This window comes from Blautia sp. JLR.GB0024 (genome assembly GCF_037000545.1).
In the GTDB taxonomy this organism is placed as follows: domain Bacteria; phylum Bacillota; class Clostridia; order Lachnospirales; family Lachnospiraceae; genus Blautia; species Blautia celeris.
This window is the reverse complement of the sequence record NZ_JBANBF010000015.1, coordinates 1-57671: the sequence shown is the minus strand read 5'-3', so window position 1 is coordinate 57671 and position 57671 is coordinate 1. Positions and strand designations below refer to the sequence as shown.

At 45.9% G+C, this 57671-nt stretch carries 44 protein-coding genes; 39 read left to right on the top strand and 5 right to left on the bottom strand.

All coding sequences use genetic code 11. The features are described from left to right. Positions 1 to 223: 223 nt before the first annotated feature. The 17 genes from V8Q34_RS23040 (at position 224) to V8Q34_RS22960 (ending at position 23322) form a co-directional block, all read left to right on the top strand. Positions 224 to 1183 carry a LysR family transcriptional regulator gene (locus V8Q34_RS23040; RefSeq protein ID WP_054353315.1) on the top strand — a complete coding sequence of 320 codons (960 nt, stop codon included), beginning with the start codon at positions 224 to 226 and terminating at the stop codon, positions 1181 to 1183. Continuing rightward, positions 1180 to 2541: an MmgE/PrpD family protein gene (locus V8Q34_RS23035; RefSeq protein WP_103732971.1), complete on the top strand. Its 1362-nt coding sequence runs from the start codon at positions 1180 to 1182 to the stop codon at positions 2539 to 2541. Before V8Q34_RS23040 ends, V8Q34_RS23035 begins: the two co-directional genes overlap by 4 nt. Positions 2542 to 2640: 99 nt before the next feature. Further along, positions 2641 to 3411: an N-acyl homoserine lactonase family protein gene (locus tag V8Q34_RS23030; protein WP_103732970.1), complete on the top strand. Its 771-nt coding sequence runs from the start codon at positions 2641 to 2643 to the stop codon at positions 3409 to 3411. Between the two features lie 10 nt (positions 3412 to 3421). Further along, positions 3422 to 4165 carry an N-acyl homoserine lactonase family protein gene (locus V8Q34_RS23025; RefSeq protein ID WP_335836419.1) on the top strand — a complete coding sequence of 248 codons (744 nt, stop codon included), beginning with the start codon at positions 3422 to 3424 and terminating at the stop codon, positions 4163 to 4165. Next, positions 4158 to 4703: a DUF2284 domain-containing protein gene (locus V8Q34_RS23020; RefSeq protein ID WP_103732968.1), complete on the top strand. Its 546-nt coding sequence runs from the start codon at positions 4158 to 4160 to the stop codon at positions 4701 to 4703. Before V8Q34_RS23025 ends, V8Q34_RS23020 begins: the two co-directional genes overlap by 8 nt. Positions 4704 to 5290: 587 nt before the next feature. Further along, entirely contained in the window at positions 5291 to 6406 is a 1116-nt protein-coding gene (locus tag V8Q34_RS23015; RefSeq protein ID WP_335836418.1) for an RtcB family protein, read from the top strand. Between the two features lie 20 nt (positions 6407 to 6426). Next, entirely contained in the window at positions 6427 to 6612 is a 186-nt protein-coding gene (locus V8Q34_RS23010; protein WP_103733109.1) for a hypothetical protein, read from the top strand. A gap of 50 nt (positions 6613 to 6662) precedes the next feature. Continuing rightward, positions 6663 to 7724, top strand: coding sequence for a MoxR family ATPase (locus V8Q34_RS23005; protein ID WP_335836417.1), 1062 nt, complete (start codon positions 6663 to 6665; stop codon positions 7722 to 7724). 21 nt (positions 7725 to 7745) lie between these two features. After that, on the top strand, positions 7746 to 9620 hold the full coding sequence (locus V8Q34_RS23000) for a vWA domain-containing protein (protein ID WP_335836416.1): 1875 nt from the start codon (positions 7746 to 7748) through the stop codon (positions 9618 to 9620). Positions 9621 to 9667: 47 nt separating this feature from the next. Next, positions 9668 to 10141: a site-specific integrase gene (locus V8Q34_RS22995; protein ID WP_335836415.1), complete on the top strand. Its 474-nt coding sequence runs from the start codon at positions 9668 to 9670 to the stop codon at positions 10139 to 10141. A 185-nt stretch (positions 10142 to 10326) separates the two neighbouring features. Then, the gene (locus V8Q34_RS22990) at positions 10327 to 12045 is read left to right on the top strand and encodes a DUF4091 domain-containing protein (protein ID WP_103733194.1); all 1719 of its coding nucleotides are present in this window, start codon (positions 10327 to 10329) and stop codon (positions 12043 to 12045) included. Positions 12046 to 12350: 305 nt separating this feature from the next. Further along, a complete protein-coding gene (locus V8Q34_RS22985) occupies positions 12351 to 12770 on the top strand; it encodes a YjdF family protein (RefSeq protein ID WP_335836414.1) in 420 nt (139 codons plus the stop codon). A gap of 301 nt (positions 12771 to 13071) precedes the next feature. Beyond that, entirely contained in the window at positions 13072 to 14580 is a 1509-nt protein-coding gene (locus V8Q34_RS22980) for a catalase (protein WP_033143771.1), read from the top strand. A 226-nt stretch (positions 14581 to 14806) separates the two neighbouring features. Beyond that, entirely contained in the window at positions 14807 to 18253 is a 3447-nt protein-coding gene (locus tag V8Q34_RS22975; protein WP_227210549.1) for a pyruvate carboxylase, read from the top strand. A gap of 251 nt (positions 18254 to 18504) precedes the next feature. Further along, a complete protein-coding gene (locus tag V8Q34_RS22970) occupies positions 18505 to 21039 on the top strand; it encodes a ribonucleoside-diphosphate reductase subunit alpha (protein WP_335836413.1) in 2535 nt (844 codons plus the stop codon). Then, positions 21036 to 22079, top strand: a complete 1044-nt coding sequence (locus tag V8Q34_RS22965) for a ribonucleotide-diphosphate reductase subunit beta (protein ID WP_054353324.1) — start codon at positions 21036 to 21038, stop codon at positions 22077 to 22079. The genes V8Q34_RS22970 and V8Q34_RS22965 overlap by 4 nt, the downstream gene beginning before the upstream one ends. Before the next feature lie 265 nt (positions 22080 to 22344). Beyond that, positions 22345 to 23322 carry an ROK family protein gene (locus tag V8Q34_RS22960; protein ID WP_103731958.1) on the top strand — a complete coding sequence of 326 codons (978 nt, stop codon included), beginning with the start codon at positions 22345 to 22347 and terminating at the stop codon, positions 23320 to 23322. 70 nt (positions 23323 to 23392) lie between these two features. Here V8Q34_RS22960 and V8Q34_RS22955 read toward each other — a convergent pair whose 3' ends face one another. Together V8Q34_RS22955 and V8Q34_RS22950 are read right to left on the bottom strand one after the other, a co-directional pair. After that, entirely contained in the window at positions 23393 to 24748 is a 1356-nt protein-coding gene (locus V8Q34_RS22955) for an MATE family efflux transporter (protein WP_033144034.1), read from the bottom strand. Continuing rightward, positions 24749 to 25174, bottom strand: coding sequence for a MarR family winged helix-turn-helix transcriptional regulator (locus V8Q34_RS22950; protein ID WP_335836412.1), 426 nt, complete (start codon positions 25172 to 25174; stop codon positions 24749 to 24751). Positions 25175 to 25444: 270 nt separating this feature from the next. Between V8Q34_RS22950 and V8Q34_RS22945 the strand changes: the two genes are divergently transcribed. Beyond that, positions 25445 to 26236 (top strand): GNAT family N-acetyltransferase, encoded by a 792-nt coding sequence (locus V8Q34_RS22945; protein WP_335836411.1) that lies wholly within the window; start codon positions 25445 to 25447, stop codon positions 26234 to 26236. Between the two features lie 398 nt (positions 26237 to 26634). Beyond that, positions 26635 to 27246 carry a hypothetical protein gene (locus tag V8Q34_RS22940; protein WP_256139395.1) on the top strand — a complete coding sequence of 204 codons (612 nt, stop codon included), beginning with the start codon at positions 26635 to 26637 and terminating at the stop codon, positions 27244 to 27246. 32 nt (positions 27247 to 27278) lie between these two features. Here the strand turns inward: V8Q34_RS22940 and V8Q34_RS22935 are convergent, their stop codons facing one another. Continuing rightward, complete coding sequence (locus V8Q34_RS22935; RefSeq protein WP_256139396.1) at positions 27279 to 28118, bottom strand: LysR family transcriptional regulator; 840 nt, start codon at positions 28116 to 28118, stop codon at positions 27279 to 27281. 121 nt (positions 28119 to 28239) lie between these two features. Between V8Q34_RS22935 and lysA the strand changes: the two genes are divergently transcribed. Further along, positions 28240 to 29490, top strand: coding sequence for a diaminopimelate decarboxylase (gene lysA, locus V8Q34_RS22930; RefSeq protein WP_033144038.1), 1251 nt, complete (start codon positions 28240 to 28242; stop codon positions 29488 to 29490). Between the two features lie 66 nt (positions 29491 to 29556). On the opposite strand, the gene V8Q34_RS22925 is transcribed toward lysA, so the two are convergent. Continuing rightward, positions 29557 to 31188: an ABC-F family ATP-binding cassette domain-containing protein gene (locus tag V8Q34_RS22925; RefSeq protein WP_033144039.1), complete on the bottom strand. Its 1632-nt coding sequence runs from the start codon at positions 31186 to 31188 to the stop codon at positions 29557 to 29559. Positions 31189 to 31492: 304 nt separating this feature from the next. Here V8Q34_RS22925 and V8Q34_RS22920 point away from each other — a divergent pair, with 304 nt between their 5' ends. The 19 genes from V8Q34_RS22920 (at position 31493) to V8Q34_RS22830 (ending at position 55566) form a co-directional block, all read left to right on the top strand. Beyond that, entirely contained in the window at positions 31493 to 31897 is a 405-nt protein-coding gene (locus V8Q34_RS22920) for an RrF2 family transcriptional regulator (protein WP_033144040.1), read from the top strand. Between the two features lie 144 nt (positions 31898 to 32041). Next, complete coding sequence (gene nifJ, locus V8Q34_RS22915; protein ID WP_033144041.1) at positions 32042 to 35572, top strand: pyruvate:ferredoxin (flavodoxin) oxidoreductase; 3531 nt, start codon at positions 32042 to 32044, stop codon at positions 35570 to 35572. A 250-nt stretch (positions 35573 to 35822) separates the two neighbouring features. Further along, positions 35823 to 36215: a PH domain-containing protein gene (locus V8Q34_RS22910; protein ID WP_033144042.1), complete on the top strand. Its 393-nt coding sequence runs from the start codon at positions 35823 to 35825 to the stop codon at positions 36213 to 36215. 21 nt (positions 36216 to 36236) lie between these two features. Next, positions 36237 to 36953: a glycerophosphodiester phosphodiesterase gene (locus V8Q34_RS22905; protein WP_335836410.1), complete on the top strand. Its 717-nt coding sequence runs from the start codon at positions 36237 to 36239 to the stop codon at positions 36951 to 36953. Positions 36954 to 37117: 164 nt separating this feature from the next. Continuing rightward, a complete protein-coding gene (locus tag V8Q34_RS22900) occupies positions 37118 to 37759 on the top strand; it encodes a phosphoribosyltransferase (RefSeq protein ID WP_054353466.1) in 642 nt (213 codons plus the stop codon). Between the two features lie 12 nt (positions 37760 to 37771). Continuing rightward, positions 37772 to 38653: a hypothetical protein gene (locus V8Q34_RS22895; protein WP_335836409.1), complete on the top strand. Its 882-nt coding sequence runs from the start codon at positions 37772 to 37774 to the stop codon at positions 38651 to 38653. A gap of 203 nt (positions 38654 to 38856) precedes the next feature. Beyond that, a complete protein-coding gene (locus V8Q34_RS22890) occupies positions 38857 to 41775 on the top strand; it encodes an insulinase family protein (protein ID WP_335836408.1) in 2919 nt (972 codons plus the stop codon). A 13-nt stretch (positions 41776 to 41788) separates the two neighbouring features. After that, complete coding sequence (era, locus tag V8Q34_RS22885; RefSeq protein WP_148393286.1) at positions 41789 to 42694, top strand: GTPase Era; 906 nt, start codon at positions 41789 to 41791, stop codon at positions 42692 to 42694. Further along, positions 42691 to 43446 carry a DNA repair protein RecO gene (recO, locus tag V8Q34_RS22880; RefSeq protein ID WP_256139399.1) on the top strand — a complete coding sequence of 252 codons (756 nt, stop codon included), beginning with the start codon at positions 42691 to 42693 and terminating at the stop codon, positions 43444 to 43446. Before era ends, recO begins: the two co-directional genes overlap by 4 nt. Before the next feature lie 209 nt (positions 43447 to 43655). Then, positions 43656 to 45050: a glycine--tRNA ligase gene (locus V8Q34_RS22875; protein ID WP_033139295.1), complete on the top strand. Its 1395-nt coding sequence runs from the start codon at positions 43656 to 43658 to the stop codon at positions 45048 to 45050. A 93-nt stretch (positions 45051 to 45143) separates the two neighbouring features. Further along, positions 45144 to 46121, top strand: coding sequence for a LacI family DNA-binding transcriptional regulator (locus tag V8Q34_RS22870; RefSeq protein ID WP_033139296.1), 978 nt, complete (start codon positions 45144 to 45146; stop codon positions 46119 to 46121). A 313-nt stretch (positions 46122 to 46434) separates the two neighbouring features. After that, complete coding sequence (locus V8Q34_RS22865) at positions 46435 to 48099, top strand: glycoside hydrolase family 32 protein (protein WP_033139297.1); 1665 nt, start codon at positions 46435 to 46437, stop codon at positions 48097 to 48099. A 25-nt stretch (positions 48100 to 48124) separates the two neighbouring features. Then, positions 48125 to 49420, top strand: coding sequence for an ABC transporter substrate-binding protein (locus tag V8Q34_RS22860; protein WP_033139298.1), 1296 nt, complete (start codon positions 48125 to 48127; stop codon positions 49418 to 49420). Positions 49421 to 49440: 20 nt separating this feature from the next. Then, entirely contained in the window at positions 49441 to 50325 is an 885-nt protein-coding gene (locus tag V8Q34_RS22855; RefSeq protein WP_033139299.1) for a carbohydrate ABC transporter permease, read from the top strand. A 16-nt stretch (positions 50326 to 50341) separates the two neighbouring features. After that, complete coding sequence (locus V8Q34_RS22850; protein WP_033139300.1) at positions 50342 to 51184, top strand: carbohydrate ABC transporter permease; 843 nt, start codon at positions 50342 to 50344, stop codon at positions 51182 to 51184. A gap of 74 nt (positions 51185 to 51258) precedes the next feature. Further along, complete coding sequence (locus V8Q34_RS22845) at positions 51259 to 51873, top strand: helix-turn-helix domain-containing protein (protein ID WP_335836407.1); 615 nt, start codon at positions 51259 to 51261, stop codon at positions 51871 to 51873. 151 nt (positions 51874 to 52024) lie between these two features. Next, entirely contained in the window at positions 52025 to 52708 is a 684-nt protein-coding gene (locus tag V8Q34_RS22840) for a phosphatase PAP2 family protein (RefSeq protein ID WP_033139301.1), read from the top strand. A 187-nt stretch (positions 52709 to 52895) separates the two neighbouring features. Next, a complete protein-coding gene (locus V8Q34_RS22835; protein WP_033139302.1) occupies positions 52896 to 54179 on the top strand; it encodes a CapA family protein in 1284 nt (427 codons plus the stop codon). A gap of 139 nt (positions 54180 to 54318) precedes the next feature. After that, on the top strand, positions 54319 to 55566 hold the full coding sequence (locus tag V8Q34_RS22830) for a 6-phosphofructokinase (protein WP_054353447.1): 1248 nt from the start codon (positions 54319 to 54321) through the stop codon (positions 55564 to 55566). 91 nt (positions 55567 to 55657) lie between these two features. Here the strand turns inward: V8Q34_RS22830 and V8Q34_RS22825 are convergent, their stop codons facing one another. Then, positions 55658 to 57493 carry a sensor histidine kinase gene (locus V8Q34_RS22825; RefSeq protein WP_335836406.1) on the bottom strand — a complete coding sequence of 612 codons (1836 nt, stop codon included), beginning with the start codon at positions 57491 to 57493 and terminating at the stop codon, positions 55658 to 55660. Between the last annotated feature and the right edge of the window lie 178 nt (positions 57494 to 57671).

Sequence of the window (57671 nt, the reverse complement as noted above, 5' to 3'; positions counted from 1 at the left end):
CCATACGCTTGGCTGGAGTGCATGGCTTATAGATAAGAAAAACGGGAGAACCTTTTCCCTTCTTATATATTGCCATACAAATTAGAATGTGTCTAGTGCGATAGATTTATAGAGATATTAAAAAACTAATTATTCATGTATACTTCTGTGGTAAAATGATTAAAAAAAGAAAACCTTAATAGTGGAATAAATTTTTTAAATCGTTATAGGAGAGAAGGGACATATGGATTATAATCAGATTCAGCGTTTTTTAATGATTGTAAAGCATTCAAATCTAAGTGGGGCAGCAAAGGAACTGTATATTTCACAACCGGCGCTCAGCTTGTCATTGGCTAATATGGAAAAAGAGTTAGGTATGCCGCTTTTCTATCGGGTGAAAAATCGTCTGGTCCTGACACCAGAGGGAGAGACTCTGCTGGAGAACTTTGAACATGTAAAAGATGCATTCGACCAATTGGAGGAGAAGAAAAAGAGTCTTCAGAAAGTGGAGGAACGCAGTATTCGTTTAGGATGCCTTGGTAATTCACTATTTTACGCAACAATGTTTATGGATAACTTTTTACAAGCGGATGGAATCACTATTGAAACAGTATGTGCTGACACAGAGACTACGGTAGAAATGCTGAAAAACGGACAGTTGGATTTTGTTATTACCTCACCGCCGTTGGAGGGCCGCGCGATTGGCAACATTAACTTGTATCGGGAAAATATTGTACTTGTAACTTCGCAGAACCATAGGTTATCTGAAAAGAGTGGTCTAATGCTGAAAGATTTGGAGCATGAAAAATTATTCGGTTTGTCCAGGCAGCATTATTTCAGGAAGTTGTGTGATCGTCTGTGTCGGGAAAAGGGTTATATGCTGGACTATCAGATGGAAATGAATATGCTGGACTATTATAGTGCAATAAAAAAACATCAGTATTTGGACGATTTTATTGCGTTTTGTGCAGAGGATAGTTTTGAATCATTGTATGGGGAAGGGTATGTCAGCCATCCAATCCTGGATTCAGACTTTACACATATGACGGTACTGTCCTTCATGGCAGAGAGAAAATTACACTTTCAATATGAGGATTTTGTTAATCATCTGATTCAGCAATATCCGCAGCAGAGAAAGTTGTATGAAAAAATTTATCGGTATATTGTAGCTGGTTATATCAATGAAAGTGGAAAAGAAGAATGAATATCTTAACTTTATTTGGTGAACGGATAGCAGAATTTGCGGTTACTGTCCCATCAAAAGGTCATAAGAGATTTTATATTGATGCGTTTCTGAATATCTATGGATGTTTATTGGGGGGAATAAAAAAGAATATCATAGATGTACTCGCGGGATTTTACAATCAGGATGCCGGAGGAACAGGAAGATATCATCCTATAGGGAGAAGAGAACGGATGTCCATTGCTTCCTGTGTGGCAGTGGATGCGTTGTCTATGGCAGATTTGGCATATGATGATATCCAGTATGGCACAACACTGCATCCCGCAGGTCCGGTGGCAGCGGCAATCTTGGGTTTGGCAAGAAGAATGCCGATAAGCGGCATACAGGCAATACAGGCGTTTCAAGTTGGAATGGAAGTTGAATGCAGGATGGCAGTCTGTATGCTGGGGGAGAAGGCAGGTGCTGAAAAGGGATGGTTTCCGACTGGCATCACGGGAGGAATTGGTGCGGCTTCAGCATGTGGCTATTTGTTTGGTTTTAATAAGGAACAGATGCAGACGGCGCAAGCCTTGGCAGCTGTACGCGCATGCGGAAATAGGGGGACCCACGGATCAAATGCGGCAATGTTAGTACATGCAATTGCTGCAGAATCTGGTTATACAGCTGCAGCATTGACAGCAAATGGATTTAACTGCAGCCCAAGTGCATTAACCGGGGAAAATGGTTTGATCCGGCAGCTTGCGCATACCCCAAATGTGGAAGAAGCGTTGGCAGGGCTGGGAGAAGTATATGTATGTGAGAGTACATCCTGCAAACCATATCAATATGGATTTATTGCCTTCGCGGTGATTGATTGTTGTGAGCAACTCAACAGGATTATTAGAGAGTGTGGGAGACAGCCTGCAAAGCTTACAGCATTTGTTTCCCCTGATGTATATTTGCTGGGAAGAGAGCCGGATCCGCAGGTTGTTGAGGCGGCAGCGGTTTCCCTGAAGTATCTTATACAAATGGCGGTTCTGACCCCTGAATATATTTATCGAGAACTGGGTACACATTTTTATCCGCGTGAATACGCAAACGGTGGACTTGAAGTAGAATTGGTTCAGGACTTACAGATGACAGATGAACAGGCAAGATTATATATAGAGTTTACGGATACAAGCACCTGTGAAGTTTTCTGCAGTGAGGCGCCCGGCTCACCGAAAAATCCAATGAGCACTCAGATGGTTAAAGAAAAATTCCTACGTCTTGCGATGTCCAGACTGGAAGAAAGAGATGCAGTACGGCTTATGACCCGGTTGGAAAATATTGATGAGGAGAATACGATTAAGTTTCTGATTCAGAAATGGTCCAGTGGGAAATTTGATCACCATATATAACTCTCTTTGATATTCAGATAAATATAACAAATTAGACAATGCAGCAGATACTTTTTATAATTTAATTAAAAGTATTTTAAATAGGAAAGAGGTAAGAATATGAAGAAATATACAATTTATCCACTTGCACTTTGTGAGCCCATGCCTGAGGCTGCTGCTGCTTTTTATTATAAGGATTACAAGGGTGCTCCAGTGATGTTTATTTATGGATGTTTTTGTCTGGAGGATAATGAGACAGGGGATTTGGTTATGGTAGATACCGGACTTGCATCACAGGAGGATATAACAAAATATAATTATCCGTTTCGTAGAATCGATGGAGCACCGAACTTGAAGAGCGTGATGGATGCAAAGGGGTTGGAACCACAGAAAGTAAAACATATCTTCTTTACACATTTACATCAGGATCATTGCTTTAACCTGGAGCTGTTTCCAAATGCAGTGATGTATGTACAAAAGATAGAGCTTCAGCATGCGGTAACACCGAATCCCATTGAAGCCAAATCGTATCAAAAATTTAAACTTCCCGGACTGCCTGCATGGGCAAAAGCATGGGGACAGATACAGACAATAGAAGGTGATAAAAAAGGTCTGGTCGATGGTATAGAGGTGATGTTTACGCCGGGACATACACCAGGAAGTATGTCCGTAATTGCCGATACTGAAACAGGAAAATACATTATGTGCGGAGATTTGTTTTATACAGTTGAACAATATGAAGAGGGAAGAATGAATGGAAACTTTACCAGCCTGGATGAATGGTATCACTCCAGAGATAAGGTGCTGAATTATGTAAAGGAGAACAATGCCCAAATTTTGATGGTCCATAATCCAGATACATATATGGTAGATGTTTACGGCAGCAGATAAGGAGTACAATATGAATTATAAAATTTACCCGATTAATCAGGGGACCAGAATTATGGACATCCATGATGTAGTATATCGCCAGCCAGTAGGTGAAGACGTTTCTTTTGCATATGGTGCATTTTTACTGAAGGACGCCAAGGGAAAGTTGATTATGGTAGACAGTGGAGCTCCAAGTCTTTCAGAAGTCAGAGAAAAGGGATACCCCTTGCGAACCCCGGATGAAGATATTGATATGGTGGAGGAAGTGCGGAAACATGGTGTTGATCCGGCAGAAGTATCCATGATCATCTATACACATCTTCATTGGGATCATGCATGGAATACGAACAGTTTTCCAAATGCCACATTGATTGCACAGGCGGCGGAGATGGCAGCTGCTATCAACCCTATGAAAATTGGAAGAAAATCTTATGGGTTTATGGAGGAGAGCAATGGCCCAGAGTGGCTGCACTCGATTATGCGCTTTCAGGCTGTAAATGGAGATGTGGAAATACTTCCAGGTATTCGAGTCATAATGACACCCGGGCATACCATCGGAAGCCAGTCTGTACTGGTGGATACTGAAAAGGGTGTCTATATGCTGCCAGGTGATTGGATCATGTGTGACAGAAACCTGGATATGGAACTACCGGGAGGAGGCACGCCAGATGTTGCAGCTTGGTACCAGTCTTTGGAAAAGGTGAAAAAGCTGGAGTTTGCAGGAATTCTTCCTTGTCATGATCCAAAGACGTACACGGAAATGTATTATGGTTGATAAGAAAAGAAATGTAGAGGACTGGGTTCGGTTGGCAAAAGAGATTGGTTTTTCCCATGCGGGCCCACTGGATCCAAAAACATTAAAAACTGAAAATTGGGTTCGTGAGACTTGTTCGTCAGATAAATGCCATGCGTACGGACATAATTGGACCTGTCCGCCTGCATGCGGGACTCTGGAGGAATGCGGGGGGCAGATGGAACAATATGAGTATGGAATCCTGCTTCAGACAGTGGGCATTTTATCCCGGTCTATAGATTACAAGGCTTATATGAAAACGGAAGAGGAGCATAAGGTCTGCTTTCTGAAGTTTATAGAGAAAATCAAATCAGTTTATCCAGAGGCTCTTTGTCTTGGGGCAGGAGGATGTAGGATATGCGTGCACTGCGCCTATCCGGGGCCATGCCGTTTTCCGCGAAAGGCATGTTCCTCCATGGAAGCTTATGGATTATTTGTGACCCAAGTATGCCGTGATAACCATATGGACTACTATTATGGTCCACAGACAATTACATACACTGCATGTGTATTATTTTGAATGGTATGTTTTGGAACTCTTGTATGTTATAATACAGACAAGGGAAAAGAAATCAGAAAACACAGAAAATAATGTGTTGTATCAGGCAATATTATATATGCTGGGAGATGGAAGGTTGCCGAGTTATTACCTTTGTAGATTGATATTTTTTTACACCTAAATATTCATATGGATAAGCCCTGGCACATGCTGGGGCTTCTACTTTATTCAAAGCCTTATTTGAATTATTATATATTTGCCTAAAATTGTAAAATTTTTTATAGATACTATTGACAGAAACAATTCTGACAGATATATTATGTTTATGGCAAAGTACAGCCACTTAGAAACCAGTTGACTTGAAAATAAGAAAGGAGGACAACCATGACACAGAAAAACTTAACTACAACAATATCAACAGTAAACTACAGAGAGCGGATTGTCCTTGTGACGGATTCTGAAGCATAATTCAAAAAATCTAAAATATCATCTATCATTTGATATTTCTGGTTCTGTTTCAGTGTTTCATAAAGAAGATCATCCGGCATCTCTGTTTTGAGGTGCTTTTTGTATGCCTAAATACAAGGAGCATAAGAGAAAGGATTTTTATGAAAACAGTAAGCGGAGTCTATACTTCTGCAAAAATATTCACAGATACAATAGAAGACTATGCTCTGGCGCAGATACAGATGCTTTGTGACAATGAAGCGTTCAAAGAATGCCGGGTCAGGGTTATGCCGGATGTACATCCGGGAAAAGCAGGGACCATTGGTTTTACATCTACCATAGCAAAAAGGGTGCTCCCCAGTGTTGTTGGGATCGATATGGGATGCGGTATCACCATTGCCAGGCTGAAACAAAAAAAGGTGGAATTCCAAAGACTGGATAAGGTCATCCGGGAGAATGTCCCTGCAGGATTCCATATCAGGAAAAAGCTTCATAGATTCCACGAGATGCTCACACTCGGGGAATTGAGATGCAGGCATCATGTAAATGAAAAGAAAGCGGTCCATAGTCTGGGAACCCTGGGCGGCGGAAACCATTTTATAGAACTTGACAAGGACGAAAAGGGCAGCCTCTACGTTGTCATCCATTCCGGCAGCCGGCACCTGGGGCAGGAGATCACAGAGCACTATCTAAAGACGGGACAGGAACGACTGAAAGAAAGAGGGCTGCAGGTTCCGTATGAGCTGACGTGGCTGGAAGGCACTCTTATGGAGGAATATATCGGTGATTTGTCAGTGGCAGTACAGTTTGCAGAGCTTAACCGGGCAGCAATCCTGGATGAACTGGTCAAGGGAATGAAGTGGAAGGTGCTGGAAACATGGTCATCCGTTCATAATTATATTGACATCTCCGGCGGGGAAAGGAGCTTGAGAAAAGGTGCAGTGTCCGCAAAGAGTGGAGAGAAAGTCGTGATCCCTGTCAATATGCGGGATGGGATCCTTTTAGGGACAGGACTGGGGAATGCAGACTGGAACCACTCCGCACCGCATGGTGCAGGGCGCATTATGAAAAGGGAAGATGTAAAGCAGCGTTTCACAGTCTCACAGTTTAAATCCGAAATGAAAGGTATTTACTGTACCTGCATAGATAAAGGGACGCTTGACGAAGCGCCATTTGCTTACAGGGGAATGGATGAGATCACGGAACGAGTCACAGACACGGTACGGATAGAGAAACTGATCCGGCCATTGTACTGCTATAAAGCAGGCAGTGAATGACAAGAGAAGAGGTGATAAGAATGGCAAAATACAGAGAAATGCCATGCAAATATTATATTGCTTTAGGACAGTGTAAAAAGGGCAGGGAGGCCTGCCATAAGACCTACTGTCAGCATTGCGGGAAATATGAACCGAGGGCAAGAGCCAGGTCTGTCAACAAAAAGAAACAATACAACGAAACACAGCGCAGTAAAATTTCTGCGTAACAGGGAGTCCTCTTCCACATGTGAATGACTCCTTTGGAAAGGACATATTTATGAATTTACCGATCACAGTCACGCAGAGTGACTTATTAGAGATATTATTAAACATAGCACCTGTAAGGCCTGTCTTTATCTGGGGCGCACCCGGCATCGGCAAGTCAGCTCTGGTACAACAATTTGCTGAAGAAGTAGGCCTTACATGTGTTTCATTACTGGGAAGCCAGCTTGCGCCGGAAGATATCATTGGTATCCCACAGATCCAGGATGACGTGAGCACTTTTCTCCCTCCAAAAATGATCGCCAGAAAAGAACCTTATGTACTTTTTCTGGATGAACTAAATGCCTGCTCTCAAGAAGTGCAGAAAGCATTTTACAGCCTGATCCATGAAAAGAGCATTGGAGAATATCATCTTCCTGAAGGCAGCATTGTGATCGGAGCCGGAAACCGCACACAGGACTCTGCCATTGTGAAGACGATGTCTTCTGCACTCATCAACAGAATGTTCCATGTACAGTTAAAAGCGGACCCCGCACAATGGCTGACCTGGGCGTATACAAACGGGATCCATCCCTGGGTAACGGATTACCTTGCTCAAAGACCGGATCATTTGTTTTCCGAACCTCCTAAAACGGAAGAACCGTATTCCACACCCCGTTCCTGGCACATGCTGAGTGATGCGTTAAAAGAATATGATGCAGGAAAAAAAGCAATACCGGAAAATATGCTCCGCATGATCACTTATGGATGTATTTCAGCAAGCCACGCGGGAATGTTCCTTGCATATACGAAACAGTTGGGAGATCAGCATCTTCTTATGGATATCATCAAAGGGGAAGCCAAATGGCCTTCTAAACCGGAGGAACGGGATGTATTATATTTCCTTGCACAGTCTTTTCGTGCAAAACTGCTTCATGAGCTTCCAGCCAATAAGCAGAATTTGGGAAAAGAAAAACAGTATTTTGTCCACAGGGCAAAGGCGCTCATAAAAGAACTCTCACTGCTCAACCATGAGATCGCTCAGATGGTCGTATCCGCTGACGAAGGAAATGTTCTTCCGGAATGGTTCATGATCGAGATCATAAGAGACCTGCCAAGACTTATCGTGGATAAATAGCCGGAACCGAGGTGATAATAAATGTCTGATCCAAAGAAGAAAAAGAAAAGATCACAAAAAGAAATAAACCTTGAAAATTTAGAAGCCGGTATCAGGATCATCAGAGATCATACCCTCTTTGGCACATTGAGTTACAGGATCCAATATATAAAAAGCCCCTTTTTAGGCAAAGGCTCTTATTGCTGCGTTGATTCACAAGAAAGGATTTATGTAAATGAAAAGGAGTATCTGCCGCCAAGAGGATGGGCATACGCCATCGCTCACTGTATCCTCCACCCGGCGTTCGGTCATTTTGATGCGGAGCACATGCCTGGATTTGATATGATCCAGCCTGACGGGACTAAGATCAGGAAAGTGGAATGCATCCCTGAGCTATGGAATATGGCCTGTGATATCTATGTGACAAAATTTTTATATGATATCAAATTCAGTTCGCCCATCCATGCCGACCCTCTTGCACATTTTCCCTGCGGGTTGAACGAAGAGATTAAAATATATCAGTATTTATTAGAAAATGATCCTGTTTCAAGGAAGAACATTTACAGTACGGCTTCCTTGGGAAAGATGGATATGGTCGGTCTGGAACGTCCTGTTACATATGACAAAAGTAAAAATGAATATAATGGATTTGCGGCGGCCTTTGCCTATGAGTTAGCACGGTCTGTATCAAAAGCAGTCAGCAGTGCCGGCGGTCATACGATCCTGGACCCGGGAGCATCTTCCCATGCCATGACTGCGGCAAAATGGTTTGTGGATCATTATCCCCTTCTGGGCGGGATTGCGGCACACTTTAAGATCATAGAAGATTACCGTTACTGCCAGAAAAATGAAATACAGATAGCCGCCATTGACGTATCCCTGGGGGAACTGTACGTGAATCCTACCATGCACTTTTCAACAGACGAATGGAAATTTATTCTGGCCCATGAGTATCTCCATGCCGGACTGCAGCATCATAGCCGCTGCCAGGGACGGAATCCCTACCTTTGGAATGTTGCCTGTGATTTTGTCATCAATGGATGGCTGCATGATATGCAGATCGGTTCCATGCCCGCGGATGGATTGTTATATGATGAATCCTTAAATGGACTATCTGCAGAGACTGTCTATGACATGATCGTAAGGGATATGAAAAAATATACAAAGCTGAACACCTTCAGAGGATACGGCAAAGGCGATATGATCGGAAGCAGCCGCGCTAAACCCAGTGATACATCCTCTATGGATCTGGATGAATTCTGCAGGAGTGCCCTCCAACAAGGTCTTACTTATCAGGAAGAACATAACCGCGGATTTATCCCGGCAGGTCTGATCGAAGAAATACGTGCATTATCCATGCCGTCAATCCCGTGGGATGTGGAACTGGCTAACTGGTTTCAGGTATATTTTGCGCCTCTGGAAAAGTACCGCACGTATGCAAGACCAAGCAGACGCCAGGCATCCACTCCTGCTATCCCGAGGCCGCGTTATCAGACGCATGATATTCCCACTGACAGCCGTACCTTCGGAGTGGTAGTTGATACTTCCGGTTCTATGTCCGCAAAACAGATCGGGATGGCATTGGGATCGATCGCGAGTTATTCGGCTGCTCATGATGTTCCCTTCGCAAGAGTAGTCTTCTGCGATGCCGCTGCCTATGATGCCGGTTATCTGTCACCAGAAGATATTGCCGGGCGGATCCAGGTGAAAGGCAGAGGCGGGACTATATTGCAGCCGGGTATCAGCTTATTGGAAAATGCTCCTGATTTTCCAAAAGATGGGCCGATACTCATCATTACAGATGGACAGATTGAAAACAAAGTCACAATCACACACGAACACGCATGGCTCCTGCCGAAAGGCGGGTATGGGCTGCCGTTTCGCAGTAAAGCGCCTGTATTTCGTTTTACGGAATAAAGAGGGAAGAATAGTTGGACAGTTAGGGTATTGTAAAGGTTTTGAATATGTTAAGGATAGTGGAGCAACGGTCAGGATCCGTTGCTCCTATTTTGAGACTTTTCTTCATAGTCTCGTTTAAAGATTTTTTGTTTACAACAAAGTTTAATACACCTGTTATTGAACAAACTTTTCTTGATGCCATAGACCGGATCATTGATGAGATTAATTCCGTTCGTGATATTTTTGATGAATTTGAACGTATCACACCACATTGCTTTAGGCATACATTCGCCACAAGATGTATAGAAAGTGGCATGAAACCTAAAGTGTTGCAAAAAATTTGGGGACACGCTACTTTACAGATGACAATGGATTTATACGCTCATGTTTTACCACAAATGGAAATTGACAAAATTGAACTACTAGAAAATGAAATGAAAAAAATGGATGACATGGACATGCAAATCGCTAATGAGCGTTACGAAGCCAGAAGAAAACAAAAAGGCAAAGTCATAGAACTTTCAACGATAACGGGATAATGGTGTCAGATTGGTGTCAAATTCTGTTTTATTGGTGTCACAAAGGCATAAAACCCAATAGAATCAAGGGGGTGTAGACAATCAATTGTGGGAAATGATATTATTATTACGTGTACCAGATCACACCGTACGATTTGGACGGGACACCATTCTGATTATGCGAATGCCATTTTGAAAGGAGAAGTATGCCAGAGTTTGAATTTTATTTGACCGGCAGTCTGGAAAAAATATTTCCGGATACTGAGCCAAAGGCAATGGGCGAGGCACACAGAATCTCAATTCTGAGAGGAGAAGTGCCTGCGGTACAGATTGCCTACAGGAGAAAATGCGGTGGGGAGAACCTTCCATATAAATACCGTTTTCAATGTAAAGTGACAGGAATACCGGCTAGCGCGCGTTTCCGTGATGTGGAGTTGGTACCATCCGCCTTTCCCTGTTATGAGGTTACGGATGAGAATTATCTGACAACCCGGCCGGGGCTGTTTCCGGACCTGCTGAAACCCAAAAAAGAGAATATTATCACGCCAATGCCCGGGCAGTTTCGGGCATTGTGGATTGATTTTCCGGATACAAAAACGCTGGATGCCGGGGTATATCAGGCGGCGGTTGAGCTGACCATGCTGCCGGAAGTATACATGGGAGATGGTACACTTAAAAAGCCGGAACACATGGAATGTGAAAGAGCGGTGTTTCCTTTTGAGCTGGAAGTGGCGGAGGCGCAGTGGAGACCGCAGTCTCTCATACATACAGAGTGGTTTCATGCTGACTGCCTGGCAGATTTCTATCGGACGGAAGTATTCAGCGAAATGCACTGGAAAGTCATAGAAAAGCAGATTGCCCTTGCAGGGAGAGAGCTGGGGGTCAATATGATCTTGACGCCTGTGTTTACACCGCCCCTGGACACTGCGATTGGAGGAGAGCGCACAACGGTTCAATTGGTTGAGGCAGAATTGAAAGAGGACGGTTATCTTTTTGATTTTACAAAGCTGAAAAGGTGGTGTGATATCTGCAGACGGTCAGGGATTGAGAATCTTGAGATTGCCCATCTCTTCACCCAGTGGGGGGCAAAGGCGACGCCGAAGATATATGTCACAGAGAATGGCCTTAAGACACAGAAATTCGGGTGGCATGTACCGGCTGTGAGCAGAGAATACAGAAGATTTCTGGAAGCCTTTCTTCCGGCGCTTCAGGAGAATCTGGAAGCGTTTGGGTTTGACAGAGAGCATGTTTATTTTCATATCTCTGACGAACCGTCAAGGGAGAATCTGGACAGTTATATACAGGCTAAGGCAGCAGTGGAGGACCTGTTGAAAGGGTGGAAGGTGATGGATGCCCTGAGTGATTACGTGTTCTATGAAAAAGGGATCGTGGAAAATCCAATTCCCTCCAATGACCATATCCAGGCTTTTATAGATCACGGGGTGGAGCACCTCTGGGTATATTACTGCTGTGCGCAGAATAATAAAGTGCCAAACCGCTTTTTTGCCATGCCAAGTGCCAGAAACCGGATTATGGGTGTGCTGATGTATCTGTATAGGATAGAGGGTTTTTTGCACTGGGGATATAACTTTTATAATTCTATGTTTTCCATAGAGCATATCGATCCCTTTTTTGACACGCATGCAGGTTTTGCGTTTCCATCCGGAGACCCATTTCTGGTGTATCCCGGCGCGGACGGGGAACCATGGTCTTCCATCCGGGCAGAGGTACAGCGGGAGGGACTTGACGATATGCGTGCTTTGGAGGAACTGGAAAAAAGAGTTGGCAGGGAGAGGGTAGTGGAAATTATATATGAGGGTGTAGAAGGAAAGATCACGTTTGAGAACTATCCGCAGGATGCGGAGTATCTTTACAGACTGAGGAATAAAGTGGCAGCAGAGATGAAAAGGGCTGTGGGAAAATAAAGAGATGGGCTTCCGGGGAAATCGACCCGGGAGCCTTTTTACATATCACAAAACAGAAAGATGGCAGCTGGCAGGGTAGAACATTCTCCTCAAATGCGCTATAATATATATGCAAAGATAAAAACACAACGTGTGGCAGGGCCACACAGACCCGGTAGGTAGTCCGGGCGCAGACCGGATGTGCAGATATTCCGGTCTGTAAGTAACCTTCCTCCTTAGGTCGTCCCTTCTTTGCAGGACATGTGCAGTGGTATTCGGATGGATAACCCTCACAGTCCATAAAAACATTTCAAGGAGGAACGATTATGGACAGGATTTCGATAACAGTGAAGGTGTTTTTTCAGGACCCCTTTTGGATTGGCCTGTGTGAGAGAACGGACAGCAGAGGATGTTCTGTGTGTAAGATCACATTCGGACCGGAGCCAAAAGAGTATGAGGTACAGGAATTTATCAGTCAGAACTGGTATCGTCTGAGTTTCAGTCCGGCTGTTGCTGAAGCTGTGAGAAGAACAGAGCATAAAAATCCTAAAAGGATGCTGCGCCAGGTAAAAAAGCAGATGAACCAGACGGGCATCGGCACGAAATCCCAGCAGGCTCTGAAGCTCCAGCATGAGGAAGATAAGGAAATGCGCAGATCCCTTTCCAAAGAGAAAAGGGAAGAGGAGGAGCAGAGAAAATTTGCCTTAAGGCAGCAGAAAAGAAAGGAAAAGCACAGAGGAAGATAGCCTCTGGGTATTACAAAAAGACTCGGAATGTTCATTTGTTCCGGGTTTTTTTGTAAGTTCTTAAGAAAATATAAAGAATGCATAAAAACAAAAATAATTTTAGAAGAATGATGTATATTGTGCTGAATGATGATATGATTAAAAAAAGATGATATGTGATATAGTCACAGAAAAATGAATTTATATATGTTATAAATATATAAATAACATGCAGTAACTGGCGGCAGAATAAGAATATTTTCATGGAGCACGAGTTACCTCATTTGTCACGGAGGTGTCTGAAAGAAAAGGAGATTAAAGCATGGAAGAAAACAAATGGAAACTTACGAATGAAGCCGGTGCACCTGTGGCAGAAAATGAACATTCCCTGACAGCAGGTCCGAGAGGCCCGGTACTCATGCAGGATGTGTGGCTGATGGAAAAACTGGCGCATTTTGACCGTGAAGTGATACCGGAGCGCAGAATGCATGCCAAAGGATGGGGAGCCTACGGAAAACTTACGGTTACCCATGATATTTCCCAATATACAAAAGCGAAGGTCCTGCAGCCCGGTGCAGAGACAGAGCTTTTTATCCGTTTCTCCACGGTTGCCGGGGAGCGGGGGGCCGCGGATGCGGAGCGTGATATCCGCGGTGTGGCTGTAAAATTTTATACGGAAGAGGGAAACTGGGACCTGGTGGGAAATAACACGCCCACATTTTTCCTTCGTGATGTACATAATTTCCCGGATTTGAACCGGGCTGTAAAACGTGACCCAAGGACAGGCATGCGTTCCGCCCAGAACAACTGGGATTTCTGGACACTGCTTCCTGAGACCTTTCATCAGACCACCATTGTAATGTCAGACCGGGGAATACCGGCATCCTTCAGGAACATGCACTTCTATGGTGAACATACCTATTCATTTTATAATGAAAAGAATGAACGGTTCTGGTGTAAATTCCATTTCCACACACAGCAGGGAATTAAAAATCTGACGGATGAGGAGGCAGAGAAAATATGCGGCATGGATCGGGAGAGCCATGGACGTGACCTTTTTGAATCCATTGAGCGGGGCGATTATCCCAAGTGGACCATGTATGTGCAGATCATGACAGAAGAACAGGCGAGAAACCATTATGAGAATCCGTTTGATATTACGAAAATTTGGAGACACAGAGAATATCCGCTGATAGAGGTGGGGGTGCTGGAACTGAACAGAAACCCCGAAAATTATTTTGCGGAGGTTGAACAGGCAGCATTTACACCTGCCCATGTAGTGCCGGGCATTGGATTTTCACCGGATAAGTTTCTGCAGGGCCGCTTGTTTGTATACGGAGATGCCCACAGATACCGTCTGGGAGTCAATTACAATGAGATACCGGTAAACAGGGCAAAATGCCAGGTCAGCGACTATCACCGGGACGGCGCTATGCGTGTGGATGGAAATTACGGGAGGGCGCCTTCCTATTCACCAAACAGCGCAGGCGTATGGTCGTCACAGCCGGAGGTCATGGAGCCGCCTCTTGATCTGTCAGGTGCTATGTATGCCTATGATCCCACGGATGATCCTACGGATGACTGCTTCCGGGCAGGCGGAGATCTGTGGCGTATCCTTGAGGAGGACAAGAAGGTCCTTCTGATAGAAAATACGGCGAGAAATATTGCGCCGGTGACTGATAATATCAAGTATCGCCATGCAGTACACTGCTTCTGGGCAGACCCGGAATACGGAGAACGCATCACAGAGGCTATGCATTTGGACTTTGACAGGGTAAAAGAACTTGCAAAAGGAGACCATAACAGCCTGATCCGAGCTACTTTAAAGTAAAAATAAAGGCTGCGGCAGCCAATCTTATACAGGAGGCACACAGAGAAATCTGTCTGTGCCTCCTGTTTTTACGTGTATAAAAAGATTATTTTTTTCTTGCTTTTTCATTTTAAATAGAGTATAGTGGAAATAAATATTTTTGTCTTTCGTAAACAGACAAATGCCTTTAATAGAAAGACAAAACCGGAAACAAATCACGTTATGGTCAAAAAACAGGAGGAAAGGTATGGAAAAAGAAAGGTGCGGCAAAAACTTTAAGAAAGTGATGGCAGCTAACAGGGGAGAGATCGCCATCCGTATTTTCAGGGCGTGCTGCGATTTGGGGCGCAGTACCGTTGCGATTTATTCTAAGGAAGATGAGTACAACGTCTTTCGGACAAAAGCAGACGAGTCTTACATGATAGGAGAGAATAAGAGTCCTTTAGGTGCATATCTGGATATCGGCATGATCATAGATATTGCCAAAAAGCATAAGGTGGATGCCATTCATCCGGGCTATGGTTTCCTCTCAGAGAATGCGGACTTTGCCAGGGCCTGTGAGGAGAGCGGCATTGCCTTTATCGGCCCGCCGTCCCATGTGCTGGAACAGATGGGGGATAAGCTGAGCGCAAAGGAAATTGCAAAGCGCTGCGGTGTTCCTACTGTTCCGGGGTCCACAGTGCCCATCCGTGATGCCCAAGAGGCGGTGGAGCTTGCAGTATCTTACGGTTTTCCGGTGATACTGAAGGCTTCTGCAGGAGGCGGCGGAAGAGGCATGCGGCGGTGCGCAGATGAACAGGAAGTGAGAGATACCTTCCCGCTGGTGCAGAGTGAAGCTTTAAAGGCTTTTGGATGCGGTGATATTTTCATAGAAAAATTTTTGGAGGAGCCAAAGCATATTGAAGTACAGATATTGGCAGACCAGTACGGCAATATTGTCCATCTTTTTGAGAGAGACTGCTCTCTGCAGCGGCGTTATCAGAAGGTGGTGGAATTTACGCCTGCATTTGCCATTTCACAGGATATACGGGAAAAAATCTGTGAAGACGCAGTGAAAATAGCAAAAGAAGTTGGGTATGTAAATGCGGGGACGGTAGAGTTTCTGGTGGACCGGAAGGGCGGATATTATTTTATCGAGATGAATCCCAGGATTCAGGTGGAACACACAGTCACAGAGATGGTCACAGATATTGATATTGTCCGTGCTCAGGTACTCATTGCTGAGGGAAAGACCTTGGCAGCTCCGGAGATCGGGATTGAAAAGCAGGAGGATGTAAAACGGCATGGATATGCCATCCAATGCCGGGTAACCACAGAGGACCCGCAGAACAATTTTGCCCCTGATACCGGAAAGGTGACCGCATATCGGACCGGAGGCGGATTCGGTGTACGTCTGGACGGCGGAAATACCTACGCAGGTGCAGAGATATCCCCCTACTATGACAGTCTTCTCGTAAAAGTTACCACACATGACAATACCTTTGAAGGTGCCTGCAACAAATCTCTCAGGGCTTTGAGCGAGACACGGGTGCGCGGTGTGAAGACCAATATCGGATTTATTGAAAATATCTTAATGCATCCCATGTTCCGCACAGGAAAATGCCATACAAAATTCATTGACGAGACACCGGAACTGTTCTCCATCAAGAGTTCCCAGGACCGGGCCACAAAAATGCTGAAATACATAGGCAACATTGTAGTCAATGACCCGACAGCCGGAAAATACCGCTATGAGCCGCCGCGTTTTCCAAAGGTAACGGGAACGAGGAAAGACGGTCTGAAACAGATCCTGGATGCTCGGGGACCCGAAGCGGTAAAGCAGTGGGTGCTGGATCAGAAAAAGCTGCTTATTACAGATACCACTATGCGGGACGCACACCAGTCCCTTCTTGCCACCAGAGTGAGAACACGCGATATGGTAAAAGGCGCGGAGGGGACTGCAGAGATACTGGCAGATGCTTTTTCATTGGAAATGTGGGGCGGTGCCACCTTTGATGTGGCCTACCGTTTTCTGAAGGAATCTCCGTGGGAACGCCTTGACCTGCTCAGGGAAAAAATACCCAATATTCCCTTCCAGATGCTGCTGCGCGGTGCAAATGCGGTGGGATATACCAACTATCCCGACAACCTGATCCGGGAATTTGTAAAAGAGGCAGCAAGAAGCGGAATAGATGTATTCCGAATCTTTGACTCCCTGAACTGGATCCCGGGAATGGAAATCGCCATGGATGAAGTGCTGAACCAGAATAAGATCGCAGAGGCAACACTGTGTTATACAGGGGATGTCTCTGACCCGAAAGAGGATAAATACACATTGGGATACTATACGGAGATGGCAAAAGAACTGGAGCGGCGGGGTGCCCATATTCTCTGTATCAAGGATATGTCAGGACTTCTGAAGCCTTATGCTGCACATAAGCTGGTGAAAGCACTGAAAGAGGAGACGGGTCTCCCCATCCATCTCCACACCCATGACACCAGCGGAAATCAGATCGCGGCGCTGCTCATGGCTGCGGAGGCCGGGGCGGACATTGTGGATACGGCTGTTTCCAGCATGTCATCCCTCACCAGCCAGCCTTCCATGAATTCCCTGGTGGCAGCTCTTTGGGGTCAGGAAAGAGACACCGGCCTGTCTCTGGAACGTCTGCAGGAGCTGACCGATTACTGGAGTGACGTGAGGGAGAGATACCGCTCCTTTGAAGGAGGAATCAAATATCCCGCAACAGATATTTACCGCTATGAAATACCCGGCGGCCAATACACCAATCTGAAACCACAGGTGGAGAGCCTTGGCCTGGGACACAGGTTTGAGGAAGTAAAAGAGATGTACCGCACGGTCAATGAGATGCTGGGAGGTCTTGTAAAAGTAACGCCGTCCTCAAAAATGGTAGGTGATATGGCAATTTTTATGGTCCAGAATGATCTGACACCGGAAAATATTGTGGAGCGCGGAGAAAACCTGACTTTCCCGGATTCTGCAGTGAGCTATTTCAAGGGAATGATGGGGCAGCCACGCTGGGGATTCCCAAAAGAACTGCAGAGAGTGGTTCTGAAGGGAGAGACACCCATCACATGCCGTCCGGGTGAACTGCTTTTGCCCATGGATTTCGATGCGGCAAGAGAGAGACTGAAACAATTTGTTCCGAAACCGGACTGGAGAATGGTCATAAGCTGGTGCTTTTATCCTAAGGTTGTAGAGGACTTTTTAAAGAGCCGCAGAGAATACGGTTATATCACCCGCCTGGGCAGCCATGTGTATTTTCACGGACTTGCCGAGGGGGAGACAAACCGTGTGGAGATAGAGGACGGAAAAACACTTGTCATAAAATATCTGGGCAAGAGCGAATTGAACCCGGACGGGACCAGAAATGTATTCTTTGAACTGAACGGCATTCGCAGGGAAGTTTCCGTGCAGGATAAGAGCGCCAAGGTGACTGTGGAATCCATACCAATGGCTGACCCCAATGACCTGAGCCATGTGGGTGCCTCCATACCCGGACTTGTGAGTAAGATACTTGTAAAACAGGGAGAAAAAGTCAAAAGAAACCAGGTTCTGGCAGTAGTTGAGGCAATGAAAATGGAGACGAATGTAATCGCCCTCATGGATGGAGAGATGGATCAAATCCTTGTAAAAGAGGGGAAAGAGATCAAGGCAGGAGAACTGCTTATGACAGTTAAGACAGTAAAAGAATGATTCATAAAGGGATAAGCGCTGCTCTGGGGTACAGAGGAGCTCTTATCCCTTTGTTGTGCGGGCTGTAGAAGTAATAATATCCAGAAACAAACTGGAGTAAAAAGGTTGAGTATATGCCTTCTCTGTGTTACAATATCAATAATTCGTCACTGTTCGGTCAGGTCTGTGCATTTGCCGCGCTGATTCATACCCTGACAGGATGAGAATAAAACACAGTGGACAGAATAGGGAAGAGGAGGCAGAAGTAAAATATGATCATCATAAAAAGAAATGGACAGGCAGAACCCTATGATATACAGAAAATAAAGAATGCGGTCCTGCTGGCATTTAAAAGTGTGGGGCAGGTATATAAAGAGGAAGAGATAGAAAAAGTCACGGAGCTGGTGGAGTATAAGATTAAAAAATACTGTCCCCTTCAGTCCAGCCGGCTGCAGGTGGAACAGATCCAGGACATCGTGGAGCGCTCTCTCACAGAGCTCAATTATTATGAGGTGCTGAAAAGCTTCATATTATATAGAAACGAGAGGGCCAAAAAGCGGGAAGCCAGAAGAAAGATCATGGAATATTTTGAACAGGCGGAGGAACTGGATACGGTTCTGACGGAAATCCAGAGAGAATATACGGACCATGTTTATCATCTGGAGCATCTGCTTGCCAAATTTCTGACTTTTTACCGGGAAGGCATCCAGGTGGAGGAACGTTTGGATCTGCTGAAAAGAGCAGCAGTAGAGCTGACCACCCAGGAGGCACCTCTCTGGGAATTTGCTGCTGCACGGATTCTGCATCTGCAGTTTACCCGCCGTTTGGAGAGAGAACTGGAAAACTTCCGGATACACAATTTTTACGAAAAGATCCATTGTCTCACCAAGATGGGCCTGTATGGCAGCTACATCCTGGAAAATTATTCAAAGGAAGAGATTCTCAGGTACGAAGCTTACATGCAGGAGGACAGAAACCATCTGTTCAACTATTCCGGTCTGGAGCTTCTGATAAACCGCTATGTGATAAGGAGCCGTCAGAATGTACCGCTGGAAACGGTGCAGGAGATGTTTCTCGGCATTGCCATGCATCTGGCCATGCTGGAAGAGAAAAACAGGGATATGTGGGTTTTACGGTTCTATGATATGCTCAGCACACTTAAGGTGACTATGGCAACGCCAACGCTTTCCAATGCGAGAAAGCCCTATCACCAGCTTTCTTCCTGCTTTATTGATACAGTGCCGGATAGTCTGGACGGGATTTACCGCAGCATTGACAATTTTGCAAAGGTCAGCAAATTCGGCGGCGGTATGGGACTGTATTTTGGAAAAGTGCGGGCAGCAGGCAGCGACATCCGCGGTTTTGAAGGGGCAGCAGGGGGTGTGATCCGGTGGATCAAGCTGGCAAATGATACGGCTGTCGCGGTGGACCAGCTTGGGGTACGGCAGGGAGCGGTGGCAGTGTATCTGGATGCGTGGCACAGAGACCTTCCGGAGTTTCTGAATCTGCGTACAAACAACGGGGATGACAGGATGAAAGCCCATGATGTATTTCCGGCGGTCTGCTATCCGGATCTGTTCTGGAGGACAGCAAAGGAAAACTTAGAGGGAGACTGGTATCTCATGTGCCCTCACGAGATCCTTATGGTGAAAGGGTATGCCCTGGAGGACGCTTTCGGTCAGGAATGGGAAAGGAAATACATGGAGTGTGTGGCTGACAGCAGGATAAAAAAACGGGTGATTCCCATTAAGGAACTGATCCGTCTGATCATCCGAAGCGCGGCGGAGACAGGGACCCCGTTTACCTTCAACAGGGATACGGTCAATAAGGCAAATCCAAACAGCCACAAAGGTATGATTTACTGCAGTAACCTCTGCACAGAGATCGCCCAGAATATGAGCCCCATTGAACAGGTGGAGCAGCGGACGGAGGTCGTGGACGGGGAGACGGTGGTTGTGACGGTCACACGGCCGGGAGAATTTGTAGTGTGTAATCTGGCAAGCCTTTCCCTGGGAAGAATTGATGTGGATAACAGACAGGAGATAGAGGAGATCACAGCAAGTGCCATGAGGGCACTGGACAATGTTATTGACCTGAATTTCTTCCCGGTTCCCTACGCGAGGATCAATAATATGAAATACCGTCCGGTTGGCCTGGGCGTCAGCGGATATCACCATATGCTGGCTAAGAAGGGGATCCTCTGGGAATGTGAGGATCATTTGAAAATGGTCGACCGGATATTTGAGGATATCAATTTTGCGGCAGTGAAAGCAAGCTGTGAAAATGCCCGGGAAAAGGGCAGCTATGCTTATTTTCAGGGCAGTGAGTGGGAAAGCGGTGCATATTTTGAAAAGCGGGCCTATGTCTCAGAGCGCTGGCGTTATCTGGAAGATCAGGTAAAAAACGGAGGGATGCGCAACGGCTATCTTCTGGCGGTTGCCCCCACAAGCAGTACCAGCATGATCGCTGGAACGACAGCCGGTGTGGACCCTGTGATGAACCGGTATTTCTTGGAGGAGAAAAAGAACGGTCTTGTGCCCCGCGTGGCGCCGGAGCTGAATCCTGACACGTACTGGTATTACAAGAATGCTCATCACATCGGACAGGAATGGTCTGTCCGCGCCTGCGGGGTCCGGCAGCGCCATATAGACCAGGCACAGAGTATGAACCTGTATATCACCAATGACTATACCTTCCGCCAGGTGCTGAACCTGTATCTGCTTGCCTGGGAGAAGGGGGTCAAGACCATATATTATATCCGATCCAGGAGTTTGGAAGTAGAAGAATGCGAGGTGTGTGCAAGCTGATGGAAATGAAGAAAAAACCCCTGTTCAATCCGCAGGGTGACTGGGAAATACAGAACCGCAGAATGGTAGGCGGCAATACAACGAATTTAAATGATTTCAATAACATGAAATATACCTGGGTCAGTGACTGGTACCGGCAGGCCATGAACAATTTCTGGATTCCGGAAGAAATCAATTTGAATGTGGATGTGAGAGACTATCCGGGACTGTCACAAAAAGAGAGGCGGGCCTATGACAAGATCCTCTCCTTCCTTGTCTTTCTGGACAGCATCCAGACAGCCAATCTGCCGGCTGTCAGTGAATATGTCACAGCCAATGAGGTGAATCTGTGTCTGTCCATCCAGGCTTTTCAGGAGGCTGTGCACAGCCAGAGCTACAGCTATATGCTGGATACGATCTGTGAACCTCAAAAACGCACGGAGGTTCTGTATCAGTGGAGGGATGATGCACATCTTCTGAAAAGAAATACTTTTATCGGCAGCCTGTACAACGATTTCCAGCAGAAAAAAGATATGTTTACATTTATGAAGACCATTGTTGCCAATTACATCCTGGAAGGTATTTATTTCTACAGCGGCTTTATGTTTTTCTATAATCTGGGAAGAAACCACAAAATGCCGGGCACTGCGCAGGTGATCCGTTATATCAACCGTGACGAAAACACACATCTGTGGCTGTTCCGGAATATCCTTATGGAACTGAAAAAAGAGGAGCCGGAAATGTTCACGGCAGATAAAGTGGAAATATACCGGAAGATGATAAGAGAGGGCTGTGAAGAGGAGATGGCCTGGGGAGCGTATGTGATCGGAGAGGATATTGCCGGACTGAGCGGCGAGATGGTCAGGGATTATATAAAATATCTGGGAAACCTCCGTTGTTTCAGTCTGGGCTTTGAAGGGATTTATGATGGCCATGACACGGAGCCGGAGAGCATGCGCTGGGTGGGACAGTACAGCAATGCGAATCTGATCAAGACAGACTTCTTTGAAGCCAGAAGCACAGCTTATGCAAAGAGCAGTGCGCTGGTGGATGATCTGTAGAAATATATCTGCCGCTGCCGGAAATTTTGGCGGCGGCTTTTTCGGTAATTGTTCATGTTCCGCTGTCCCGCGAGGTGTTTTCAGGGCAAAGGCATGAAAGTCCCGAGGTACCAGAGCGATTGGTTTATCTGCTGTGGGAGTATTGTTTTTGACCTGTATGTTATGTATAATCAGATGTATAGCAGGTGGTGCTGCGCAGACTGTGCTCTGCAGAAATACGGGCTGCGGCCGGAGGCAGCCGGGGAATTGCCGGAAAGGACATAGAATGAAAAAATATATAATTGGTATGGATCTGGGAGGAACGAATATCAAGACCTCTCTGTTCACAAAAGATTTTTCTGTGGTGGCCGAACAGAGGACACCGACCATGGTCAGTCTGGGCTCTGAGGGCGTTTTGCAGCGAATGGCAGATAATATCAGGGAGCTGCTCTTAAAAGCAGGAGCAGCGGCAGAGGAAGTGGAGGTCATGGGAATGGGGGTTCCTGGGCTTTTGGATATAGAAAAGGGAATCTCCCTGTTTTCACCTAATTTTCCCCAATGGGAAAATGTTCCCATTGCCGGATGGTTTAAAGAACGGTTGGGTATACCGGTATTTATTGACAATGATGTCCGCGTAAATCTGTACGGGGAATGTTATTTCGGTGCGGGGAAGGGGAAAAAGAATGTGGTACTTCTGACACTGGGGACAGGTTTAGGGGCAGGAGTCATGATAGACGGACATATTTTGTACGGTGCAACCGGCAGCATGGGTGAAATTGGCCATATGAATATGTATCGGGAGGGCAGACCATGCCGCTGTAAAAGCTCGGGCTGTCTGGGGCGTTATGTGTCGGCTTTGGGGCTTCTGCGGACAGTAAAGGAAAAGATTGAGGCAAAAGAGAAGACAGTGCTTACAGACTGGGTGAAGGACCCGGAAGAGATCACGGCAGAAATGGTGTCCAGAGCCTTTGATGAAGGGGATCAGCTTGCAAGGGAGGCCATGGAGGAGACTGGTGAGATTCTGGGATTCGGCCTTGTAAATGTGATAAATTTATATAATCCCGAGTGTGTGATTATCGGAGGCGGTATGTCAGCGGCAGGAGAACGCCTGCTGTCAAAGGCGAGAGAAGTTGTGGATACCCATGCACTGGAGATTTCCAGAAAAGCGTGTACGATCGTTACAGCATCGCTTGGCGATGCATCAGGAATGCTGGGGGCAGCGAAAGCCGCTTCGATAAAAACAGAGAACAGAATGGTGGTTTAATAAAATCTCCGGTTTCGGCAGAGAAAATCTTTCTGTGGGAACCGGAGATTTGTTTGCGGCTTTTACAGGATCAGTCCACCAGTTTTTTCAGTTTCCATTTTCCGCTCTGTACGCGGATAAAGGAGAAGATGGCGCCGATTCCCCAGCCAATGGGAATAGACCACCAGATTGCGCTGGAACCGATGAAATGGGCCAGCAGGTATGCAATGGCAACTCTGGAAAACAGGTTGGACATGGAGCTTAACATAAAGGCGCCCATATCTCCGGCACCTCGTAAAAGGCCGTTGCCTACAAACATAAGTCCCATTAATACATAAAATACAGAGACGGTCTTCATATATCTCAGTCCGTATCCCATAGCGCTGCCCTCAGAACCGCTGTTCAGGAACAGACTGAGAAGCTGCGGTCCGAAGAGATAAATAATACCGGTGATGATAAGGGAAAATATCAGGACCATGAGCAGACAGGCTTTATAACCCTGAACAACCCGTTTGTCTTTTCCTGCTCCGATATTTTGTGCTGTATAACTTGACATGGCATTTGAAAAGTTCATGTTGGGCATCATGGCAAGCGTATCAATTTTTGTGGCTGCCGTATAGCCTGCTACAAATACCTTTCCGTAAGAGTTGACCAGTCCCTGCATGAACATCATGCTCAGGGACACAATGGACTGCTGCAGCATGGAGGGGACACCCACACGGGCAATTCTGCGGGCTGCATTTGCCTCAAAGAAAGCAAACTTTTTATCCGCGGCAGCAGGTTCACTTTCCATATCCTTCATCCGTTTGATCAGAACAAAGAAGGAGACTACAGCACACAGGCCCTGCGCGATCAGGGTCGCCCAGGCAACACCAGCCACGCCCATATGGAAGCGGATCACGAACAGCAGATCAAGCCCAATGTTTGTAAGGGCTGACACCATTAGAAATTTAAGGGGAGTATTGCTGTCCCCAAGGGCATTGTAGATACCGTTCAAAGTATTGTAAAGAAAGAGGAAGACAGCTCCGCCAAAATAAATCCGCAGATAGGTGAGAGAATCCGCCATGATATCAGCGTCCGTCCCCAGAAGCTTCAGAAGCGGACCGGCTGCCAGCTCACCGGCTGCCATAATAGCCAGTCCGATCACACCCAATGCGATCAGAGCAGTGGAAATGGTTGTCTTCATTTCCCGGATCTGACCTGCCCCAAAGAGCTGGGAGATGACAACCGTACATCCCATGGAAAGTCCCGCGGCGATGGCTACAGCCAGAAAGACAACAGGGAAGGAGGAGCCTACAGCGGCCAGTGCATCCTCACCTACAAATTTTCCCACTACCATGGAATCTACCATATTATAAAGCTGCTGGAAAAAGTTTCCGATAACCATGGGCAGGGCAAAGAAAAAAAGCAGCTTGAGAGGCTTTCCCTCCGTCAGATTTTTTACCATTTATCTTCCTCCTTTTTTTCTGTATGCAACTGCATTGGCTGCAATTCGTTTGATGTGGTCCTGATGTATTTGCTGTTCCTCCTGGGAAAAGCCGGTATAACAGATTTCATCCCAGGATCTGTAAATATCCCGGATATGTTCATAGATTTCCTTTCCCTTCTCCGTCAGGGATACAAATTTCTGGCGCCTGTCATTTTCATTGACTCTGCGGCATATAAACCCCTTTTCTTCCAGGGATGCCAGGTTTTTGGCGATTCTGCCCTTATCCAGATTCAGATATTCGGCCATTTCCTCCTGGCTGCAGCTCTTGTCCTTGAGGATACGGATCAGTCTGCCTTCCAGAGGAATTAGCCCGTATTTTTCCATTTCGGCTCTTACATATGACAATTCACAGCGCCTGATGATGCTGACAAAATGGTTATTCATAAAACGGCCTCCTTAAAATAGTTGTAAATTACAACTGTTGTGAGAAACAACTATTTATTATATGCAGGTGAGTCGAAAATGTCAACATGAAATTTATGAATGTGTTATACTGGTAGCTGTAAAAACTGTTATTCACGCCAGTGGCTCAGATGACCCGGCGGGAGTGTGTGTTCTGCCGTTCACGGTATTTATATATGGGTAGATAACTTTATGCGGCGGAGACGGATTTGACTGGAATAGGCAGAGATACTGCGTGGGAAAGAGAGATGTATGGAAAAAGCAGTGGAGATTTTGGATAAAAGTAAAATTGCGGATTTATTTGCAGGCTGGGAGGAGACTTTGATCTGGTCCTGTCTTCAGGACTGTATGGGAAGAGCTTATGCAGATACAGAGGAGGATCCGCAGTCTGCACAGATTGTAGTCGGGGATTTTTGTTTCTTTGCGGGAAATCCCTCTGCGCGGCTTGTGCGGAATAAACCGGATGACAGGGAATCTGAGTTTGTCATTATGGTACCGCCTTCTGCAGATTGGGAGGATATGATAGAGGATGTTTACCGGGGATGTTCCAAGAAAGTGATACGCTATGCGATCAGGAAAGAACCGGACGTATTTGATAAAAAGAAACTTGAGGAAATAGTAAAGAACTGTCCGGAAGGATTTTCGCTGCACAGAATAGACGGCGAAATCTACAGGCGTGCTATGGGTGAATCCTGGTCTGCGGATCTGTGTTCACAGTTTAGGGATTATGAGGATTACAGGAGGCGGGGGCTTGGGGTCGCCGCCATGGACCGGCATATTCTTGCGGCAGGTGCATCCTCCTATACCGTATATAAGCAGGGGATTGAGATAGAGGTGGATACCCGTCAGGATTACAGAAGGAAGGGACTGGCACTGTGCTGTGCCGCACAGTTGATTCTTGACTGTCTGGAGAGAGGCATGTATCCAAGCTGGGATGCCCAGAATCCTGCCTCGGCAGCGCTGGCGGAAAAACTGGGGTATCATTTTGATAAAGAGTATACAGCCTATGAGGTGTACGGGTTTACCGGGAACAATGAAACGTGATTTGTAACTGTCAGTCAGGCCTGCACATTTACTGCGCTCACTGCGTATTCGGTAATTTATAGTGAAAATATATAATGATGAATGGACATAAAATAGAGAAAATCGGAAGAGAGATGTAAAAATGTCCCCCAAAAATAAATTTTCAGCAGATAGATACAAATTTAAGAAAATGAAAAGGGGCAAATTTTCGCATTGTCTACAAAAAATGCAAATATGCAAAATGTCAATAGAAATTTGCACCCTTGTATGATAAGCTATACAGCATAACAAGTAAAGCAGTCAGGTCTTACGGATACTTCGCGGTCTGTGGATGAAAGCCGGCTGTCCACAGCGGCAGACAGTAAGTAAGATCTGGATGCCGGTAAGACAGCGAATGCGCGTTGGAAAGGGGATATGATATGGGATTTACATCTGAAGATATCAATACACTGGAAAGGTTGTTTGACAATAAGCTGCAGCCATTATATGTGCAGGTAAATGAAAGATTTGAACAGGTAAATAAACGTCTGGACGAGAGTACAGAGAGAACGGAAGCGCGGTTTGAACAGATCGATAAGAGATTTGAACAGATGGATAAGAGGTTTGAACAGTTTGATAAGAGGTTTGAACAGATTGATAAGAGGTTTGAACAGATTGATAAGCGGTTCGAGCAGATAGATGAAAAGTTCAGACAGATTGATAAAAGATTTGAACAGGTAGAAGAATCCATAAGAGGAATAAAAGTACAGCTCAATAAGGTTGAAACACGGCTTGATAATCTTGAAAAAGATCTTGCCATTGTAAAGAGTGATCTGGAGCAGACCAAGTGTATCATAGAAAATGAAATTCAGCGCAACATTAAAATCGTTGCGGAGAATCATGTGGATCTGAGCCGCAAATTTACAGAGGCACTGAGTGTTTCACAGACGAATGAGCTGTACCATCTGAAAGTGAATCAACTGGAGACCAGACTGGTACTGCTGGAAAATAAGTTTGACAGTCTGGCACAGCAGCAGAAAAAAGTGGTATAGAGGCAACTGTTCAGATGACCGGACAGATGCGTTTAAAGTGTAAAGGGAAACTTCAGAGTCTCTTTCATGGTGAGATAATTATTTATTTTAGGTGAGTCAAAATCCAGCAGGGGCACAGCGCGGAGCCTGTTGGCTTCAATCTCCTTTTTTACAAGACTCAGGGGAAGAAAACTATACCCCAGTCCTGCCAGAACAAAGTCCAGAAGCTTTGTACTGTTGTCTATCTCAAAGGGAAACTGGTAATTGTCAGGAAAGAGTTGGCGGATAAAGAGTCCTACCTCCTGCAGGGCAAAATTGCAGAATAGGTAGTTCAGTTTTGGTAGCTCTTTCCTGGTAATACCCTTCTGGTATGTTGTGTCACTGCAGCGGCAGACAAGAACCAGCTCATCTTTTTTGAAACACTGGCAGTTAAATCCCTGCTTTTTCAGCGGGATATAAGTAAAGGCAAAATCCAGCAGATCATCCTGAAGTGCATGGAGAAGTTCCATGGAATGTGATATGGTGACCTTTGCATTTACTTTCCTGTGTTCCTGCATATAGTCAAGCAGAGGCGTCCGCAGATGGCATTCATAAATGGTGTTGGTGGTACCGATATGCAGACTCTCCTCGGAAAAGTCCTGGGTGTTCAGCGCAGCCACAGCCGATTTCTCCAGTGCGATTATACGGTTGGCGTAATCTGTAAATTTGATACCGGCCTCTGTCAGTTTCAGGCTCCTTGAGCTGCGGATAAATAATGGCTGTCCCAGTTCTTTTTCCAACTCGGCAATTCTGTTTGTGACAGTTGACTGGGCTACGAAAAGCGCTTCGGAAGCTTTTGTGAAATTACGTATTTTACTGAGCACTAAAAAAGTTTCAAGGGACGTTGTATTCATAAGAACTCCTATCGAAAAAACGAATCATATCTATGCAATTAATTTATTTTACAAATTATAAAGAATAGGATATAATTTGTCAAGAATTAAGCATGGAAAAGTGTAAAAAGGAGAAGCGATTATGGAGCACAACCTGAGAGAAGCAGGCTTCTTTGGAACTATGGAGCCAGAACAGATGACTGCCAAATACGGCAGTCCGGTTTATGTATATAATGAAGGTATTTTGCGTTCCCGGTGCAGGGAATTGAAACAAATGGTGACATATCCGCATTTTGTAATTGATTATTCTATAAAGGCAAATTTTAACCCGGCCCTTCTGCAGATTGTCAAGGAAGAAGGCCTTGAGGTGGATGTCATGTCACCGGGAGAAATATATCTGGCAAAAATGGCAGGTTATGAGCCGAACCAGATTTTTTATATCTGTAATAATGTGTCTGAGGAGGAGATGTGCTATGCCATAGAGGCAGGAGTGACTACCAGTGTGGATTCCCTGTCTCAGCTGGAGCAGTATGGCAGGCTGAATCCGGGTGGAAAGGTTGCCATTCGTCTGAATCCGGGACACGGTGCAGGACACCACCAGAAAGTTGTGACAGCAGGCAAGGAGACGAAATTCGGAATTGATGCGGAAATGCTGCATGAAGTGAAGGAGATACTTGCCCGCCATAACCTCGCTCTGATTGGTCTGAATCAGCATATTGGTTCTCTGTTTCTGGATAAAGAGCAGTATTTGAAGAGTGTAGATTCTATTCTGAACTGCGCAAAGGAGTTCCCTGATTTGGAATTTGTGGATTTTGGCGGGGGATTCGGTATCTCTTATCATAAAGAGGATAAGAAAAAGAGGCTGGATTTAAAGGATTTGGGAAAAGAGCTGGATGAGATCATGTACCGTTTTGCAGAAGAATATGGAAGAGAGATCATATTCAGAGCGGAACCCGGCCGTTATGTGACGGCAGAATCCTCTGTTCTTTTGGGGACTGTAACTGCAGTAAAAAACAATCATGAGAATAAATATATCGGTACAGATATTGGGTTTAATGTTCTTATGCGTCCTGTATTATATGATTCATATCATGAGATTGAGGTATATGGAAAAAGCGTGGAAATGTCTGGGAAGAAGGAGAGGGTTACTGTTGTAGGAAATATCTGTGAGAGTGGAGACATTCTGGCAAAGGATAGAATGCTTCCCTCTATGAGGGAAAAAGATGTTATCGGTGTATTGGATGCAGGCGCCTACGGTCATGTTATGAGTTCTAATTATAATGGAAGGCTTAGACCGGCAGAGGTTCTGGTAAAAGAGGACGGGGAGGTCTGTCTTATCAGAAAACGGGATACGTTTGAAGATTTGGCGGGAAATTATGTTTTGCTGCCATAAACGGTTTATAGAAAAAGGAGGATTTCTCTCTGAAGGGCAGAGTGGAATCCTCCTTTTCTTATTGATTTAATTGTCTTCTTCTGTCATGGTATAGACCTGACGTTTTCTTGCCATTTCATCGCTTGCCAGATATTCATCATAAGTTGTGATCTTATCGATCAGTACGCCATTCGGAAGGATTTCCATAATACGGTTTGCTGTGGTCTGTACGATTTGGTGATCGTGGGAAGCAAACAGAATAACGCCGGGGAACTTGATCATTCCATTATTCAGTGCTGTTATGGATTCCATATCCAGGTGGTTGGTAGGCTCATCGAAGATCAGCACATTGGCACCGGAGATCATCATTTTGGACAAAAGGCATCTTACCTTTTCACCTCCGGAAAGAATGCGGACTTTCTTCACGCCGTCCTCACCGGGAAACAGCATACGTCCAAGGAAACCGCGTACATAAGTGGCATCTTTGATTTCAGAATACTGTGTCAGCCAGTCAGCAATTGTCAAATCATTATCAAATTCTGCTGTATTATCCTTCGGGAAATAGGTCTGGGATGTGGTAACGCCCCATTTATAGGTTCCTTCATCCGGTTCCATTTCACCCATAAGGATTCTGAAGAGTACGGTTTTCGCCTGCTCGTTTCCGCCGACAAAGGCAACCTTGTCGTCATGACCGAGTGTAAAAGATATGTTGTCCAAAACTTTTACGCCGTCAATCGTTTTTGACAGACCATCTACCATTAACACTTCATTTCCGATTTCACGGTTGGGACGGAAATCAATATAGGGGTATTTTCGACTGGAAGGACGCATCTCATCCAGCTGGATTTTTTCCAGAGCACGTTTTCTGGAAGTGGCCTGTTTTGATTTGGAGGCATTGGCGGAGAACCTTGAAATGAACTCCTGTAATTCTTTGATCTTTTCTTCTTTTTTTCGGTTAGCTTCTTTCATCTGTTTGATGAGAAGCTGGCTGGACTCATACCAGAAATCATAGTTACCGGCATAGAGCTGGATCTTACCGTAATCGATATCTGCGGTATGTGTACATACCTTATTTAAAAAGTAACGGTCATGGGACACTACAATGACAGTATTCTCAAAGTTGATCAGGAACTCCTCCAGCCATTCGATGGCATCCAGGTCCAGGTGGTTGGTAGGCTCATCCAGAAGAAGAATATCAGGATTGCCGAACAGAGCCTGTGCAAGCAGAATTTTTACTTTCTGGCTTCCGGTCAGATCTCCCATGATGGAATAGTGGAGGTCTGTCTCAATGCCAAGGCCGTTTAAGAGCTGTGCCGCGTCAGATTCCGCTTCCCAGCCATTCATCTCGGCAAACTCACCTTCCAGCTCGCTGGCACGGATTCCGTCTTCATCGGAAAAATCCTCTTTGGCGTAGATCGCCTCTTTTTCTTTCATGATGTCATACAGACGTTTGTTGCCCATGATAACTGTGTCAAGTACCGGATAAGCATCATATTTGAAGTGGTCCTGCTGAAGGAAGGAGAGACGCTGTCCCGGTGTTATGGTGATATCACCGCTGGTTGTCTCCAGCTGACCGGAAAGAATCTTTAAAAATGTAGACTTGCCGGCACCATTGGCACCGATCAAACCATAGCAGTTTCCTTCCGTAAATTTGATATTGACGTCTTCAAACAGTGCTTTTTTACCGATTCGTAAAGTAACATTATTTGCTGCAATCATGTTAATCCCTCACTTTATAAAAATTTCACAATTTTCTTTGCGTAATCTCTTCCTATTTTACAGTAAAATGTGGAATTTGCAAGCATTTCTTTTAAAATACTTGATAAATTAAGTATACAAAGGTATAATGAACAGCGTTAAGAAAAAAGTGGGCAATCCCGGCCCGGTGCCGGTTTGGCAATATAAGTAAGAGAACAGTAAACGACAGGCAGATATGACTGCCGCAGACCTTGGTGTCTGACGGCTATGCCTCTTTGCATGGCGAGTTAATACCACAGAGAGCACAGGAAAGGAGCACAGGAAAATGCTGATTACAAGAGAATGCGACTACGCGGTGCGGATCGTCCGGGCACTTGCCGGAGGAGAAAAACTCTGCGTGAACCAGGTATGTGAAAAGGAGGAACTGACTCCTGCATTTGTATATAAAATTCTCAAAAAACTGGAAAAGGGAGATTTGGTGAAGAGCTACCGCGGAAGCAACGGGGGGTATGCTCTGAAAAAAGATATCGGTCAGATCACCCTGCTGGATATCTACCTTGCGGTTGAGCCTGAATTTTACATGATCGAGTGTATGAATCCCGATAAACCCTGTGTGAGAAACCAGGACGAGGAGGGCTGCAAGGTACACAAAGAGCTGTGCAGAATTCAGAAAAACCTGCTGAAAGAGCTCGGTTCAAGGTCAATCCGAGAAATTATGGAAGAAGAGTAGTCAGGATTTGTTTTTTTGGAAAAACATTCGACTTATTTTCGTTAAAAAATGGACATGCTTCGCGAATCGTGATATAATTTTGATAGACTTCGGGGAGCGAAGTGGAACATTGTTTATAACAATTTTCAAGGAGGAAAAAAACAAATGGCTAGAAAGATGAAAACCATGGATGGTAATCATGCAGCGGCTCATGCGTCTTACGCATTTTCCGATGTTGCAGCGATTTACCCGATTACCCCGTCATCTGTAATGGCAGAAGCTACAGACGAATGGGCAACACAGGGAAGAAAGAACATTTTCGGACAAGAAGTACAGGTTACTGAGATGCAGTCTGAGGCTGGTGCAGCAGGTGCTGTACATGGATCCCTGGCAGCAGGTGCCCTGACTACTACATATACCGCATCACAGGGTCTTCTGTTAATGATCCCTAATCTTTATAAAATCGCTGGTGAGCAGTTACCGGGTGTATTCAACGTATCTGCTCGTGCACTGGCAAGCCACGCACTGTCAATTTTCGGTGACCATTCCGATGTATACGCATGTCGTCAGACAGGATGTGCTATGCTCTGTGAATCTTCCGTACAGGAAGTTATGGACTTAACACCGGTTGCTCATATGGCATCTATCAAAGGTAAAGTTCCGTTTATCAACTTCTTTGACGGTTTCCGTACTTCTCATGAGATTCAGAAGATCGAGACATGGGATTACGAAGACTTAAAAGAGATGGTAGACATGGACGCTGTTGATGAATTCCGCGCACGCGCACTGAATCCTAACCATCCGTGCCAGAGAGGTTCTGCTCAGAACCCTGACATTTTCTTCCAGGCAAGAGAAGCATGTAATCCGTACTACGATGCTTTACCGGCAATCGTTCAGGAATACATGGACAAAGTAAACGCTAAGATCGGTACAGACTACAAACTGTTCAACTACTACGGAGCAGCAGACGCTGAGCACGTAATCGTTGCTATGGGTTCTGTAAACGATACAATTGAAGAGACAATCGATTACTTACTGGCAGCCGGCAAAAAAGTCGGTGTTGTAAAAGTTCGCCTGTACAGACCGTTCTGTGCTGACGCATTGATCGAAGCTATTCCGGAAACTGTAAAACAGATCACTGTTTTAGACAGAACAAAAGAACCGGGATCTCTGGGTGAGCCTTTATACTTAGACGTTGTTGCTGCATTAAAAGGAAGCAAATTCGATGCAGTTCCGATTATGACAGGACGTTACGGTTTAGGTTCCAAAGACACTACACCGGCTCAGATCGTTGCTGTATATGAGAACACAGAGAAGAAAAAATTCACAGTCGGTATCGTGGATGACGTTACAAATCTGTCTCTGGAAGTTGGTACTCCTATCGTTACAACACCGGAAGGAACCATCAACTGTAAATTCTGGGGTCTGGGCGCTGACGGTACAGTAGGTGCTAACAAGAACTCCATTAAAATCATCGGTGATAACACAGATATGTACGCACAGGCTTACTTTGACTATGATTCAAAGAAATCCGGCGGTGTTACAATGTCTCACCTGCGTTTTGGTAAAAAGCCGATTAAATCTACATACCTGATCAAGAAAGCAAACTTCGTTGCATGCCATAATCCGTCCTATGTAAGAAAATACAACATGGTTCAGGAATTGGTAGACGGCGGTACATTCCTGCTGAACTGTCCTTGGGACATGGAAGGTCTGGAAAAACATTTACCGGGACAGGTAAAAGCTTTCATCGCTAACCACAACATCAAATTCTATGTGATCGACGGTGTTAAGATCGGTATTGAGACCGGCATGGGCCCGACTCGTATCAATACAATCCTGCAGTCCGCATTCTTTAAACTGGCAGACATCATTCCGGAAGCTCAGGCTATCGACTTAATGAAAGCTGCTGCAAAAGCTACATACGGACGTAAAGGAGATGACGTAGTTGCTAAGAACTGGGCAGCTATCGATGAAGGTGCAAAACAGATCGTTGAAGTTCAGGTTCCGGAAAGCTGGAAATCTGCAGCAGACGAAGGTCTTGACCTGACTCATGCTGAGAACGGAAGAAAAGAAGTTGTAGACTTCGTTAATAACGTTCAGGCTAAAGTTACAGCTCAGGAAGGTAACTCCCTGCCGGTATCTGCATTTACAGAATATGTTGACGGTACTACTCCATCCGGAACATCTGCTTACGAGAAACGTGGTATTGCAGTAAATATCCCGGTATGGCAGCCGGAAAACTGTATCCAGTGTAACCGTTGTGCATACGTTTGCCCGCATGCATCTATCCGTCCGGTTGCTATGACAGAAGCTGAGGCAGCAAATGCTCCGGCAGCTCTTGACATGACTGGTATGAAAGAATATAAATTTGCTATCGCAGTATCCGCTCTTGACTGTACCGGATGCGGTTCCTGTGCAAATGTCTGCCCAGGCAAGAAAGGTGCAAAAGCCCTTGTTATGGAGAACATGGAAGCAAATGTGGAATCTCAGAAATTCTTTGATTACGCAGTATCTCTTCCGGTCAAAGAAGATGTTGTTGCAAAATTCAAAGAGACAACTGTAAAAGGTTCTCAGTTCAAACAGCCTCTGCTTGAGTTCTCAGGCGCTTGTGCAGGTTGTGGTGAGACACCATACGCAAAACTGATTACTCAGCTGTTTGGTGACAGAATGTACATTGCAAACGCAACAGGATGTTCCTCTATCTGGGGTAACTCCTCACCGTCTACACCGTACACTGTAAACGCAAAAGGACAGGGTCCTGCATGGGATAACTCCTTATTCGAGGACAACGCAGAGTTTGGTTACGGTATGTTACTGGCTCAGAACGCGATTCGCGGCGGCTTAAAAGAAAAAGTAGAATCTGTAATGGCAAGTGCAGAAGCTTCTGAAGAAGTAAAAGCAGCATGCAAAGAATGGTTAGATACCTACAACTGCGGTGCTACCAACGGTGCAGCTACTGACAAACTGGTTGCAGCTCTGGAAGGAATCGACTGCGATACCTGCAAAGATATCGTTAAGAAAAAAGACTTCCTGGCTAAGAAATCCCAGTGGGTATTCGGTGGTGACGGATGGGCTTACGATATCGGATTCGGCGGTGTTGACCACGTATTAGCAAGTGGAAAAGACATCAACATTATGGTATTCGATACAGAGGTTTATTCCAACACTGGCGGACAGTCTTCTAAAGCTACTCCGACAGGTGCTATTGCACAGTTCGCTGCAGGTGGTAAAGAAGTGAAGAAGAAAGACCTTGCTTCCATTGCTATGAGCTATGGTTATGTATATGTTGCTCAGATTTCCATGGGCGCAGACTTCAACCAGACTGTAAAAGCAATTGCTGAGGCTGAGGCATATCCGGGACCATCCCTGATTATCGCTTACGCTCCGTGTATCAACCACGGTATCAAGAAAGGCATGAGCAAAGCACAGACAGAGGAAGAACTGGCTGTTAAATCCGGATACTGGCACAACTTCCGCTTCAATCCGGAAGCAGAAAGCAAATTCACTCTGGATTCCAAAGAGCCGACAGAAGATTACCAGGCATTCCTGGATGGAGAGGTTCGTTACAATTCTCTGAAACGTTCCAATCCTGAAAAGGCTGCTAAACTCTTCGCTCTGAATGAGAAACAGGCTAAGGAAAGATATGAATATCTGAAGAAACTGGTTACTCTGTATGGAGATGCAGAGAACTAATTGATAGTTTCTTGGAAAATAAATGGCGGGCATCACGGTGGTGGTGCCTGCTTTTTGTATGTTTAGGGCGGACGGAAGGAAGTGGGTGGTGGGGGAAGGGATTTGTGCAGCCTTGAGCAGGCACAAATCCCTTCCCTCTCCCCGTCCTCTCCCGCCTTATCCCGTCCCTTTATCTTACCCGAAACAATCCCTTGTCATTCTTTTGGATTCATATTATACTGAAACGTATAAATAATAAGGAGGTCACACAATGGGTGATAATCTGATATGGGAAGACCGGAAGCATTTTATGTGGTTTCCATGGTCATTTACGAAATATTATATAGAGAATGAGAGACTGATGATAGAAGCCGGACTTTTGAAAACTACCCTGGATGAAACTCTTTTGTATAGGATCGTGGATGTGACGATGGTACAGACTCTGACAGGTAAAATCTTTGGGACCGGGGATTTGATCGTGAAGACCAAGGTGGACAGCAATCCTGAGATTGTGCTGAAGAATATTTCTGAGCCTAAGAAGGTGCGTTCCCTGCTCTCTGAACTGGTGGAGGACAGCAGACAGAGGAAAAATGTGGTGGGCAGAGAATTTTATGGGGAACACTCCTATGCGGATGAGAATGTGGATGAGGAAGACGAATATTAATTTAAAATCAAGGGGCAGGCTATGAAGAAAATGAAAATCTGGGCGCACAGAGGGGCATCAGGGTATGCACCGGAAAATACCATGGAGGCGTTTTCCGAAGCGGTGCGGCGTAAAGCAGATGGTATTGAGCTGGATGTGCAGCTTACCAAAGACGGAGAGATCGTGGTGATCCACGATGAGAAGCTGGAAAGGGTCAGCAACGGTACAGGATGGGTGAAGGACTATGCACTGAAAGAACTGCGGAAGCTGAACTTTAATAAGACTTTTCCGGAACAGGGAAGTGCCAGGATTCCTACACTGAAAGAAGTGTATGAACTTATGAAAAAAGAAGATATGCTTGTGAATGTGGAGCTGAAAACCAGTATTGTATTTTATGAGGGTCTGGTGGATAAGGTGCTGGACCTTGCGGCACGTATGGGGATGGAGGAAAAGGTTTTATATTCTTCCTTTAACCACTATACGCTGCTGGAGATAAAAAAGAAAAATCCCGGAACGCGCACAGGAATGCTTTTTGAGGATGGAATCGTGGATGCACCTGCTTATGGGAAACGTCTGGGTGTGGATGCGCTTCATCCTATATATGCGCATTTGCAGCATCCCGGTTTTCTGGAACAGTGCAGGGAGGAGAAGCTGCCTCTGCATGTGTGGACCGTGAACACAAAAGAACGCTTCCGGCAGATGGAGAAAGCCGGCGTGGATGTTGTGATCACCAATTTTCCGGATATACCATACTGGTAATTGTGTGGCGAAAAGCGTTTTGGAAGGCGAAATGAACAGTCACAATTTTGTTAAAAAATACCTATTTTCAGAAATCTTCTCTTTTTTCCTCAAAAGGAGTATGGTATAATAAGCATATAAAAAAAGTAATTGGGGATTCATAAGAGGAGGTATGATTTATGGAAATGGAAGAAAGAATGTTTAAGGTATATGCATCCGGTGATGAGAAAATTCAGTTAAAGGTGATTCCGGGACATTTTGCAACCCCGCAGTCCCACATCAGTCATTATCTGGAGATGACGACAATGAAAACACGATGTGCGGAGGCTTCCAGGATTGCAAAATATCTTTCCACCAAATATGAGACTTCCACACCTGTGGACTCGATCATCTGTCTGGACGGGCTGGAGGTGGTGGGTGCATTTCTGGCGGAGGAGCTGGCAAAGGCCGGTGTTCTGTCCATGAATGCGCACAAAACTATTTATATTGTAACCCCGGAATTTAACGGTAACGGACAGCTAATGTTCCGCGACAATATTCAGCATATGGTACGGAACAGGAATGTTGTGATCCTGATGGGATCTATTACAACCGGTGAGACACTGCGGAAATGTATGGAGAGTATTCTCTATTACGGCGGTACCATTCAGGGTGTGTCTGCAATCTTCAGCGCAGTGAATAAAGTAGCAGGGCTGGATATCAATGCTGTGTTCTATAAAAAAGATGTTCCGAATTATCAGACGCACAAAGCCAGTGAATGCCCCATGTGTAAAACAGGCCAGAAACTGGATGCCATTGTAAACGGGTACGGTTATTCTAAATTGTAAAGGGGGAAAAATTTGAAAGGAAAATTCAGAAAGCTATGTCTGGCTGTGCTGGTACCGCTTCTGCTTTTGGCAGGATGCGGGCAGGGCAAAGAGCAGGCAAAGGAGCAGTCCCCGGAAGAACTTCTGAAAGAAGTGATTTCCAATCAGAAACAGTTCAAATCAGGGAAACTTCACATGACCATGAACTTTAAGGCTGCAGTGCCTCTTGAGGAGGCGCAGGAGCTGCTTGGTGACGTGCAGGAGTCTGCTATTCAGATGGATATGGATGCAGATATGGAGTTCCAGGAAGAGCGTATGCGCATGGACGGAGAATTGAATATGCAGATCATGTCCATGCAGATTCCGGTCCCCATTGAGAGTTATACGGTGAAGAGTGAAGACAAATACATCACGTATACAAAAAACGGGGAGGAATGGCAGAAGACGGAGATGGATGCTTCCAGCGGTAATATGGGTGCTCTTGTGTTCACCGGCCAGGAACTCTATCAGGGAATCCAGGAGGAGTCTCTGTCCATGACCGAGGAGACGCTGGAGCTGGACAATGAAAATTCCACTGAGTGCTATGTGATCCACGCATCCATAGGCGGTGAGGTGCTGAACAGTCTGTTTGATATGGCCAGTCAGGTCCCGGGTCAGGAAGATGTGTTGGGAGATTTCCAGGTGAATGATGAAAAAGTAAATCTGGATTTATATGTTGACAAGAAAGATAAAGAAATCATCCGGACCAGAATTGATATGAAACAGCTTATGGAAAAGATGATGTCAGATCTAACTGCCGAGGCAGGTACAGGCCAGACATTGAACATTGATAAATTTGAGCTGGCTGTTACCGTAAAATCACGTGGCGAAGCGGTGGAGGTGGAAATACCTCAGGAAGCGCTGGATGCGGCGTGACTGGGAATCAGGACAGAAGCTGTTGTCAGAATGCAGAGGCATTGACAGCAGCTTCTTTTTGCTGCTTTTATCACACTCAGTTGGAATAGCTGCAATCTTTGTTCTTTTTCCGTTTTATAATTTCAATAAATGTGGTAATATAAACAATAGAACGTACACTGCCGTAAATAGGCAGTAAATATAACCCATCAAGGAGGTTGACCATGAAAAAAGAAAATGTGCCGGCATACGAACTGGTTTCCTGCCAGGACATTCCGGATATTCACTCCAAAGGTTCACTATGGAGACATAAAAAAAGCGGTGCCAGAGTTATGGTGCTGGAAAATGATGATGAAAACAAAGTGTTCAATATAGCTTTCCGCACGCCGCCTGCTGACAGTACCGGTGTGGCCCATATTCTGGAGCACAGTGTCCTGTGCGGTTCCCAGAAATTCCCCTTAAAAGACCCTTTTGTTGAACTGGTGAAAGGCTCTCTGAACACTTTTTTAAATGCTATGACTTATCCGGACAAGACCATGTATCCGGTGGCAAGCTGCAATGATGCGGATTTTAAGAATCTGATGCATGTATATCTGGACGCTGTCTTTTTCCCGAATATCTATGAGAGAGAAGAAATCTTCCGACAGGAAGGCTGGCATTATGAGCTGGAGGATGTGGACGGACCTCTTAAATTAAACGGCGTTGTTTATAATGAGATGAAGGGGGCATTCTCCTCACCGGAGGAAGTGCTGGACCGGGAGATTTTCAATTCCCTGTTTCCCGATACACCTTACGGTGTGGAGTCAGGCGGAGACCCGTCTGTGATCCCGGAACTGAAGTATTCCGAGTTCCTTTCTTTCCACAGCCGCTATTACCATCCGGCCAACAGCTATATTTATCTGTATGGAAATATGGATATGGAGGAGCGGATGAACTGGATGGACAGGGAGTATCTGTCTAAATATGATGAGATTCCCGTCAATTCAGCGATCCCGAGACAAAAGCCCTTTGATCAGGCAAAGGAAATCATCATGGAGTACCCCATCTCTGAAAATGAGCCTGTGGAGGAAAATTCTTATCTTTCCTACAATGTGGTAGTGGGGGACAGTCTGGATGTGGAACAGTGCACTGCATTTGAAATCCTGGATTATACCCTGCTCTCAGCACCGGGAGCACCGCTGAAGCAGGCGCTTCTGGATGCAGGTATGGGAAAAGATATCCTTGGCTCTTACGATGACGGGATTTACCAGCCGTTTTTCTCCATTGTGGCGAAGAATGCGAAACCGGAAAATAAGGAGGCTTTTGTAAATCTCATTCAGGATACACTCAGAAAGATCGTAAAAGAAGGAATTGACAAAAAAGCCATTGCCGCGGGAATCAATTTCCTGGAATTTCGTTTCCGTGAGGCGGATTTTTCTTCCTTCCCCAAGGGGCTTATGTATGGCATTGATGTGTTTGACAGCTGGCTGTATGATGATGATATGCCTTTTGACCATCTGAAGAAACTGGATATCTTTGAGAGTCTGAAGCAGAAGGCAAAAGAGGGATATTTTGAAACGCTGATAGAAGAGTATCTGCTGGACAATCCCCACGCGTCTGTTGTGGTAGTCAACCCGAAACGTGGACTTGCCGCCCAAAGGGATAAAGAGCTGGAAGAAAAGCTTGCCGCTTATAAGGCATCTCTGCCTGCGGAAGCAGTGGAAAAGATTGCGGCAGACACAAAACATTTGAAAGAATACCAGGATGAACCGGAGACGGAGGAGGCTCTCAAGAGTATCCCCATGCTGGAGCGCTCAGATATAGGAACCGAGACGGTTAAGATACACAATCAACCGGGATATGTGGATGACACACTGGTTCTGCACCATGACCTGTACACCAATGGAATCGGTTATCTGACACTGCTCTTTGATGTGAAAAAAGTACCGGAGGAGCTGATCCCCTATATGGGAATCCTGAAGTCCGTACTGGGATATGTGGACACGGAAAGCTACAGCTATGCAGACCTGTTTAATGAGATCAATGCCAACAGCGGCGGGATTTTATTTGGCCTGCAGGTATTCGGAGATTCCAAGAATAATCAGAATACCAGACAGATGCTGGGAATCAAGGCAAAAACACTGTACAGCGGACTGCCCTTTGTCTTCTCCATGATCAAAGAGATTATCTGCACATCGAAAATGGATGACACCAAGCGTCTCTATGAGATCATTGCAAAAATGAAATCCAGGCTTCAGATGAGCATGACCAGCGCCGGACACAGCACGGCAGTAATGCGCGCTACGTCCTATTTCTCAGGAAACGCGTATTTCCAGGAGAAGATTGCGGGAATCGACTTTTACCAGTTCATTGACAAAATTGAAAGCCATTTTGAGGAGGAAAAGGGAAAAGTAATAGAAAACCTGAAGCTTCTTATGAAGATAATCTTCCGTCCTGAAAATCTGACAGTCAGCTATACGGCGGACCGGGAGGGTTATAAAGGTCTTGAGACAGAGGTACGCGGTCTGAAAGAAATGCTGCACACCGAGAAGGTGGAACTGGCAGAAGAAAAGCCGGATTATCGGGTGAAGAATGAAGGCTTTAAAACATCAGGCCAGGTGCAGTACGTGGCAGCAGCAGGCAATTTCCGGGAGGGCGGCTTTGAATACACAGGCTGTCTGCGTATTTTAAAGGTGATCCTCAGTTATGAGTATCTCTGGATGAATGTGCGCGTGAAAGGCGGCGCCTATGGCTGCATGAGCAATTTCAGAAGGAGCGGTGACAGCTTCCTGGTTTCCTACAGGGACCCGAACTTATCCAAAACACTGGAAGTGTTCCGCAATACCCCGGACTTTATCCGCGGTTTTGAAGCAGATGAGAGAGAGATGACAAAATATATCATCGGTACGGTCAGCGAACTGGATACGCCCATGACCCCATCCTCAAAAGGTGTACTGTCCCTGGAAGCATGGTTCAGCGGCATCACGGAGGAGGATCTGAAAAAAGAGCGGATGCAGATCCTGAACGCCCAGCCGGAGGATATCCGTGCACTGGGGGACGTGGTAGCGTGTGTGCTGGATCAGAACCGTATCTGTGTTATCGGAAGTGAAGAGAAAATCGAGCAGGAAAAAGAACTGTTTCTGGAAGTGAAACACCTGCTGTAACGAAGGAGAATATATGAAAACAGACTACAAATCAGGATTTGCGGCGATCATCGGACGGCCAAACGTGGGTAAATCCACACTGATGAACCATCTGATCGGACAGAAGATTGCCATCACATCCAGGAAACCTCAGACAACCAGAAATAAGATCCAGACTGTTTACACCTGTGAGGAGGGCCAGATCGTCTTTTTGGATACCCCGGGAATCCACAAGGCAAAAAACAAGCTGGGTGAATATATGGTAAATGTGGCGGAGCGCACCTTCAAGGACGCGGATGTGATTCTCTGGCTGGTAGAGCCCACCACTTTTATCGGAGCCGGGGAGCGCCACATTGCAGAGCAGCTGAAAAACTGTAAACTGCCGGTGATCCTGGTTATCAACAAGGTGGACACCGTAAAGAAAGAGGAAGTGCTGAGTTTTATCGACGCATACCGGAAGATCATGGATTTTGCGGAGATCATACCCGCTTCTGCACTGAGAGGGCAGAACCTGGAAACCGTGATCCGGAGTATTTTTAAATATCTGCCTTACGGGCCGCAGTTTTATGATGAAGACACTGTTACAGACCAGCCTCAGCGGCAGATCGTGGCTGAGATGATCCGGGAGAAAGCGCTGCGGACGCTGGAGGAGGAGATTCCTCACGGGATCGCTGTTACCATTGATACTATGAAGGAACGTCCGGGCGGGAATCTGGTGGATATAGAAGCAACCATCATCTGTGAGCGGGAATCCCACAAGGGAATCATCATTGGCAAGCAGGGTGTTATGCTGAAGAAGATCGGCAGTGCGGCACGCTTTGAGATTGAACGGATGCTGGAGCAGAAGGTGAACCTGAAGCTCTGGGTAAAAGTGAAAAAAGACTGGAGAGACAGTGACTATCTGATCAAGAATTTCGGATACGATAAAAAAGAGATATGACAGATACAGTGCAGGTGACCGGCATGGTGTTATCCTCCATGCCGGTGGGGGATTTTGATAAAAGGCTGGTGCTTCTCACAAGAGAACGCGGAAAAATAACGGTATTTGCAAAGGGAGCGAGGCGGCAGAACAGCTCCCTTCTTGCCGTGGCAAATCCCTTTGTATTCGGCACCTTCTCTGTCTATGAGGGGAGGACCAGTTATCAGATGAAATCAGCCTCTGTGCTGCATTACTTCACGGAGCTGGCTTCCAGGCAGCCGGGGGTCTATTATGGATTTTACTTTCTGGAATTTGCGGATTACTATGCCAGAGAATATACCGATGAGAAGGAAATGCTGAATCTGCTCTATGTTACGTTAAAGGCTCTGGTCAGCGGGAAGATTGACAATAAACTCATACGCTGCATTTTTGAACTGAAGGCAATGGTGATCAACGGAGAATATCCCAACCTGTTTGAGTGTATGAAATGCGGAAAGAAAGAGGAGATTTACTGGTTTTCGACAGAAAGATCAGGTGTCTTCTGCGATAACTGCATAGACCAGAAGGACAGATATAAGAGTATCCACCTGGATGCATCCTCTCTGTATGCCCTGCAGTTTATTGCGGCATCTGAGATTTCCAGACTCTATACCTTCACGGTGAGGCCGGAGGTACTGAAAACCATGCAGAAGGTCATGCGGGAATACACAGGAAAATACATAGACAAAAAGATGAAAAGCCTGCAGGTACTGGAAGTGATGGAGGGAATATAGCAAGAAATCCCTATTTTAACACATTTTCAGGCAGATAGAGGTTGAAAAGAAGGAATATTACGGTTATAATGTTACTATTCGCAGCGCCATAATACAGTTTATAAGACTATGGCAGGCGGACAGCCTTGAATCGAAAAGAAATAGGTAACTGCTGACCATGCCTGAGAGCAGAGGCAGCAGAAATAGATGAAAGTCGAGGAGATAACACGATGGAAAAGACCATGGAAAAAATCGTAGCACTTGCCAAATCCAGAGGATTCGTATATCCGGGTTCTGAAATTTACGGCGGACTTGCCAACACCTGGGATTACGGCAACCTTGGCGTGGAGCTGAAGAATAATGTGAAAAAGGCCTGGTGGAAAAAGTTTATTATGGAAAGCCCCTACAATGTAGGTGTGGACTGCGCGATCTTGATGAACCCGCAGACATGGGTGGCCTCCGGTCATCTGGGCGGTTTTTCCGATCCGCTGATGGACTGTAAAGAGTGTCATGAGCGTTTCCGCGCGGATAAGATCATTGAGGATTTCTGTGCCGAAAAAGGGATCGCCATTGAGGGCAGCGTGGATGCCTGGAGCCAGGAGAAGATGATGGAGTTCATTGAGGAACACCAGATTCCATGTCCTACCTGCGGCAAGCACAATTTTACAGATATCCGTCAATTCAACCTGATGTTTAAGACCTTCCAGGGCGTTACAGAGGACGCAAAGAATACAGTATATTTAAGACCTGAGACTGCACAGGGTATTTTCGTAAACTTTAAGAATGTACAGAGAACCTCCAGAAAGAAACTGCCGTTTGGTATCGGTCAGGTGGGAAAATCCTTCCGTAACGAGATTACACCGGGAAACTTTACCTTCCGTACCCGTGAATTTGAGCAGATGGAGCTGGAATTTTTCTGTAAGCCTGATACAGACCTGGAGTGGTTTGCTTACTGGAAACAGTTCTGCCTTGACTGGCTGCACAGCCTGGGCCTGAAGGATGAGGAAGTGCGCTACCGCGACCATGACAAGGAGGAACTGAGCTTCTACAGCAAGGCTACCACAGACGTGGAATTCCTGTTCCCCTTCGGATGGGGCGAGCTGTGGGGTATTGCGGACAGAACAGACTATGACCTGACACAGCATCAGAATGTATCCGGCCAGGATATGACATATTTTGATGATGAGACAAATGAAAAATATATTCCTTATGTGATTGAGCCGTCATTGGGAGCGGACCGTATGGTTCTGGCATTCTTGTGCAGTGCATACGATGAGGAAGTTCTGGATGCAGAGAGAAATGATGTGCGTACCGTGCTGCACTTCCATCCGGCCCTGGCACCTGTGAAGATTGGTGTTCTGCCTCTGTCCAAAAAGCTGAACGAGGGCGCAACCAAAATCTATCAGGAGCTGTCCAAACTGTATAACTGTGAATACGATGACAGGGGTAATATCGGCAAACGTTACCGCCGTCAGGATGAGATTGGTACACCGTTCTGCGTGACATATGACTTTGAATCTGAGACAGACGGAGCGGTTACTGTGCGTGACCGTGACACCATGGAGCAGGAGAGAGTAAAGATCGAAGACCTGAAAGCTTATTTTGAGGAAAAAATGGCCTTTTAACGATTGCTGAAAGAATAGATATGCTGCTGTATCCGGCCGGTGACGGGCGGTACAGCAGCTTCTGTTATATACGGGGAAAGAGGTGCAGAAAAAATGGCCAGTATCAGAGACGTGGCAAAACAGGCCGGTGTGGGCGTGGGAACTGTTTCCCGGGCCTTGAATGGAACCGGTTACGTATCGCCGGATACGAAAAAGAAAATTGAAAAGGCAGCCGAAAAGCTGGGGTATACGCCCAATGAGCTTGCGAGAAATCTGTACAGGAACCGGACCGGCATTGTAGGAGTCATGGTCCCTGACCTGGACCATCCTTTTTTCTCCTGCCTGGCAAAACATATAGAGATGGAGCTTTACCGCCAGGGGTATAAGACCATGATCTGCAATACTATAGGCATCAGCGACAGAGAGAAGGATTACCTGGATATGCTGGACAGGAATATTGTGGACGGCATCATCACAGCAGCCCATTCCCTGGACGAGGAGGAATACCTGAAGCGGAAGAAACCCATTGTCTCCGTAGACCGGGAATTTGGCCCCGGTATCCCTCTTATCGGCAGTGATCATGCCATGGGAGGGCGCATGGCGGCAGAACTGCTTTTAAAGAACGGATGCAGGAAAGTGCTGCAGATATCCGGTGTTGCCCCGGGCGTTGCCGCCCAAGAGCGCCACAGTGTCTTTAAAGAAGTCATGCAGAAACAGGGCGTGGAGATACTTAACATGGTTATGGACTGGAATGTGTTTGACTGGAACGCCCATTATACGGGAATGGAAAAGTTTCTGGAGGAACACCCTGACATTGACGGTGTGTTCGGCGGGGATATGGCTGCCATTGCCTGTATGAACGCAGTGCTGCAGAAGGGGATCCGGGTGCCGGAGGATATAAAAATCATAGGATTTGACGGCATGGATGTGACACGCATGGTATATCCAAGACTGACAGCTGTTCGGCAGAATGTACAATTATTAGCGGAGCTCTGTGTGAATACCCTTCTCGATCTGGTGGAGGAGAGGAAAGGCGTGCCTCACAGACAGGTTTTGGATGTGGAAATGCAGTTCGGCGGGACGACACTGTGACAAAGTTCTGAATTGGTGTTGCGGATAACTCATAAAAACGACTTTTGGGTTTTGGATAAATTTCATATAAAAAATGGGAAGAGACCTTCGTTTGTGCATGTTGCACAATAAAAACGGGGGCCTTTTTTTGTGTCTTATGGATTCGTACAGAAAAGCACTTGACAAAACCGTCAAACCGTCCTATACTCATATACATGGAACGGGTTCCATAAAATGTTCCAATAATACCTATATAAATAGGCGAAAAATGCTATACATTAAGGGAAAGAATTATAGAACCGGTTTTATAAAGTGCCATACAGGAGGCGAAAATATGATACAAACAGGTGAGTATACATGTCTGGAGATCATGACCAGAACAGTGGAAGGAAAAAAAGGATATGTGGTTCTGAGAGACAAAGAGGGCAGAGAGAACAGATATGAGGCAGGAAAGAAGTATTATCAGTGGCTGAAAATCCCTGTGGAAAGACAGAGCAGTTACGAACTGACAAGCCGGGATGCGGAAATATCACTGGCGTATTTAAGCGGCTGTGAAAATATCCTGGAAAAGGGGATCTGCTTCATAGAACCTGCAGACGGGGGAATTAGTCTGAGCAGCCGGGAAGCGGCAGCCTATTATGACACACCCTATCGGGAACAATATCACTTTGCGCCGTGGAAGAACTGGATGAATGACCCCAATGGCCTTTGCTGGTATCAGGGATATTATCATATGTATTATCAGTACAACCCCCATGGTCAGGAATGGTCCAACATGTACTGGGGGCACGCAGCCAGCCCGGACCTGGTCCACTGGACACATCTTCCCGTTGTTCTGGAGCCACAGAAGGAGGTGTTGGAACAGGCAGATATACGAAAAGGGGGAGCATTTTCCGGAAGTGCGGTGGTGCTGGACGATGAAACGGTTTTCTATCTGACCAGACATCTGGGACCCATGGAGGACGGAGAGGAGACCGTGCAGCAGCAGTGGATGACCAGAAGCCGGGATATGCTGGAATTTGAACCGGAGAAGCTGGTGATCGGGGAGCATCCCGTGGGAGCATCCTTTGATTTCAGGGACCCTAAGGTATTAAAAGTCGGTGATGTGTGGTACATGGTCCTGGCAAGTGCTGTGGATGGGCAGGCAGCCATACTGCTGTACCGGTCTGAAGATATGGAGCACTGGGATTACGTGAAACCCCTGGTTACGGAGCCGGAAGAAGGTGTGCGCTGCTTTGAATGCCCTGACTTTTTCCCTCTGGATGGAAGTTTTACTGCGTGGGGAGCACTTATGTGCCACAGGGATGTGTACGGCAGATATCAGATGTCCCGTTATTACATAGGAGAATTCAGGGATGAGAATTTTACCGTGAAGAGCACAGGATGGTTTGATTTCGGGAGCAACTGCTATGCCATGCAGAGCTTTGAGCACGAGGGAAGAAGAATCGCCATTGGTTGGATCTCAGATTTTTACGGCGAACATGTGGAAGTGGAGAACGGCGCCTATGGGAGCATGACCATTCCAAGAGTGCTGCATGTAAAGAATGACAGGCTTTATATGACTCCGGCGGAGGAAATCTATACGCTGAAGAGTGAGCGGCTCTATACGGGAGAAAAGGAAAATATCCATCTGGAACACATAGCGGGAAACAGTTTTTATGCGGAGATCACCTTTTCGGAGAATACGGATTTTAACCTGCTGCTGGGCAGGGATGGGAAGAAAGAGATACGTTTTATAAAAGAAAAAGACTTTGCGGGAATCCGCACATCCGGTGTGAAAAGTGAGGGGATCTCGTTTCCCGCAGACGTGGATATGGTAAGGGATATGGAGATATTTGTGGACAGAAGAGCAGTGGAAATCTTTATAAACGGCGGGGAGGCAGCAGGCACCAAGCTGTTTTACAACTCCGGCACAGAAGGGTGTTTTGTACTGGAAGCGGAGAGACCTGAGGCAGTAACACGGGCAGAAGTTACAAAGATGCAGTCAGTCTGGCAGTAACAGCAGTGAGAAGGGAGAGAGGGAAATGAAAAAACGGGCAGTTGCCATACTTCTTGCAGCGACAGTGGTATCTACTATGATATCCGGCTGTGGAAATGCAAAGGAACGGGTGAATAAAGACGGAGAGTCTGTGATCACCATCTGGAGTCCCAGTGACGAACCGGCCATTGAAGAGTGGTGGGAAGAAAAAATCAATGCTTTTAATGCGGAGCACAAGGGAGAGATCCATCTGAAAAGGGAAGCTATTGTTCGTGCGGATTCCTATGCTTATGAGGACAAGGTAAACGCGGCGATTACCTCCAAGGACCTGCCGGATATCCTGTATGTGGACGGACCGACGGTTTCCGTATACGCGGCCAATGATATTATTATCCCCTTGGATGATATGTTTGCAAAAGAGGACTGGGATGACTTTCTGGATTCCACTAAAAATCAGGGTACTTACGATGGGAAAATCTACGCCATCGGCGCAACAGAAAGTTCTGTAGCCCTCTATTACAACCGGGATATGCTTGACGAGGCAGGGATTAAGGCACCGGATAAGCTGGAGGATGCCTGGACCTGGTCCGAGTTTGCGGATGTAGCCGGGAAGCTTACAAAAGACGGTGTGATGGGCACCAACATCATTATGGATAAAGGGGAAGGTCTTCCTTATGTGCTGGAGCAGTTCTGGATCTCCAACGGCACGGATTTTGTCAGTGAGGACGGCAGCAAAGCGGATGGCTATATCAACAGCCAGGCCGGTGTGGAGGCAGCTACGTTTCTGAATGAACTGATTCAGAACGGATATGCCAATCTGGACCCCATCCAGAAGGAATTCCACAACGGAAGGGCAGCCACAATGCTGGGAGGCTCCTGGGAAGTCGCTACACTGGAAAAGGATTATCCGGATCTGAATTGGGGAGTTACTTATTTTCCCGTTGCGGACAACGGCGGAACACCTACTTCTCCCACAGGTGACTGGGCAGCAGCCGTGACCAGGGATACACAGGACAGAGAGGCAGTGCAGGAGGTTATGAATTACCTGTTCTCAGAGGACAATGTGACCACCTACGCCAAGGCAATCTCGAAACCGCCCACAAGACAGTCAAGCTATGAAGTGCTCACAGAGTATAACGAATACCCACGCTCTCTTTTTAAAGAGCAGCTTATGGAGACAGGACATCCAAGGCCGAGAACGCCTTCCTACAGTGTGCTCTCCGCAGGATTTTCAGAGGCCATGGTGAACATTTTCACAGGTGTGGACCCGAAAGAAGCGCTTGATAAGGTGGCGGAAGATACGGATAAGGATTACAACAAGTATTATGCGGATGAAGATTGATTCCGGGGAGGAGGAGAAAGATGGAAAAAGCCATTAACAAACGCAGTGAAAAGAAAGCAGCATACCTGTTTGTCATTCCGGCAGTGATCCTGCTGGCGGCATTTCTGATATATCCTGCACTGCAGACAGTCAGATATGCCTTTACCGATTACAATATTATGAGGCCCGACCATATTAAGTTCTGTGGATTTAACAACTTTACAGAGCTGTTTGGGGACGGGGATTTCTGGAAGGCGGTTACCAATACTCTTTATTTTACCGCGCTGGTCGTACCCTTTCAGACGGTTCTGGCACTGGCGCTGGCCATGCTCATATCGTCCAAAAGAAAAGGTGTCTCCATTTTCCGGGCAGCATATTTCAGCCCTCAGGTCACCTCCATGGTTGTTGTGGCGATTCTCTGGACCGTGCTCTACAACTCTAACCCGGACAGCGGACTTTTAAATGCACTGTTGGTAAAACTGGGAATGGAGCCCTGCGGATTCCTGAATGATCCAAAGACATCCATGAACTCCATTATCTTCATGTCAGCATGGCAGGGAGCCGGTTACCAGATGATGATCTTTTTAGCCGGGCTTCAGGGGATTCCGAAAGAACAGTATGAGGCAGCCTCCATTGACGGTGCAGGCAGATTAAAAAGCTTCCTCTATGTCACCCTGCCGGGTCTGAAAAATGTGATCAAATACGTGATCATGATCACAGTCATCCAGGCAATGAAACTGTTCACACAGCCATATGTCATGACAAAAGGCGGCCCCCAGAATTCTACCAGGACCATGGTATATTACGTGTATGAACAGGGCTTCCAGAAGCGTAACTTCGGATATGCCTGTGCAGTGGCTGCAGTTTTCTTCGTCATTGTGGTCATATTGTCACTGGGCATGAAGAAACTGATCAAAGCGGATTAGAAAGGAGCGGAAAACTATGACACAGAAACAGAGAACCCGTCTGGGAAACGCAGTATTTTACATAGGGAATACGCTGGTTGCGCTGATCTTCGTATCCCCTCTCATCTGGATGATATCCTCATCCCTGAAGCCGGAAGCAGGTATTTTTAAGGGACTGAATTCTCTGCGTACGTTTATACCCACGGGAGCGTCCCTGAGCAATTATCTGGAGGTGTTCCAGAGGATTGACATGTGGAAATTTATCTGCAACAGTTTGTTTTATGTCTTTGTCATTGTGGTGCTGGATCTGTTTATCAACTCCATCTGCGGTTACGCGCTGGCAAAGTTTGAGTTTAAAGGGAAGAATCTTCTTCTGACGCTGGTGATCAGCCTTATGGTATTTCCTCCGGAGGCCATTATGCTTCCTATGTACAGGGAGATGGCTGACTTGGGATGGATCAACCAGTGGGCAGCGCTTGTGGTTCCCTTTGTGGCAAAATGTTTCAGCATCTATATGTTCCGCCAGTTTTTCCTGGATGTGCCGAATGACCTTTTAGAGGCAGCAGCCATTGACGGATGCGGCCCGGTGAAAACCTTTTTCCGGATCGTCATGCCTATTTCCGGAACCGTGTATGCCACTGTGCTGATCCTTGATTTTGTAGCGCACTGGAACGACTTTATGTGGCCTCTGCTCGTGGTGACAGGTGAGGAAAAGAGAACCATCCAATTGGCGATTCAGACATTCTTTGGCTCCAAACCGATCAACTACGGACCGATCATGGCTTCGCTGACGATCTCGGCGATTCCCATGCTGATCATGTTCATTGTACTGCAGAAATACTATGTGGAGGGAATCGCTTCCACGGGTATTAAAGGATAAGAAAATATTTGCTGTTTCTCCGCCTGTCGTATATAATATGGGAAGAAATATATCAGGTATGGGAGGAGGCAGATATGGAATTTAACGAAAAGCTGCAGCAGCTCAGGAAACAGAATAATATGACACAGGAACAGCTTGCGGAGAAACTTTATGTGTCCAGAGCGGCTGTTTCCAAGTGGGAGAGCGGAAAGGGGTACCCGAATATTGAATCCCTGAAAGCCATATCAAAATTATTTTCTGTATCCATAGATGACTTGCTGTCCGGCAATGAGTTATTGACCCTGGCGGAAACGGAAAACAGGACAAATATCAATACCATATACGGTTTGATGTTTGGAATATTGGATATTGCTGTATTGATTTTTTTCATTCTTCCGCTTTTCGGTGAGCGTGAAGCGGATTATATCCATATGGTGACACTGCTTTCCAATACGACGATTCCCAGCGTTATCAAAACAGTTTATTATATTGTGCTCATATCTATGGCGGCCTTTGGTGCTTTTGAGATATGGATACAGCGTTTTAAGGATGAGAGGAAAATGCATATCTGCAGTACCTGTTCTATCTGGCTGCACGCGCTGACCATTTTGGTTTTTGCCGTGTCCCAGGAGCCTTATGTGACTGTACTCTTATTTATGCTGTTCATGGTTAAAGTGGTTTTGCTGATAAAGAAAAGCAGTATGAAATAGCCTTTAATACAGGGAAAAAGCCCGTGATACGAAAAGTATCATGGGCTTTTTTGCGTTGTAACGACAGGTTTCTTGCTCTTTTGGGCATGAGAGGACAATAATACAGGTGCAGTCTGCAGAAAACTAGATTATAGAGAAAAGAGGAAAAACGATGAGTACAAAAAATAAGAAGAAATTTATTTTAACAGTAGTTTTATTTATGCTGTTCGCAGCCTTCACTGTTCTTACTGCAAAAGTAGATGTAAAACCCATTGGGCCGAAAGAATCGGAAGTGGGTCTGGCATCGCTCAATCAGTTCGTATTTCAATTGTCCGGAGTAAATCTTTTTTGGTATCATTTGACGGACTGGCTGGGTGTCATTGCCGTACTGACTGCTGTCGGATTTGCTGTTTTGGGAATGTATCAGCTTGTCAAAAGAAGGAGTTTATTTCAAGTTGACTATCGCATTTTGCTGCTTGGTGTTTATTATATTCTGGTTTCGGCGGTCTATATTTTATTTGAAAATTTTGTGATCAATTGGAGACCGGTTATTCTTCATAAAAGTCTGGAGGCATCCTATCCCTCATCCCATACAATGATCGTGATCTGCATTATGGGTACAGCCATGATGCTGTTTCACCACCTGCTTGCAGGAAAAAAGATATGGTTACGGATCGCGGACGGCATTTCCCTCCTTTTAATGGGGGTGACTGTGGCCGGAAGGCTGATATCCGGGGTTCACTGGTTTACAGACATTCTGGGCGGTTTGATACTTTCAGGTGCAATGCTTATGCTGTACAGTTCCATGGCGTCCTTTGCAGATGAGAAAAGAAAACGGCGCACACAAAAGGGGTAAACTTAAAAATAATGGAATAATTTGGTGTAGTATGTTGTAAAATATAGACAATTCCTGTCAAACACAGTATAATAAGATTATATTTTATTCCATGCAAAGAAATAACCTGCCGGATACGGCACGGCATTTACATAAAATCGCCGCACCGGTTCCGACAGAGAATAAGGGGAATCGAGGGGAGATACACATGGATGAACTGGAAGAGGCACGCAGAAAAGAGAGAGAAAAAGACAGGAAACGGGAAGCGCTCAGGCTGAAACGTGAAGAGGAACTGAAGAAAAAGTTTATACGCACAGGGATAATCGCCGCGGCTGTACTCCTGTGTGTGATCTTAGGAGTGGTATCTGCAGTCCGGTATTCAAAGGAAAAAGCCGCCGCAGCCGCTGCGGAGAAAAAGAAGCAGCAGGAAGCAGCACTTGAAAAAGAACAGCAAGAAAATATCATAGATTTTCTGGCAGTGGGAGACAATATCGCCCATCTGGGCATGAGGGAATCCGGCATGAGAGAGTCAGGAGACTGGAACTATGATGCCATTTACCAGCCTGTGAAGGAAGAGGTGGAGGCGGCAGATCTGGCGCTGGTCACACAGGAGACGGTATTTGTGGAAAACCGTGAGGATATATCCGGTTATCCGGCTTTCGGAACACCGCCGGAATTCGGTGACGCACTGGTGAATACAGGATTTGACGTGGTGGCCCATGCCACCAATCACATTCTGGACAAGGGGACGGATTCTGTTGCCTATACGATGAGATGGTGGAAGGAAAAGCATCCGGACACCCAAATATTGGGCATCCATGAGAGTCAGGAGGACGCGGATACCGTCACGGTGGTGCAGTGTAAAGCCTTAAAACTAGCTATGCTTGACTACACCTACGGGCTGAACGATATCCCTCTTGCTGAGGATAAATCCTATATGATCGATGTCTTTGATGAAGGACAGGCCAGAGCGGATATCAAAAAGGCAAAGGAATTGGCAGATGTGGTCATTGTGGTCATGCATGTGGGGGAGGAATATGTGCAGGACGTGGATGAGCAGACAAGGCAGTGGGTGAATTTGTTTCTGGAGGAGGGAGTGGACATTGTCATCGGTTCCCATCCCCATGTGATCCGTACCATGGAGACATTGACCGGTGAGGATGGACATAAAATGCTCGTCTATTATTCCCTGGGGAATTTTACCTCCACACAGAACGACCTGCCAAGCCTTCTGGGAGCCATGGCAAAGATCAGGATCAAAAAGGATGTAAAAACAGGAGCCATACAGATTCCGGAACATGAATTTATTCCGCTGCTCATGCACTATAATCATGACAGCCGTACCTATGGTATTTACAAGCTGGATGACTATACACAGGAGCTGGCCGACCAGCATACAGCCAATGAGAGAAATCCGGGTGAGTTTTCCATTTCGTATTATAAGGACCTCTTTGCGCAGATCAAGGCAAAGGGGAATGATGACGGAATTTGATGTATTGTGCAAAAAGTACAAAAAAACAAGAACATAATGTAAATTAATATGCAAAAAATCCAGAAGGGCCTTGCTACTTCCGGATTTTTTTGCTATAATAGTCGTCAGTGGTAATGAAATACAAGGAGGACGAGGCAAAATGGCAAAAAAAAGAAATATCATTGTAGGACAGTCAGGTGGACCCACATCCGTTATCAACTCCAGTCTTGCAGGCGTATATAAAAACGCGATCGAGAGAGGCTTCGACAAGGTATACGGCATGCTTCACGGAATTCAGGGACTTTTGGACGAACAGTACGTAGACCTTTCCACACAGATTCATTCCGAGCTGGATATCGAGCTGCTGAAGAGAACACCGTCCGCATTCTTAGGTTCCTGCCGGTTTAAAATGCCGGAGATTCACGAAGATAAGACAATCTATGAAAAAATATTTGGGATTCTGAATAAGCTGGATATTTATGCGTTTATTTATATCGGCGGAAATGACTCCATGGATACGATCAAGAAATTATCCGATTACGCAATTTTGACAGGACAGACCCAGAAGTTTCTGGGAGTGCCCAAGACTATTGACAATGATTTGGCTCTGACGGACCATACACCCGGTTTCGGAAGTGCTGCCAAATATATCGGAGCATCCACAAAAGAGGTGATCCGCGATGCACAGGGTCTGACATATAAGAAAAACATGATCACCATTATGGAGATCATGGGACGTAATGCCGGATGGCTGACCGGTGCCACAGCTCTTGCAAAGACAGAGGACTGTGACGGTCCGGATCTGATCTATCTTCCGGAGGTTGCCTTTGATATTGAGCGGTTCTTACATAAAGTCAAGGAATTACTGAAGAAGAAATCTTCTATCGTCATCGCAGTCTCAGAGGGCATCAAACTGGCTGACGGCCGTTATGTATGTGAGCTTGGCAGCGTGGGAGATTATGTGGATGCATTCGGCCACAAGCAGCTTCAGGGAACCGCTACCTACCTGGCTAATTTCCTGGCAGCGGAGTGCGGCTGTAAGACAAGGGCCGTTGAACTCTCCACACTCCAGAGAAGTGCTTCCCATATGGCATCCCGTGTGGATATTGACGAGGCATTTATGGTAGGCGGTGCTGCCGTGAAAGCCGCAGATGAGGGTGACACAGGCAAGATGGTAGTGATCGACCGCGTGTCCGACGACCCGTACATGAGCGCAACTGGTATCTACGATGTACACAGGATCGCCAACGAAGAGAAACTGGTTCCGAGGGCATGGATGAACAAGGATGCCACTTATGTGACAAAAGATTTTGTGGACTATGTAAAACCGTTGATCCAGGGAGATTACCAGCCGATTATGGTAAATGGTCTGCCAAGACATCTTGTGCTGAAAATGAAACGGAAATAGAACGGTTATTGATTTTGGGGAAAAGAGAAGGTATATGCATATAGAAACCGGATGCGCCGGTGCTTGGGGAAGCATTGGCGCATCCGGTGTTTTATTCTGTTTTATTCTGTTCTGTACAGGGAAGAGCAGGCTTCTTTCCATAAGGAAGGGCAATATCGATCAGTGTTCCCTGTCCGGGAAAGCTGTCAATAGTAAGTCCGTATTCCTTTCCGTAATAGCTCTGAATCCGCTGCTGTACATTTCTGATGCCTATGGAGTGATTGGAGGAAGTGTCAGCAGGGAAGTCTATCTCTTTGTCAAGAGAATCCACTAACTCTTCCAATTCATTTTTTTCCATTCCCTGTCCATTGTCGGCGATGAGAAAGTGCAGGGTATTTCCTTCCAGGTTAGCGCTTATGCTGATGTAACAGTTTTCTTCCTTTTCGGAAAAACCGTGTCCAATGGCATTTTCCACAAAGGGCTGCAGAATAAACGCGGGAATTTCCAGTCCCAGAAATTCGTCGGGAATATCATAATCAAATGAAAATTTTCCGGGAAAACGTATATTTTGTATGGTCATATAGCGCCGGATCTGTAAGAGTTCCTCTTTTAAAAGAACGATGGGAACCTTTTTCAGATTGTAGCGCAGCAGTTCGGACATACACATGGCAATGGTTTTGATCTCCGGGACATTGTGAATATCAGCCAGGGATTTGATCACATTCAGGGTATTGTACAGAAAATGATGATTGATCTGTGCCTGCAGAACCTGGATGTGCATCTGCTGTTCATTCAGACGGCTTTGGTAGTTCTGCTGCAGACTCTGGGTCAGGCGGCTGTTCAGGCGGTTAAAGCTATGTACTACCTTCTGCAGTTCCTGGTTGGATATTCGACCCTCCACGGTTATGTCGCTGTAATTGGAGGTATCCCTGGAATCGATTTTTTCGCAGAGCTGCCGGATGGAGCGGGTCAGACCTCTGGACAGTAGCGCGGCAAGTATCAGTCCCAGGAAGATTGCCAGGAGAAAAATACCGGCATAGTGGTACAGGTTGTTTCTGTATGCCTGAGTGATCAGGGAATTGTTCATAAAATGCACAATATGCCATCCGGTGGTTTTGTTATAACATCCGTTTATCATGTAGGAATCAGACCCTACATTTAATTTTTCAGTCCGTACAGAGCTCTCTTTTGTTATTTTCTGGTTGAAGTTCTGTATGGCCTTTTTCAGTTCAGGGGAAGCATCCTTTTCTACAAAATCCTTATCAGAGGAGTAGGCAAGGCCGCCGTCCGCATTGTAAATAAGCATAACATTATTCTGGGTCTGGGCAGAGTTTGCAATGTTTTCAACTGCGGAAAAATTGATACCCACATAGCAGGTCCCGATTTCCTTGAAAGTATAGCTGTCGTACAGGACTTTTACCATGGGAAGGATACTTTTTTTTACGGTAGAGGACTGCTGTACAGGGGCAAAATACGTGTAGTAATCAGAATTCCGCGCAGTCCCTGCCCATTCGTCCATGTGGTCCAGAATGGCGTACTGATCCTTCACATTTGGAATATTGTAATCAAAGGTATAGCCGTAACGGTTCTTGAACATACAGGTAGTGACATTGGAATTCAGCCGGTTGGCCTGTATGAGCTGGGAGGAGAACAGATAGCTGTCCTGGGAATAGCTGAGCAGATCGTCCTCGTAATTGGTAATCATAGCTTTCCGGATATCTTTATTCAATATATGCAGATCAGCAACCTTAGTGGCATCCTGAAGAAGGGTATCCAGGGTCAGGTCAGCCTGGGTGGTGATGGTGTCCATGGAGCGGCTGAAATCCTCCTGTATCTCATTGGAGGTTCTGTTCGCTGTGGCAATGCCCAGAATAATGGTAGGCAGAATAACGAGCAGAAGCGAAGAAAAGAATATCTGGGTTCTGTAAGAAAAATTTTGTAGTTTCATAAGGTCTCTCCTGTGATTGAATCTGTTGAAATTATAGAATGAAAAGCAGAGAAATACAAGAAGATAAGAAGAAATAGATAAAAAAAGGGAGGAAAACTAAAAATAATTATATATTTTACCTAAGAATACTCCTATTTTACGGACACCCACTTGAGTATAATAAGTTCATATAATACAA

Excerpts from the sequence above, each read along its gene's own strand:
- recO (WP_256139399.1), top strand. The coding sequence starts at position 42,691 with ATGACAGATACAGTGCAGGTGACCGGCATGGTGTTATCCTCCATGCCG.
- V8Q34_RS22840 (WP_033139301.1), top strand. The coding sequence starts at position 52,025 with ATGAGTACAAAAAATAAGAAGAAATTTATTTTAACAGTAGTTTTATTT.
- V8Q34_RS23000 (WP_335836416.1), top strand. The coding sequence starts at position 7,746 with ATGTCTGATCCAAAGAAGAAAAAGAAAAGATCACAAAAAGAAATAAAC.
- V8Q34_RS23040 (WP_054353315.1), top strand. The coding sequence starts at position 224 with ATGGATTATAATCAGATTCAGCGTTTTTTAATGATTGTAAAGCATTCA.
- V8Q34_RS22940 (WP_256139395.1), top strand. The coding sequence starts at position 26,635 with ATGGGATTTACATCTGAAGATATCAATACACTGGAAAGGTTGTTTGAC.
- V8Q34_RS22905 (WP_335836410.1), top strand. The coding sequence starts at position 36,237 with ATGAAGAAAATGAAAATCTGGGCGCACAGAGGGGCATCAGGGTATGCA.
- V8Q34_RS22825 (WP_335836406.1), bottom strand. The coding sequence starts at position 57,493 with ATGAAACTACAAAATTTTTCTTACAGAACCCAGATATTCTTTTCTTCG.
- era (WP_148393286.1), top strand. The coding sequence starts at position 41,789 with ATGAAAACAGACTACAAATCAGGATTTGCGGCGATCATCGGACGGCCA.
- V8Q34_RS22980 (WP_033143771.1), top strand. The coding sequence starts at position 13,072 with ATGGAAGAAAACAAATGGAAACTTACGAATGAAGCCGGTGCACCTGTG.
- V8Q34_RS23020 (WP_103732968.1), top strand. The coding sequence starts at position 4,158 with ATGGTTGATAAGAAAAGAAATGTAGAGGACTGGGTTCGGTTGGCAAAA.
- V8Q34_RS22875 (WP_033139295.1), top strand. The coding sequence starts at position 43,656 with ATGGAAAAGACCATGGAAAAAATCGTAGCACTTGCCAAATCCAGAGGA.
- V8Q34_RS22920 (WP_033144040.1), top strand. The coding sequence starts at position 31,493 with ATGCTGATTACAAGAGAATGCGACTACGCGGTGCGGATCGTCCGGGCA.
- V8Q34_RS22995 (WP_335836415.1), top strand. The coding sequence starts at position 9,668 with ATGTTAAGGATAGTGGAGCAACGGTCAGGATCCGTTGCTCCTATTTTG.
- V8Q34_RS22985 (WP_335836414.1), top strand. The coding sequence starts at position 12,351 with ATGGACAGGATTTCGATAACAGTGAAGGTGTTTTTTCAGGACCCCTTT.
- V8Q34_RS23035 (WP_103732971.1), top strand. The coding sequence starts at position 1,180 with ATGAATATCTTAACTTTATTTGGTGAACGGATAGCAGAATTTGCGGTT.
- V8Q34_RS22890 (WP_335836408.1), top strand. The coding sequence starts at position 38,857 with ATGAAAAAAGAAAATGTGCCGGCATACGAACTGGTTTCCTGCCAGGAC.
- V8Q34_RS22975 (WP_227210549.1), top strand. The coding sequence starts at position 14,807 with ATGGAAAAAGAAAGGTGCGGCAAAAACTTTAAGAAAGTGATGGCAGCT.
- V8Q34_RS22860 (WP_033139298.1), top strand. The coding sequence starts at position 48,125 with ATGAAAAAACGGGCAGTTGCCATACTTCTTGCAGCGACAGTGGTATCT.
- V8Q34_RS22830 (WP_054353447.1), top strand. The coding sequence starts at position 54,319 with ATGGCAAAAAAAAGAAATATCATTGTAGGACAGTCAGGTGGACCCACA.
- lysA (WP_033144038.1), top strand. The coding sequence starts at position 28,240 with ATGGAGCACAACCTGAGAGAAGCAGGCTTCTTTGGAACTATGGAGCCA.
- nifJ (WP_033144041.1), top strand. The coding sequence starts at position 32,042 with ATGGCTAGAAAGATGAAAACCATGGATGGTAATCATGCAGCGGCTCAT.
- V8Q34_RS22845 (WP_335836407.1), top strand. The coding sequence starts at position 51,259 with ATGGAATTTAACGAAAAGCTGCAGCAGCTCAGGAAACAGAATAATATG.
- V8Q34_RS22935 (WP_256139396.1), bottom strand. The coding sequence starts at position 28,118 with ATGAATACAACGTCCCTTGAAACTTTTTTAGTGCTCAGTAAAATACGT.
- V8Q34_RS22955 (WP_033144034.1), bottom strand. The coding sequence starts at position 24,748 with ATGGTAAAAAATCTGACGGAGGGAAAGCCTCTCAAGCTGCTTTTTTTC.
- V8Q34_RS23030 (WP_103732970.1), top strand. The coding sequence starts at position 2,641 with ATGAAGAAATATACAATTTATCCACTTGCACTTTGTGAGCCCATGCCT.
- V8Q34_RS22855 (WP_033139299.1), top strand. The coding sequence starts at position 49,441 with ATGGAAAAAGCCATTAACAAACGCAGTGAAAAGAAAGCAGCATACCTG.
- V8Q34_RS22865 (WP_033139297.1), top strand. The coding sequence starts at position 46,435 with ATGATACAAACAGGTGAGTATACATGTCTGGAGATCATGACCAGAACA.
- V8Q34_RS22945 (WP_335836411.1), top strand. The coding sequence starts at position 25,445 with ATGGAAAAAGCAGTGGAGATTTTGGATAAAAGTAAAATTGCGGATTTA.
- V8Q34_RS23010 (WP_103733109.1), top strand. The coding sequence starts at position 6,427 with ATGGCAAAATACAGAGAAATGCCATGCAAATATTATATTGCTTTAGGA.
- V8Q34_RS22990 (WP_103733194.1), top strand. The coding sequence starts at position 10,327 with ATGCCAGAGTTTGAATTTTATTTGACCGGCAGTCTGGAAAAAATATTT.
- V8Q34_RS22870 (WP_033139296.1), top strand. The coding sequence starts at position 45,144 with ATGGCCAGTATCAGAGACGTGGCAAAACAGGCCGGTGTGGGCGTGGGA.
- V8Q34_RS22950 (WP_335836412.1), bottom strand. The coding sequence starts at position 25,174 with ATGAATAACCATTTTGTCAGCATCATCAGGCGCTGTGAATTGTCATAT.
- V8Q34_RS22970 (WP_335836413.1), top strand. The coding sequence starts at position 18,505 with ATGATCATCATAAAAAGAAATGGACAGGCAGAACCCTATGATATACAG.
- V8Q34_RS22835 (WP_033139302.1), top strand. The coding sequence starts at position 52,896 with ATGGATGAACTGGAAGAGGCACGCAGAAAAGAGAGAGAAAAAGACAGG.
- V8Q34_RS23025 (WP_335836419.1), top strand. The coding sequence starts at position 3,422 with ATGAATTATAAAATTTACCCGATTAATCAGGGGACCAGAATTATGGAC.
- V8Q34_RS22900 (WP_054353466.1), top strand. The coding sequence starts at position 37,118 with ATGGAAGAAAGAATGTTTAAGGTATATGCATCCGGTGATGAGAAAATT.
- V8Q34_RS22850 (WP_033139300.1), top strand. The coding sequence starts at position 50,342 with ATGACACAGAAACAGAGAACCCGTCTGGGAAACGCAGTATTTTACATA.
- V8Q34_RS23005 (WP_335836417.1), top strand. The coding sequence starts at position 6,663 with ATGAATTTACCGATCACAGTCACGCAGAGTGACTTATTAGAGATATTA.
- V8Q34_RS22910 (WP_033144042.1), top strand. The coding sequence starts at position 35,823 with ATGGGTGATAATCTGATATGGGAAGACCGGAAGCATTTTATGTGGTTT.
- V8Q34_RS22960 (WP_103731958.1), top strand. The coding sequence starts at position 22,345 with ATGAAAAAATATATAATTGGTATGGATCTGGGAGGAACGAATATCAAG.
- V8Q34_RS22925 (WP_033144039.1), bottom strand. The coding sequence starts at position 31,188 with ATGATTGCAGCAAATAATGTTACTTTACGAATCGGTAAAAAAGCACTG.
- V8Q34_RS23015 (WP_335836418.1), top strand. The coding sequence starts at position 5,291 with ATGAAAACAGTAAGCGGAGTCTATACTTCTGCAAAAATATTCACAGAT.